Annotated in this window: 59 protein-coding genes and 1 pseudogene (2 of these 60 only partly in view); 55 read left to right on the top strand and 5 right to left on the bottom strand. The window is 33.2% G+C overall.

The window, feature by feature from the left end; all coding sequences use genetic code 11:
• The 32 genes and pseudogenes from CCC31_RS06840 to CCC31_RS06685 form a co-directional block, all read left to right on the top strand.
• Nucleotides 1-220, top strand: the 3' portion of a protein-coding gene (locus tag CCC31_RS06840) for a class B sortase (protein WP_290850523.1). The gene continues 491 nt to the left of window position 1, outside the view; only the last 220 of its 711 coding nucleotides appear in the window; the start codon falls outside the window, past its left edge; its stop codon occupies nucleotides 218-220.
• A gap of 106 nt (nucleotides 221-326) precedes the next feature.
• Complete coding sequence (locus CCC31_RS06835; RefSeq protein WP_215715505.1) at nucleotides 327-797, top strand: helix-turn-helix transcriptional regulator; 471 nt, start codon at nucleotides 327-329, stop codon at nucleotides 795-797.
• Nucleotides 798-885: 88 nt separating this feature from the next.
• Nucleotides 886-1800 carry an HD domain-containing protein gene (locus tag CCC31_RS06830; protein ID WP_290850519.1) on the top strand — a complete coding sequence of 305 codons (915 nt, stop codon included), beginning with the start codon at nucleotides 886-888 and terminating at the stop codon, nucleotides 1798-1800.
• A 157-nt stretch (nucleotides 1801-1957) separates the two neighbouring features.
• The gene (locus tag CCC31_RS06825; RefSeq protein ID WP_290850517.1) at nucleotides 1958-2290 is read left to right on the top strand and encodes an inorganic diphosphatase; all 333 of its coding nucleotides are present in this window, start codon (nucleotides 1958-1960) and stop codon (nucleotides 2288-2290) included.
• A 20-nt stretch (nucleotides 2291-2310) separates the two neighbouring features.
• A pseudogene (locus tag CCC31_RS06820) lies at nucleotides 2311-2403 on the top strand (transcriptional regulator); the annotation flags it as partial.
• Nucleotides 2404-2442: 39 nt separating this feature from the next.
• A complete protein-coding gene (locus tag CCC31_RS06815; RefSeq protein WP_290850516.1) occupies nucleotides 2443-2925 on the top strand; it encodes an NUDIX hydrolase in 483 nt (160 codons plus the stop codon).
• Between the two features lie 207 nt (nucleotides 2926-3132).
• Nucleotides 3133-3594 carry a GNAT family N-acetyltransferase gene (locus CCC31_RS06810; protein ID WP_290850514.1) on the top strand — a complete coding sequence of 154 codons (462 nt, stop codon included), beginning with the start codon at nucleotides 3133-3135 and terminating at the stop codon, nucleotides 3592-3594.
• 29 nt (nucleotides 3595-3623) lie between these two features.
• Nucleotides 3624-4499, top strand: a complete 876-nt coding sequence (locus CCC31_RS06805) for an NAD-dependent epimerase/dehydratase family protein (RefSeq protein ID WP_117814307.1) — start codon at nucleotides 3624-3626, stop codon at nucleotides 4497-4499.
• 35 nt (nucleotides 4500-4534) lie between these two features.
• Complete coding sequence (locus CCC31_RS06800) at nucleotides 4535-5014, top strand: dihydrofolate reductase (RefSeq protein ID WP_117814305.1); 480 nt, start codon at nucleotides 4535-4537, stop codon at nucleotides 5012-5014.
• Between the two features lie 52 nt (nucleotides 5015-5066).
• Nucleotides 5067-5531 carry a hypothetical protein gene (locus tag CCC31_RS06795; RefSeq protein ID WP_290850508.1) on the top strand — a complete coding sequence of 155 codons (465 nt, stop codon included), beginning with the start codon at nucleotides 5067-5069 and terminating at the stop codon, nucleotides 5529-5531.
• Nucleotides 5525-6124 (top strand): AAA family ATPase, encoded by a 600-nt coding sequence (locus CCC31_RS06790; protein ID WP_118024853.1) that lies wholly within the window; start codon nucleotides 5525-5527, stop codon nucleotides 6122-6124. The genes CCC31_RS06795 and CCC31_RS06790 overlap by 7 nt, the downstream gene beginning before the upstream one ends.
• A gap of 497 nt (nucleotides 6125-6621) precedes the next feature.
• Entirely contained in the window at nucleotides 6622-7638 is a 1017-nt protein-coding gene (locus CCC31_RS06785; RefSeq protein ID WP_290850505.1) for a DUF5688 family protein, read from the top strand.
• A gap of 4 nt (nucleotides 7639-7642) precedes the next feature.
• Nucleotides 7643-7780, top strand: coding sequence for a hypothetical protein (locus CCC31_RS06780; protein ID WP_215724286.1), 138 nt, complete (start codon nucleotides 7643-7645; stop codon nucleotides 7778-7780).
• Complete coding sequence (locus CCC31_RS06775; protein WP_290850499.1) at nucleotides 7758-8306, top strand: JAB domain-containing protein; 549 nt, start codon at nucleotides 7758-7760, stop codon at nucleotides 8304-8306. Before CCC31_RS06780 ends, CCC31_RS06775 begins: the two co-directional genes overlap by 23 nt.
• 116 nt (nucleotides 8307-8422) lie before the next feature.
• Nucleotides 8423-8770 (top strand): plasmid mobilization relaxosome protein MobC, encoded by a 348-nt coding sequence (gene mobC / locus CCC31_RS06770; RefSeq protein WP_290850498.1) that lies wholly within the window; start codon nucleotides 8423-8425, stop codon nucleotides 8768-8770.
• The gene (locus tag CCC31_RS06765; protein ID WP_290850496.1) at nucleotides 8742-10169 is read left to right on the top strand and encodes a relaxase/mobilization nuclease domain-containing protein; all 1428 of its coding nucleotides are present in this window, start codon (nucleotides 8742-8744) and stop codon (nucleotides 10167-10169) included. The genes mobC and CCC31_RS06765 overlap by 29 nt, the downstream gene beginning before the upstream one ends.
• Before the next feature lie 50 nt (nucleotides 10170-10219).
• Nucleotides 10220-10561: a hypothetical protein gene (locus CCC31_RS06760; protein ID WP_243053209.1), complete on the top strand. Its 342-nt coding sequence runs from the start codon at nucleotides 10220-10222 to the stop codon at nucleotides 10559-10561.
• Entirely contained in the window at nucleotides 10561-11487 is a 927-nt protein-coding gene (locus CCC31_RS06755) for a PcfB family protein (protein ID WP_290850493.1), read from the top strand. Before CCC31_RS06760 ends, CCC31_RS06755 begins: the two co-directional genes overlap by 1 nt.
• A gap of 4 nt (nucleotides 11488-11491) precedes the next feature.
• Nucleotides 11492-13510, top strand: a complete 2019-nt coding sequence (locus CCC31_RS06750) for a VirD4-like conjugal transfer protein, CD1115 family (protein WP_290850491.1) — start codon at nucleotides 11492-11494, stop codon at nucleotides 13508-13510.
• Between the two features lie 68 nt (nucleotides 13511-13578).
• Entirely contained in the window at nucleotides 13579-13842 is a 264-nt protein-coding gene (locus CCC31_RS06745; protein ID WP_243053216.1) for a hypothetical protein, read from the top strand.
• Nucleotides 13843-13941: 99 nt separating this feature from the next.
• Complete coding sequence (locus CCC31_RS06740) at nucleotides 13942-14784, top strand: hypothetical protein (protein ID WP_290850490.1); 843 nt, start codon at nucleotides 13942-13944, stop codon at nucleotides 14782-14784.
• A 15-nt stretch (nucleotides 14785-14799) separates the two neighbouring features.
• Nucleotides 14800-15192 carry a PrgI family protein gene (locus tag CCC31_RS06735; protein WP_290850487.1) on the top strand — a complete coding sequence of 131 codons (393 nt, stop codon included), beginning with the start codon at nucleotides 14800-14802 and terminating at the stop codon, nucleotides 15190-15192.
• Nucleotides 15193-15240: 48 nt separating this feature from the next.
• On the top strand, nucleotides 15241-17601 hold the full coding sequence (locus CCC31_RS06730; RefSeq protein WP_290850485.1) for a VirB4-like conjugal transfer ATPase, CD1110 family: 2361 nt from the start codon (nucleotides 15241-15243) through the stop codon (nucleotides 17599-17601).
• A gap of 118 nt (nucleotides 17602-17719) precedes the next feature.
• Entirely contained in the window at nucleotides 17720-18247 is a 528-nt protein-coding gene (locus CCC31_RS06725) for a hypothetical protein (protein ID WP_118564878.1), read from the top strand.
• Nucleotides 18248-18285: 38 nt separating this feature from the next.
• A complete protein-coding gene (locus CCC31_RS06720) occupies nucleotides 18286-18816 on the top strand; it encodes a GNAT family N-acetyltransferase (protein WP_118564879.1) in 531 nt (176 codons plus the stop codon).
• Between the two features lie 46 nt (nucleotides 18817-18862).
• Nucleotides 18863-19288 carry a GNAT family N-acetyltransferase gene (locus CCC31_RS06715; protein ID WP_290850481.1) on the top strand — a complete coding sequence of 142 codons (426 nt, stop codon included), beginning with the start codon at nucleotides 18863-18865 and terminating at the stop codon, nucleotides 19286-19288.
• A gap of 146 nt (nucleotides 19289-19434) precedes the next feature.
• Complete coding sequence (locus CCC31_RS06710) at nucleotides 19435-19947, top strand: AAA family ATPase (RefSeq protein WP_118564881.1); 513 nt, start codon at nucleotides 19435-19437, stop codon at nucleotides 19945-19947.
• A 108-nt stretch (nucleotides 19948-20055) separates the two neighbouring features.
• A complete protein-coding gene (locus CCC31_RS06705; protein ID WP_290850478.1) occupies nucleotides 20056-21783 on the top strand; it encodes an NlpC/P60 family protein in 1728 nt (575 codons plus the stop codon).
• 123 nt (nucleotides 21784-21906) lie between these two features.
• Nucleotides 21907-22545, top strand: coding sequence for a septation protein SpoVG family protein (locus CCC31_RS06700; protein ID WP_118564883.1), 639 nt, complete (start codon nucleotides 21907-21909; stop codon nucleotides 22543-22545).
• Nucleotides 22546-22952: 407 nt separating this feature from the next.
• Complete coding sequence (locus tag CCC31_RS06695; protein ID WP_290850475.1) at nucleotides 22953-23465, top strand: sigma-70 family RNA polymerase sigma factor; 513 nt, start codon at nucleotides 22953-22955, stop codon at nucleotides 23463-23465.
• Between the two features lie 38 nt (nucleotides 23466-23503).
• The gene (locus tag CCC31_RS06690) at nucleotides 23504-24796 is read left to right on the top strand and encodes a hypothetical protein (RefSeq protein ID WP_118564885.1); all 1293 of its coding nucleotides are present in this window, start codon (nucleotides 23504-23506) and stop codon (nucleotides 24794-24796) included.
• Between the two features lie 323 nt (nucleotides 24797-25119).
• The gene (locus CCC31_RS06685) at nucleotides 25120-26439 is read left to right on the top strand and encodes a DNA cytosine methyltransferase (RefSeq protein WP_290850472.1); all 1320 of its coding nucleotides are present in this window, start codon (nucleotides 25120-25122) and stop codon (nucleotides 26437-26439) included.
• Nucleotides 26440-26499: 60 nt separating this feature from the next.
• Here the strand turns inward: CCC31_RS06685 and CCC31_RS06680 are convergent, their stop codons facing one another.
• Both CCC31_RS06680 and CCC31_RS06675 read right to left on the bottom strand, forming a co-directional pair.
• On the bottom strand, nucleotides 26500-27750 hold the full coding sequence (locus tag CCC31_RS06680) for an MvaI/BcnI family restriction endonuclease (RefSeq protein ID WP_290850470.1): 1251 nt from the start codon (nucleotides 27748-27750) through the stop codon (nucleotides 26500-26502).
• Nucleotides 27747-28259: a helix-turn-helix transcriptional regulator gene (locus tag CCC31_RS06675; RefSeq protein ID WP_118564888.1), complete on the bottom strand. Its 513-nt coding sequence runs from the start codon at nucleotides 28257-28259 to the stop codon at nucleotides 27747-27749. The genes CCC31_RS06680 and CCC31_RS06675 overlap by 4 nt, the downstream gene beginning before the upstream one ends.
• A 353-nt stretch (nucleotides 28260-28612) precedes the next feature.
• Here CCC31_RS06675 and CCC31_RS06670 point away from each other — a divergent pair, with 353 nt between their 5' ends.
• The 10 genes from CCC31_RS06670 (at nucleotide 28613) to CCC31_RS06625 (ending at nucleotide 34889) form a co-directional block, all read left to right on the top strand.
• A complete protein-coding gene (locus tag CCC31_RS06670) occupies nucleotides 28613-28921 on the top strand; it encodes a helix-turn-helix transcriptional regulator (RefSeq protein WP_290850467.1) in 309 nt (102 codons plus the stop codon).
• Nucleotides 28922-29143: 222 nt separating this feature from the next.
• Nucleotides 29144-29326 (top strand): hypothetical protein, encoded by a 183-nt coding sequence (locus CCC31_RS06665; protein ID WP_118564889.1) that lies wholly within the window; start codon nucleotides 29144-29146, stop codon nucleotides 29324-29326.
• A gap of 10 nt (nucleotides 29327-29336) precedes the next feature.
• The gene (locus tag CCC31_RS06660; RefSeq protein WP_178061142.1) at nucleotides 29337-29609 is read left to right on the top strand and encodes a hypothetical protein; all 273 of its coding nucleotides are present in this window, start codon (nucleotides 29337-29339) and stop codon (nucleotides 29607-29609) included.
• A gap of 223 nt (nucleotides 29610-29832) precedes the next feature.
• A complete protein-coding gene (locus CCC31_RS06655; RefSeq protein WP_290850463.1) occupies nucleotides 29833-30072 on the top strand; it encodes a helix-turn-helix transcriptional regulator in 240 nt (79 codons plus the stop codon).
• Between the two features lie 307 nt (nucleotides 30073-30379).
• Nucleotides 30380-30700, top strand: coding sequence for a helix-turn-helix transcriptional regulator (locus CCC31_RS06650; protein WP_290850461.1), 321 nt, complete (start codon nucleotides 30380-30382; stop codon nucleotides 30698-30700).
• A 326-nt stretch (nucleotides 30701-31026) separates the two neighbouring features.
• Nucleotides 31027-31431 carry a hypothetical protein gene (locus CCC31_RS06645; protein WP_178514674.1) on the top strand — a complete coding sequence of 135 codons (405 nt, stop codon included), beginning with the start codon at nucleotides 31027-31029 and terminating at the stop codon, nucleotides 31429-31431.
• Nucleotides 31421-32119 (top strand): sugar transferase, encoded by a 699-nt coding sequence (locus CCC31_RS06640; RefSeq protein WP_290850457.1) that lies wholly within the window; start codon nucleotides 31421-31423, stop codon nucleotides 32117-32119. The genes CCC31_RS06645 and CCC31_RS06640 overlap by 11 nt, the downstream gene beginning before the upstream one ends.
• A gap of 165 nt (nucleotides 32120-32284) precedes the next feature.
• On the top strand, nucleotides 32285-32455 hold the full coding sequence (locus tag CCC31_RS06635; protein ID WP_290850455.1) for a CopG family transcriptional regulator: 171 nt from the start codon (nucleotides 32285-32287) through the stop codon (nucleotides 32453-32455).
• Nucleotides 32456-33093: 638 nt separating this feature from the next.
• A complete protein-coding gene (locus tag CCC31_RS06630; protein WP_290850453.1) occupies nucleotides 33094-34611 on the top strand; it encodes an RNA-binding domain-containing protein in 1518 nt (505 codons plus the stop codon).
• Between the two features lie 71 nt (nucleotides 34612-34682).
• Complete coding sequence (locus tag CCC31_RS06625; protein WP_290850451.1) at nucleotides 34683-34889, top strand: hypothetical protein; 207 nt, start codon at nucleotides 34683-34685, stop codon at nucleotides 34887-34889.
• A 237-nt stretch (nucleotides 34890-35126) separates the two neighbouring features.
• Here CCC31_RS06625 and CCC31_RS06620 read toward each other — a convergent pair whose 3' ends face one another.
• Both CCC31_RS06620 and CCC31_RS06615 read right to left on the bottom strand, forming a co-directional pair.
• Nucleotides 35127-35393, bottom strand: a complete 267-nt coding sequence (locus CCC31_RS06620; protein ID WP_243002979.1) for a hypothetical protein — start codon at nucleotides 35391-35393, stop codon at nucleotides 35127-35129.
• Nucleotides 35394-35482: 89 nt separating this feature from the next.
• Complete coding sequence (locus CCC31_RS06615) at nucleotides 35483-36430, bottom strand: helix-turn-helix domain-containing protein (RefSeq protein WP_290850448.1); 948 nt, start codon at nucleotides 36428-36430, stop codon at nucleotides 35483-35485.
• Between the two features lie 270 nt (nucleotides 36431-36700).
• On the opposite strand from CCC31_RS06615, the gene CCC31_RS06610 reads away from it, so the two are divergent.
• The 12 genes from CCC31_RS06610 (at nucleotide 36701) to CCC31_RS06555 (ending at nucleotide 53921) form a co-directional block, all read left to right on the top strand.
• A complete protein-coding gene (locus CCC31_RS06610) occupies nucleotides 36701-40084 on the top strand; it encodes a lectin like domain-containing protein (protein ID WP_290850446.1) in 3384 nt (1127 codons plus the stop codon).
• A 53-nt stretch (nucleotides 40085-40137) separates the two neighbouring features.
• A complete protein-coding gene (locus CCC31_RS06605; RefSeq protein ID WP_158562608.1) occupies nucleotides 40138-40296 on the top strand; it encodes a hypothetical protein in 159 nt (52 codons plus the stop codon).
• 36 nt (nucleotides 40297-40332) lie between these two features.
• The gene (locus CCC31_RS06600) at nucleotides 40333-40950 is read left to right on the top strand and encodes a sugar O-acetyltransferase (RefSeq protein ID WP_260978984.1); all 618 of its coding nucleotides are present in this window, start codon (nucleotides 40333-40335) and stop codon (nucleotides 40948-40950) included.
• Nucleotides 40951-41418: 468 nt separating this feature from the next.
• Complete coding sequence (locus CCC31_RS06595) at nucleotides 41419-42399, top strand: hypothetical protein (RefSeq protein WP_290850442.1); 981 nt, start codon at nucleotides 41419-41421, stop codon at nucleotides 42397-42399.
• Nucleotides 42396-43019, top strand: a complete 624-nt coding sequence (locus CCC31_RS06590; RefSeq protein ID WP_290850440.1) for a dockerin type I domain-containing protein — start codon at nucleotides 42396-42398, stop codon at nucleotides 43017-43019. The genes CCC31_RS06595 and CCC31_RS06590 overlap by 4 nt, the downstream gene beginning before the upstream one ends.
• The gene (locus tag CCC31_RS06585) at nucleotides 42980-47809 is read left to right on the top strand and encodes an InlB B-repeat-containing protein (protein ID WP_290850438.1); all 4830 of its coding nucleotides are present in this window, start codon (nucleotides 42980-42982) and stop codon (nucleotides 47807-47809) included. Before CCC31_RS06590 ends, CCC31_RS06585 begins: the two co-directional genes overlap by 40 nt.
• 59 nt (nucleotides 47810-47868) lie before the next feature.
• The gene (locus CCC31_RS06580; RefSeq protein ID WP_290850436.1) at nucleotides 47869-49125 is read left to right on the top strand and encodes an SH3 domain-containing protein; all 1257 of its coding nucleotides are present in this window, start codon (nucleotides 47869-47871) and stop codon (nucleotides 49123-49125) included.
• Nucleotides 49126-49325: 200 nt separating this feature from the next.
• Nucleotides 49326-49547: a hypothetical protein gene (locus CCC31_RS06575; protein ID WP_290850435.1), complete on the top strand. Its 222-nt coding sequence runs from the start codon at nucleotides 49326-49328 to the stop codon at nucleotides 49545-49547.
• A 128-nt stretch (nucleotides 49548-49675) separates the two neighbouring features.
• Nucleotides 49676-51523 (top strand): indolepyruvate ferredoxin oxidoreductase subunit alpha, encoded by a 1848-nt coding sequence (gene iorA / locus CCC31_RS06570; RefSeq protein WP_290850433.1) that lies wholly within the window; start codon nucleotides 49676-49678, stop codon nucleotides 51521-51523.
• 69 nt (nucleotides 51524-51592) lie between these two features.
• Complete coding sequence (locus CCC31_RS06565) at nucleotides 51593-52156, top strand: indolepyruvate oxidoreductase subunit beta (RefSeq protein ID WP_363347891.1); 564 nt, start codon at nucleotides 51593-51595, stop codon at nucleotides 52154-52156.
• Nucleotides 52157-52346: 190 nt separating this feature from the next.
• Entirely contained in the window at nucleotides 52347-53579 is a 1233-nt protein-coding gene (locus CCC31_RS06560; protein ID WP_117908264.1) for a phenylacetate--CoA ligase, read from the top strand.
• Nucleotides 53580-53633: 54 nt separating this feature from the next.
• A complete protein-coding gene (locus tag CCC31_RS06555) occupies nucleotides 53634-53921 on the top strand; it encodes a hypothetical protein (protein WP_199522655.1) in 288 nt (95 codons plus the stop codon).
• Between the two features lie 412 nt (nucleotides 53922-54333).
• Here the strand turns inward: CCC31_RS06555 and CCC31_RS06550 are convergent, their stop codons facing one another.
• A complete protein-coding gene (locus CCC31_RS06550) occupies nucleotides 54334-55452 on the bottom strand; it encodes an SLC13 family permease (RefSeq protein ID WP_347994265.1) in 1119 nt (372 codons plus the stop codon).
• A 499-nt stretch (nucleotides 55453-55951) separates the two neighbouring features.
• On the opposite strand from CCC31_RS06550, the gene CCC31_RS06545 reads away from it, so the two are divergent.
• Nucleotides 55952-57671, top strand: the 5' portion of a protein-coding gene (locus CCC31_RS06545) for a fibronectin type III domain-containing protein (protein WP_290850430.1). Its footprint extends 1169 nt past the window's final position; only the first 1720 of its 2889 coding nucleotides appear in the window; it begins with the start codon at nucleotides 55952-55954; its stop codon lies beyond the right edge, outside the window.

The following is a 57671-nucleotide window of genomic DNA, read 5'->3' as shown; positions in this document are numbered from 1 at the left end:
TGTTAACATACATGAGTTTGAATACTGGAAATTTGTAATGGCAAGGAATAAGGAAGAGCATGATGAGTTCATTGACAAGGTAGAGGAGCATAGTTTGTGGAGACAGGGGAATAAACCTAAGTATGGGGAGCAGATGCTGATGTTGTCTACTTGTGATAATGGGAAAGGGGATGATTGGAGAATTGTGGTTATAGGAAAAAGAAATATGGCATTATGGTAATAGGGATGTTTAGCAATAATAGAATTTATATTATAATAAAAGTACGCTCGTCTGCGTACAATGATAATAAAAAAATATGCTATAATTATTTTGGAGGTACGAATTATTGAAAGAATTTGCAAACAACTTAAAGAAACTTAGAAAAGAAAGAAATATGAGCCAAGTCCAGTTAGCTAATATATCTGGCATTTCAGTTAAAACAATACAGAATTATGAACAAGATAGAAATGGTATGGCCCCTACACTTCCCAATCTTATGATGTTGGCAGATATTTTCAGTGTTACGCCTAGCTATTTATATTATGGAGGAGATAAAGAGATGTATATGGATGATTTATTATTTGAACTTGCACAGTTGTCTACTGAATCAATAAAAGAGATTCATGACAGTGAAGCAAGCGGGGGTAGTTTACCAAAACTATCTATTTCTAACGCTATTATCAATAAAATTACATATAAATGGAATAAAGATGTAGTTTTACCTAAAAGAGGATTTTATAAATCTTATGTAGAGCAAACTATTATAAGATATGCACAAAACCGGAAGTTTTGGAAAGAAAAATTTGAATTAATTTAAGCCATATATTTAGAGCAACATTGGAAAAGCAAATATCCATTCAAGATGATATTTTTATTATATCATTTAATTACAAGAGGTAAGACATATGGATAGGAAAACAATAATAGCAGAAAGTCTTAACTATATCGAGAACAACATAAAGAATAAAATAACCATTGAGGAAATAGCTGGTAATATAGGTTATACGAAATTTTATTTTTCAAGACTATTTAAACAAGAAATGAAAGTTTCTGTTATGGAATATGTCAGGGAAAGGAAAATGATATATGCAACCAGAGAAATATTAAATGGAACCAAAATTCTCGATGTGGCAATTGAATATGGTTGGGAATCGCACGGTGGATTTATTAAAGCTTTCAAAAGTTATTATGGTTTTTCACCTTCACTCTTGTATGCAATGAAATTAGAAATAATGCATTTTGGAGGTGGAGATATGAACAATTGTAACTTTTATAAAATAATGGATGGACATTTATCAAAAGAAGAACTGTTCAAAGTATTGCACGAAAAAATAATAGAACATGGATATGATAATCAAAAACTAAATAATATTTATAATTTTTGTCAGAGTATATATGGAGGCAGAAAAAGATATTCGGGTGATGATTATGTAACGCATTTATTAAATGTATCTTTGTTGCTAGTGCAAATGGAAGCGGAAGAAAGTGTCATTTATGCAGGAATGTTTTGCGATGTTTTTAGAAAAACTAATGTAGCAATTGATGAGTTAAAGGAAAATTTGCCTGATAGTGTGGTGCAGATTTTAATAAGATTAAAGGACTACGATATTGAAAAAGTAGGTCTTGAAGATGAACAATGTGCTGTTATAAAGATTGCAGAACGACTTCATAACATGAGAACTATAGAGTATATGGAAGAACGAGAAAGACAAAAAAGAGCAAAAGAAACAATAGCAATATTTATGCCTATTGTAAAGAAATTGCAAGATGACAAATTAATAAGTGAGTTAAATGAGATTTCGATAAATTGTTTAAAATAGGAATTATATGCAAGTCGGTTTTGTGAATTCAAAACCGGCTTTTTCTTTCAATAGCTAAATGTATATGATAATATTATAAAAGAATAAGAGTTGTGAATCTAAAAATAAGCAGAATTGCATAGTATTTGCAATATCGAATACTATTTGGAGAAATAATATGTTAGGAAAGATTGTAAAAGTTACGGTTGATAGACCAATGGGGACATATCACCCAAAGCATAAAGATATTTATTATCCGATAAATTATGGATATATCGAAGGCATAATGGCATCTGATGGAGAAGAACAAGATGCTTATATATTGGGTGTAAATAAACCGGTTGAAGAATTTACAGGGAAAGTAATTGCAATAATTCACAGGTTAAATGATGTTGAAGATAAATGGGTTGTGGTGCCAGAAGATAAATTATATTCTAAAGAACAGATAGAAGAACATGTCAAGTTTCAAGAAAAATATTTTGAGTATGAAATAGAATGTGCGGAAGAGTAATTCGTAAAGGAAATTTGGACAGATTACATCATGAAATATATTTATCTGATGCAAGAAAGGTTGTCCCAGAAAAATGGAAAATGGTTATTAGACATCCTATAAGAAAGATTTAGACAAATTACATATAGTCACTGAGTTAGAGGAGAAAGAATATGCAGGATTGTGGATTTACAAGAGAAAATAAATGGTTTAGATATCGCGCAGCAGCAATAATAATTGAAGAAGATTGTGTGTTATTTGCAGGAAATGAAATAGACGATTATTATTACTCAATCGGTGGTGGAGTTCATGTTGGAGAAACATCTGAGCAGGCAGTAAAAAGAGAAGTGCTTGAGGAAACAGGTGTAGAATATGAAATCGACCGTCTTGCAGTTATTCACGAAAATTTCTTCAATGAAAATCAGGGAAGTTTAAAAGGAATGGATTGCCATGAAATGTCAATGTACTATTTTATGAAGCCTAGAGGAACAAAACAGCTTAATAGTGATAGTTATAGCCAGGGAGTAAGAGAAACAATGCATTGGATACCAATAAAAGATTTGGATAAATACAAAGCATTTCCAACTTTTTTGAAGGGATATCTTAGTAAGGAACATGCTGGAATTGAGCATATAATTACGGATGAAAGAAAATAATATATTTTCAAAAATAGTCAGAAATCAATAGTCATTAGTACAGAAAAATATGTTGTTGAACATTTTTATTCAATATAATATATGATAGATAAATTATATGTAGGTGTAACAACGAGTGAAGTGAAATAGTTAATTTTATTCAATTATGTGAATCTTGAGGACATATAAAATTGATGTCAAAATTATAAGTTAGGAGAAATTGATAAAGTGATTAGGTTAGTAGAAGAAAAAGATTTCTTACAGTTAGCTAATATGAGATGGGAACATAAAAAAGAAGATGATGCTATATATGGGGAGGATAATATCAAAGGAATAGAGAGTGATGAATTTATAAAAGAATATATAAATTTCTTAAAAACAGAGAGCGTATATAAAATATTTGTAATGGAAAAGAACAAACAAATAATTGCAACAATGTTTGTAACAATGATTAGAAAAGTTCCAAAACCCAATAAAAAAGAATCGTATATAGCATATTTGACAAATGTATACACTTTAAAAGAGTACAGAAATCAGGGAGTAGGAACAGAAATGTTATCTTACATAAAAAATTACCTGAAACAAAACAGATGTGAAAATATAATTGTGTGGCCAAGCGATAAAGCTATTGAATGGTATGTAAGAAATGAGTTTAAATCGGAAAATGAAATTTTAGAATGTGAATTATAGTATGGTTGTATAAGTCAGGGAGAAAGAAAATGAACATATTAGTAATAGGTGGAACAAGGTATTTTGGAATACATATGGTTAATAAACTTTTAGAGCAAGGTTATAATATAACAATAGCAACAAGGGGGAAAACACCTGATTCATACGGGGACAGAGTAAAGCGCATCATCATTGAAAGAACAAATGAAGAGAGTATGCGAAAGGTATTACAGGGAAAATATTTTGATGTGGTTATTGATAAGATTGCATATTGCTCGGATGATATCAGGTATGTTATGGATTATGTTGATTGTGATAAATACATATATATGTCTAGTACATCAGTTTATAATCCAAAACATATGAATACTGTAGAATCAGATTTTAATGGATACTCTAATGATTTTGTGTGGTGTAACAGATTTGAATTTCCATATGAGGAGATAAAGAGACAGGCAGAGTATGCATTATGGCAAAAATATTCAGATAAAAAATGGATTGCTGTCAGATATCCGTTTGCAATAGGAAAAGATGATTATACGAAAAGACTTCTATTTTATGTAGAGCATATGATGAAATCAGAGCCTATGTACATAGATAATATAGATTATCAAATGAGTTATATCCGTTCGGATGAAGCAGGAGAGTTTATCGCATATTTGGTAGATAAAGATATTGATGGTGCAATTAATGGAAGTTCTATAGGAACTATTTCACTTCGGGAGATAATTGATTATGTGGAAGAAAATACAGGAAAGCATGCGATTTTAAGTGATGATGGAGAAGCTGCACCCTATAATGGGGAACCTGAATATAGCATAAATACGGAAAAAGCAGAGAAGATAGGATATCATTTTTCTAATTTAAAAGAGTGGATATATCAATTATTGGATTATTACATTGAAAAGGTAAACATGGGAAATTAGTCTCGTAAAAACTTTTATATAAGGAGAAAATTTATATGATAGGTTTAATAGTAGCCCGTTCAAAAAATAATGTTATTGGAAAAAATGGAAAAATTCCGTGGAAAATAAAGGGAGAACAAAAACAATTCAAGGAACTTACAACAGGAAATGTTGTAATAATGGGACGAAATTCATACGATGAAATTGGTCGCCCGCTTCCAAATAGAGAAACGATAGTTATTTCGAATACTAAAAAATATATAGGTGAAAATCTTCATACAGCATCTAGTGTAAAAGAGGCTATAGAATTTGCAAAAGGAAAAGATGTATATATAGCCGGTGGTTATGGAGTATACAAAGAAGCCATACCACTAGTGGACGTAATGTACATTACTGAGATTAATATAAATGTAGAGCAAGGGGATGTCTTTTTCCCAGAATTTGATGACAATAATTTTAATATATCTATTGTAGAAACATCTGAAAATAATGAACAGTTTATAAGAAAAATTTATAGAAGAAAGAATAAGCAATAGTAACTTCCAGTTTTATTAACGATAATAAGGAATTAGACGGGTAAATTTTAAAATGTTAGAAGAGATGGAAAATATTAAATATGGAAATTTAGAAACTGCAATGGAATATTGTAAGAGAAATCGAACAGAGGAATGGATACAACAATTCCTTCGTTGTGATGGACATAATGTTGCGTTAGCAGATGGATTGTTAATAGAAGAACGATTCTATACAGGAATAGTTCAGTTTGATATTACTTTATTACATAATATTAAAGAAGGCGCTCCAGAGTATTTAAGTAAAAAAGATGATATGGATTATTTTTTTAGTATAGTTGATGAGATGGTCGAGTCTACAGCTTATTGGAATCCACCACCACTTATTATTGAGTTTAGAAGTGACAATGGTTTTTATGTATGCGATGGAAGACATCGATTGGAAATGTTTAGACAAAAGAATGTAAAAGCTATTCCGGCAATTGTGTGGACAACAGGAAAAGATGATTATGAGAAATTAAAGGAGATTATAAAATGTTAGAAATTTGTTCTAAGTGTGGAAATCATGAATGGGATAAGGAGGTTGATGGAAATACAATAAAATGTCCAAAATGTGGTTATGAATGGAAGTTTGAAAAGTTACCCATATATTTTTTGACTGGTTGTAGTGGAGTTGGAAAAACAACTACAGCAATTGAATTGCAAAAATTAACAGATGAATATGTTATTTTGGACGTAGATTGGCTGCGCAATGTTGCCTGGCCACAAAATGATGAAGAAGAAAATAATTTGATAGAGCAGATTTTTTATTTGACAAAGGATATTTCTCAAAGTAAAAAAGCAGTGGTATGGACAATGGCTGGTGGCTTAGATAGACTTTCTCGCGCTTATGGAAAAAGATTTTTTTCTGAAATAAAAGTTTTAGCACTTACGGCAGAACCAGAAACTATTAGAAAGAGAATGACTGAAGGAAGAGGTATAGATGATGCCGGTTGGATTCAGAGTTCAGTAGATTATAATAATTATTTCAGAACCCATGATATTCTGGATGATACAAAGTATGACACGTTAGATTGTACTAATGGAACTCCTGCAGAAATTGCACGGAAAGTCCTTGAATGGTTAAGAAAGTAGTCGCTGAAGATGTAAATTTTATCGCTGAAAAGAAATCAATAAAATCCAAATTTCAGGGACGTAAAAGTCGGAATTTGTAGAAGGGTGCATGTTACAAACAATAATGATATTTCCAGAGCTTGACAATATTGATTAACCCACATATTACGGTTGGCAAGTTAGACGATGCACAATCACTTAATAAAGTTTTTGAATATATTAGAGAGTCATATTAGAAACGTAGATGACAACTTCTAGATAATATTATTTGTAACAGTATAGTAAATCTTATGAAGCATTATTTTATCATCCTAACTGTAATTTCCCACAAAATTTAACACTCCTACTTTTAGGTAATTACCCATCTCCATGATATTATATATCTATCAGAAGCCTAGGACTGATACATAACAATTTAATAAGCAAATTAGGAAACGCCAAGAATGAACTTAGTGAGTTAAGTTCATTCATTGGCGTTTTTCTTTTTGCAAAATTCATATTAGCAGGAGGAAGACAAAATGATGAATTACGAAGAATTCAAACAGAAAGTTCAGAATGAATTTAAAAATTATCTTGGAGAGGAATACAAGGACGCAGAAGTATTTATTAGAGAAGTAACAAAGGTTAATATGCAGGTAGATCAGATGTCATTGTTAAATCTTCCGGGAAATGATTTTGCATCACCTTCAATATCATTACAGAGCATTTTTGAGAATTATGAAAAAACAGGTGACTTTGAAGGTGTTATGGAAGCATTAAGCGAAACTTTTAAGGAGGCTATTGAAGGCTTTGAAAAGTCACCATTAAACAATGGATTAGATTTTAGTAATGTAGATAAAAATATTATTTTTACATTAGTAAACGCAGAGCAGAACAAAGAACTTCTTGAAAATGTTCCACATAGGAAATTTGAAGATTTGGCAATTATATATCGTTGGAATGTAGGAGTTGACAGTAATGGTTTATATACCAACATAGTGACTAATGAATTTGCTGAGAAAATTGGAAAAAGTGAAGAAGAATTATATGGTCTTGCAAAGGAAAACACTAATAGGATTTTCCCGTCAGAAGTTAGAAATATGGCTGAGGTTATAAGTGAAATTATTTTTGGAGAAGATGGTGAGTTAATGCCGGAAGATGAAGAGTTCAGAAATATGATGACAGAAACACCGGATGACAAATCAATGTATGTTATTACAAACAAGTCAAAATTGTTTGGAGCGGCAGCAATGCTTTATGAAGAAAATTTATATGATTTATCACAGCAGCTTGATTCGGACCTTTATATATTGCCATCATCTACGCACGAGGTGATTGCTATTAGTGACAAGTTTGGAGATGCCAATGAGCTTGCGGATATGGTTTATGAAATCAATATGGATCAGGTTGACCTTAGTGACAGATTGTCAAATCAGGTTTACCACTATGATAAAGAAGCAAGAACATTAAGACTTGCAACAAACAAATTTGAAAGAACAATCTCTGATGACATTAAGGAAAAAGCACCGGAAATTGAAGAGGGAAAGGCTAGGTAGAAAAATGGATAAAAAAATTGAAGTTAAAGAAATTGAAGATGTGATTGAAATAATTAAGAACACATTACAAGGCTTAAGGGAAGATGAGGAAGTATATATAAGCGTTGAGGTGATAAAACATGGAAAAAACAAAGTTGAATAAAGTATCTATTAGGTTGATAAATGATGCACCACTTGTATCAGATGAACAACTTGATACGCCTAAAAAGGCAGCAAAAATTGTAGGTGATTTTATTAGAAATATGGATAGAGAAGTGCTTTGTGTTGTTAATTTTAATTCAAAATTGCAACCAATTAATTTTAATGTGGTAAGTGTTGGAACAGTCAATCAGTCATTGGCTGTTCCAAGGGATATATTAAAATCAGCAATACTTTCAAATGCAACAAACATAATGATTCTGCATAATCACCCAACAGGAATTTTAACTCCTTCAACAGAAGATATAAAAACAACTTCGAAACTAATTGATACTTGTGACATGATAGGAATTCCACTTTTGGACCACATTATTGTAGGTTCCAACAGAGATGAATTTTTCAGTATGAAAATGAAGGAAGTTGTTAAGTTTAACAAAAGTGTAAATTATGAGGTTAGCCTGGAATTCTTAAAATTTAAAGAGCCTAATTTAAATCAGCTGACAGAGAAAAATAACAAATTAGCTAGGTAGAGGTTTTAGGATACCTCCTAAAAAGAATGCATTTGTAGCTACAAATGCGTATCTTGCAATATACATACCCGCTACCTGTCTAGCTAATAATACAAAAAATGAAGAAGGTGATTGTATTGAAAAAGAACAACAAGGATATTACAAAGCGTGTACGTCTTACAGAAAATGAATGCAGAAAAATTATGAAGGAAGCTAAAAAGAAAAACATGAATTTTTCAACTTATGTAAGATATGTTGCAAAGCTTGATAAGAATATGGATCCTGAATTTATAAAAGCAATTTATAAGCTGGCAAATGAAATCAACTACATAGGTCATAATATTAATCAGGTTGTAAAAAACAATAACAGTAAATTGTATTCTGAAATTGATAAGGCAAGATTAATGGAATATATGAGAATTTTAAACGAAAAAGTAGAAAGTCTTTTAAAACAGAATGGCTATAAGCAAAATTCTTCATATTAATCCACATATGAATTCGGAAACTTATCATTTAAAAACCGGATTAAATTACATTACAAAAAGTGAAAAGACTATGAATGGACTTTATGTGGGAGCTGTTAATTGCATGGTGGAAAATGCATATGAATGTATGCGAACTACCAAGGAGATATACGGCAAAACTGATAAGAGACAGGCATATCATCTTATTATCTCATTTGAAGAGGGAGAAACAAATCCTGAGACAGCATTTGAAATAATAAAAGAGTTTGTTAACAGGTATTTGGCAGATAATTATGAGGCTGTTTATTCAGTACATAATGATACCAACCACATTCATGGTCACATCATCTGGAACAGCGTGAGATTTACAGATGGTTACAAATACAGATACGAAAAGGGAGACTGGGAAAGACACATTCAGCCGTTAGTAGATGAAATTTGTGAGAAATATGGACTTCATACACTAGAACAAAATAAAGCTAAAGATGATGAAAAGGAATGGGATGTTTCTAAAAATGGTCCGTTTGTTTGGAATGAGCAGATAAAAAAAGATGTTGATGAATGCATTATTGTGGCAAAAGATTTTGATATGTTTATACAGATGATGGAAGAAAAGGATTATACAATAAAGTATGGCAAGTACATTTCTGTGAAGCCTAAGAGAATGGAGAGGTTTAGAAGGCTTAAAACTCTGGGAGAAAACTATTCGGAGGAAATAATCAGAAAAAGAATATCACAGAAAAGTATAGCTGGATACAAATCTATTGATATGCCAAAAGGACTAAGAATTAAAAGTTACAGAGGACATATTAGAAAGAAAAGACTTACAGGATTGCAGAAACAGTATTTTGCCATACTTTATAAATTAAAAAAGATTAAGAAGCGTTCATATTCTAATAACTATAAATATAAGGATGACATTAAGAAGTTGAATATATTGCAGAAACAATATATATTTCTTTCAAATTATGACATAGAGACTATGGAGGATTTAGAAAAAGCGCAGGAGTTAATAAAGGCTAAGATTCAGACAACCAATAAGGCAAAAAAGATTTTGATAGAGGAAAATAGTAAGCATAAAGAAATCTTCAAAGCAGTAAGAACGATTAAGAAAGAAAAGCAGGCAGCAGCATTTTATAAGCTGGGAGATAAAACGTTTGAAAAACAAAATAATCTTGTAGAAGAGGCAAGAAAAATTTTAAAATGCAAAGAACTTACTTACAAGGAAGCGGAAAAGTTAGAGGCATACTATCAATCGTTAATTGATGAATGCAATAGAACAATTAAGAAATTAAAAAAAGATATGAGAATATCTTACGGAATCTTAAAAGACATTAGATACAGAGAACAGAAAGAAACTTTACGACATGATGTCGCAAAGCAGGAAAAAATAACTTCACGACACGATGTCGCAAAGTAAAAGAAAATAACTTCCCGACATAATGTCGTAAAGTGTGAATGGAGGAAAAGATGGGACAGGAGTTTGAATGTGCATATAAGAATGCACAGAACGAGAGAAAGAAATCTGAAAGATTAAGGATTGAAAAAACGGAGGTACCCAAGAAAAAATTTGGATTATTAAAAAAGGTATTTTTATCAAAGAAATACAATGACAGTCTTGTAAGAAAATTGTCAGCAGGAGAACTTACTGTTGCACAATTAAAGCAAATTAATAGAGCAATCAAAAGTGGTCTTTCAGACAAGCAACTTAATTCTATTATAAATAGTAAAAAAGATGCTAGTAGAATGTCTGTGATAATAGACATTGCTATAAATGTTAATAAGATGAATCAGAAAGAGGTGAAATGTTAATGGCAGATGAAATTATGGAAGCAATACAAATGTTAAGGTTTGGATATGATGGTATAAAGTTAGGATTAGATGTAACAGGTTCCTCAATAAGAGAGGCAAAAAATCTAACAATATTCATTGTTGGACTTTTAAATCATGAGAAAACACAAGGAAAAACAAGTCTTAAAAAGATGCTTAAAAATAGTGGTAATCTTCAGGTACTTCAAATAAAAGAAAAAGACGTAAAGGAATTTGAAAAACTGGCAGGGAAATATGGAATTTTGTATTCAAAAATGCCGGATATAAACAAAGGTGATGGTATGAAAGAATTTATCTTTCCGGTGGAGGCAACTCCAAGGGTAAATGCATTGATAGAAAAACTAGGTAATGGCAAGCTTGAAGATATTGCAGAATATGTAAGAAATGGAGATGGAAACTGCAAGAATACAATGGACTATCTTAAGAAGAAAAAATTATTACCGGAAGCACCAGTATCTGTTACAGCAGAAAGAAAAAAAGAAATTGTAAATGCAGAAAAGAATATTAAGTATAACGAGAATATTAATGACCTTGAAAAAACAGATATTACAATTTCAAAGAATCTTGTTGAAAGTGAAAAAAGAGATTTATTCATAACAAGAGTACCGGGAACGTTTGGAGAAAATGTTAAATATCTTACTATAAAAAAGGAAGACATAATAACAATAAATGGAGGAAAGACATTTCTTACATTTTTAAACAAAAATCAGGAATATGAACTTCTTGATAAAAATAAGAAACCGGCAGGAAAAATGCGTGGTGAGGAATTAAGGGACAACTATTATGACAAAGTTGGAGAAGAGATAAGAAAGAGAGCGAATAAGCAAAGGGACAAAGAAAGACAGAAAAAGGAAAAAGTGAAGAAACATCAGGAAAGGGAAAGTAAGCCTATTGCAAAAAAGAAATAACAAGATGTTAGTTCCTTTTCTTATTGTAGGAGAACTTTTTGTCTTATTTATTTCATACATTATAAGTGGTGTATGGAAAGAAGGAATGGATGTAATAACTTTACTTAACAAGGTAAATGATGCATTAGATCATCCATTTAAAAATTATTGGACTGAACATAGTTTAAAGGCTATGATAGTCGGAACACTTATTTATTCAATGGCAGTACTTTTGTATATTACAAGCAGAAGAAATTTTATGCATGGAAAAGAGTATGGTACTGCAAGTTTCGCAAACATAGATCAGGTAAATAAATCTATAAGTGATAAATCTGATGAGAAGAACAGAATACTTAGCAAGCACGTAAGGATGAGTACAGATACTAAAGTTACAAAGCTAAACAACAATATGCTTGTAATCGGTGGTTCAGGTGCAGGTAAAACATTTTATATTGTAAAGCCAAACATAATGCAAATGTTACCAAAGGGTTCGTTTATCGCAACAGATCCAAAGGGCGAGCTGCTCAGAGCAACTGGTGGTATGTTGAAGAAAAACGGATATAACGTAAAAGTACTTAACTTGATAGATATGGCTAAGTCGGATTGCTACAATCCATTCAATTATATAAGAACAGAAAATGATGTGATAAAGCTGGTCACAAATTTAATTAGTAATACAACGCCAAAGGAATCAGCCCCTACAGACCCATTTTGGGAACATGCGGAGGGGATGTTACTTCAGGCGTTGTTTTATTATGTATGGCTTGAGATGCCATCAAACCAAAAGAACTTTCAATCGGTTTTAAAGTTGCTGTCAGAGGCAGAGGTTAATGACAAGAAGGATTCAAAACTAACTATACGAATGAAAAAACTTGTAGATACAAGTTCACTTGGTGAACATCATCCGGCATATAGGCAGTATATGAAAGTGGTAAGAGGTGCAGGAGATACTGTAAGGTCAATTATTATTTCAGCAAATTCACGGTTAGCATTATTAGAAAATCCGCAGATATTGAGAATTTTGTCAAAGGATGACCTTCATATTGAAGAACTGGGAATAGGGACAAAACGAAACAGGAAAAAAAGAACAGCATTGTTTTGTGTAATACCCGATTCAGACAAGTCATACAACTTTTTGGTTGGGATGCTTTATACACAGCTATTTCAGGAACTTTATTATCAGGCTGACTTTAAGTTTGGAGGAAAACTTCCACTTGATGTCACACTTATGTTGGACGAGTTTGCCAATGTGGCGTTACCTGATGACTTTTGTTCGTTATTGTCAACTATGAGAAGTAGAAGAATCAGCGCAATTATCATTATTCAGAATTTGGCACAAATAAAGGCACTGTTTAAAGAAACCTGGGAAACAATTACAGGTAACTGTGACACCCTTGTATATCTTGGTGGAAATGAAAAGTCTACCCATGAATATATATCTGAGTTACTTGGTAAAGGCACTATAGACAAAAGGTCAACAGGTGAAACAAGAGGTGTACATGGTTCGGCATCAAGAAATTATGATGTGCTTGGCAGATCCCTTATGAATCCTGATGAAGTAAGAAATATGGATAACAAAAATTGCCTTATTTTCATAAAGGGATTTAATCCTATATTTGATGAAAAATATTGGCCTTTTGACCATAAGAATTTTAAACAAACAGAAGATGGAGGGGCAAAGCCTTATACACACAATATTAGGAAAAGTAACAAAATTAAGGATGGATTAAAAATTTACAGTGAAAGAGAAATCAAAGAAGTTGAGAAGTCAGGAGAAAAAGTTAACATTATTGATTTGACTCCACAAGAGATTGCAGCATTACAGGAGAGTGAGTTTCAGATGGAGACAAAACCAACAGATGAAGACTTAAGAGAGGAGCTTACAACAAGACTATGTACAATGGATTTTTCAGCAGAGCAAATGGACGAAGCAAAAAAGGCATTAGCAATAAAAATGGATTTGGAGTATTTGCTTGAATATTTAAAACCAGAAACATCCATTGAGGAAATGAAAGAGAAACTAGAAAAATATCAAAGCAGATAAGGAGAAAATCAGATATGAAGAGATTTAAGAAAAATATTGGAAACATAAAAAACTGTTTAATTGGGGCAATGTATATGACAGTATTTCAGGTAAATAACGTACTTGCTGCGGGAGATGCAAGTTCAGTTACAAAACCACTTGATAACTTAAAGACACTGGTGCTTGCAATCATTGGGGCAATCGGCGTAATCATTCTTGCAAAAAATGTAATGGAGTTTGCACAGGCATATCAGGCAGCTGATTCATCAACAATGAACTCGGCACTTAAGGGAATTGTTGCAGGAGTAATGATGGCAGGCATTTCATCAGTACTTGGAATATTAGGATTCTAGAGGGAGGTGCAACATGAACGAAGTGAATATTTTGGAACGCACCGACCGACTTGCCGACGAGCAAAGCGAGGGGGCGTTACCGAAGGGAGGTAAGAGATTATGGACATATTTAGCTTAGGCGGTGTAATCCTTGATCTTTTGCAGACGGTTGTTGATTTCTGGAATGACAAGGTGTCTCTTGTTTTTGAACTGCTGGGGCAATCCCCGGTAAGTTTCAAGAACGGAGGCCCATGGGCAGTGGTGGCAAACCTTGAACCCATATTTGTGGCGGTTGGTTCGTCACTGGTGGTTCTGTTCTTTGTAATAGGTTTCTGTTCGGAGAGCATTGACGTAAAGGAAGAGGTAAGATTTGAAACCATACTAAGGATGTTAATGAGAATAGGAATAGCAGAATGGCTTGTTGCAAACAACGTGACAATAATGAAGGCATTCTTTTCATCAGCAGGAAATCTGGTGGGGCTCATGACACAGGGAACAACAACCAAGCTAAAGATACCAGATGAACAGCAGACAATCATAAAGGACCTTGGATTCGGAGAAAGCCTTTTAATGATGATACTTGCAGTAATCATTGCACTTGTAATCATCTTCTGCGGTTTCATGCTTATATACACCGTGTATTTCAGATTCTTAAAAATACTTGTGATTGTACCCTTTGGTGCACTTGCGTTTTCAACAGTAAGCGGAAACCGAGTGGTAAGTCACTCGGCAGTGAGTTATGCAAAGTACTTTCTGTCAATAGTGCTGGAAGCTGTGACAATGGCACTTGCAATAATAGTCTGCAATGCATTTTTAAATGCAGGACTTCCTACATTTACAAGTGATTACGCGGACTGGACCAAGGCACTGATGTACATGTGTGAACTTACATTCAGCGTGGCAATGACAGTCGGAGCAGTGAAGGGAGCACAGAATCTTACAAGTAAGGCACTTGGATTATAGAAACAGGAGGAACAGATGAACATATCAATTAACAGGGACATAGAAAAATATCAGGAGTCAGTGGTGATGGGACTTACTGCAAGACAGCTGATATTTTCCATCGCATCAGTTGCATGCGGCGGCGCAATAGTTCTTCTTACATACAGATACATGGGGCTTACGGGAAGTGCATACATTGCTATTCCCGTGGTGGCACCACTTGCATTAAACGGATTTTATTCATATCAGGGAATGAGTTTTACACAGATGTTTAAAAGAAAACTGTGGTTCGCTTTTAAGAACAGACCACTTACGTACATTTCAGAGGAAAGTGAGAAAATCATAAAAAGAATGAGAATGGAAGAGGAACGGCAGAGAAAAAAGGAAGACAAAAGGAAAAACAGGAGAAGTAACAAAAACAGAAAATGAGAAACATAAAGGAAAATTTAACACAGGAAAATAAACGGAGGAACAGGAATGAACATATTTAAGGACAGGTTTTCTGAAATAAAGAAGGCATCAGAGCCACTTTACAAATCACCAAAGTCGGTGCAGGAAACAATAGAAATACTAAAGATTTCGGAAAGCGGAATATTTGAGGTGGCGGATGGAAAATATTCAAAGACATACAGATTCAGTGATGTCAATTATGCCACACGTTCAGAGGAGGAACAGGAAAGCTTCTTTCAGAGATACTGCAGGTGCCTTAATTCATTTGACTGTACATTCAAGATAACAGTCAACAATAAAAACAAGGACATGGATGTGCTGAAAAATGAGGTAATGCTTAAGTACAGAAATGACGGATTCGATAAGATGAGGGAAAGCTACAACAGAATCATTGAGGAAAAGATACTTGAGGGAAGACAGGGAATTGAGCAGGAAAGATATCTTACCATAACAATTGAGAGAAAGAACTTTGAGGAGGCAAAGGCTCAGTTTGCAACAATTGAGGCATCAATATTTAGAAGTTTTGCCGAACTTGGTTCAAAGCTGACACCACTTACAGGAAATGAAAGGTTAAAGATTCTTCACGACTATTACAGACTTGGAAGGGAGGATGAATTTAACTTTGACATAAGACAGGGAAGAATTACAGGAACAGACTTTAGAAATGAAATCTGCAACACAAGGATAAAATATCATTCAGACTGTTTTGAGGATGAGGGAAAGGTTGGAAGGGTTCTTTTCATAAAGAAATATCCCACATACCTGTCTGACAGATTTTTTACGGAGCTGACATTTCTGCCGGTGCATTCGGTTACAAGTGTGGATGTGGTTCCGGTGCCAAAGGATCTGACAATGAAGATGCTGCAGAAAAAATATTTAGGTATTGAGTCAGACATAATAAAACAGCAGAGAACAAGAAACAGAAACAATGACTTCTCATCAGACATTTCATATGCAACAAGACAGAAGAAAAAGGACATTGAGGAGATAATGAACAACGTAAGGGAAAATGATGAAAGCCTTTACTATGTTTCAGTGACAATGATTGTCATGGCAGATGACAGGAATGAACTTGAAAGCATCTGTGAGACAGTGGACTCCATTGCAAAGGGAGCAGGATGTGCTGTTGACACATGCATGTACAAACAGAGGGAAGCAGTTAACACAACACTTCCCATAGGAGTAAGACAGATTGAGACAATGAGAACAATGCTTACACAGAGCCTTGCAGTGCTGATGCCGTTTAACGTGCAGGAACTTTGTGACAGAAACGGCATTTACTATGGCGTAAACCAGATATCCAAAAACATAATTGTGGGCAACAGAAAGAAACTCTTAAACGGCAACGGATTCATATTTGGTGTGTCAGGTGCAGGAAAGTCATTTCAGGCAAAGATGGAAATGGGTTCGGTTTTACTTTCAACAGATGACAATGTAATTGCAGTGGATCCAATGAATGAATATGAGGATGTCACTGAAAAATACAATGGAACTTACATAAACATTTCAACAAACACAAGGAACTATATTAATCCCATGGACATGGATGTGTGGAATCTTGATGTATTGGACAGTAAGGGCTGGGTAAGGGACAAGTGCCAGTTCATGCTAAGTATCTGCGAGCAGATAATGAAGGAAATAACACCACAACAGCGTTCAATCATTTCAAGATGCGTAAAGGATTTGTACATGGACATTGCAAGAAGCAGGGAAAAATACGTTCCCACAATGGAAGACTTGTACAACAGACTTCTTGAACAGGAAGACAAGGAAGCAAGAGACGTGGCACTTGGACTTGAAATATTTGTTACCGGAGCACTAAACATCTTTAACCATCAGACAAACATAAATGTAAACAACAGATTTATTGTGTATGGAATAAGAGACCTTGGAGAATCCCTTGCCCCACTTGCAATGCTTGTAATGATGGAAACAATACAGCAGAAGATAATCGACAACGGGGAAAGGGGAATAGCAACATGGTTTTACATTGATGAGGTGCATGTTCTTTTAAATTCACCGTTCAGTGCAGAATATCTCCGCCAGATGTGGAAAAAGGTAAGAAAGCAGGGAGGACTTTGTACAGGAATCACACAGAACATAGTTGACCTTCTTATGAGTGAGACAAGCACAACAATGCTTTCAAACTCTGCATTCATATTGTTATTAAATCAGTCAAGTAAGGACATTGAAAAGATAGTGGAGTCTCTGGAAATATCAGAAGAGCAGCTTAACTATGTGATAGATTCACCGTCAGGATGCGGGCTTATAAAATGCGGAAGCAGAATGGTACCGTTTGACAATGTGATTGACAAGGACAGCGAGTTGTACAGACTGTATAACACTAATCTGTATGAGAAGATGGAAAATCGCAAAAAGGATGAGTAAATCTATTAGAGAGTAGATAAAATATAATTGCTGGGAGATGGGCGGTGTGGTAGAATTGTGTAGGTTAGAATGTAAATGAGTGCAACATAAATTTGCACTCATATCTTAGGAGGGTAAAATGAAAGTAATAGCAATTGCTGCTGTGACAGCAGGTGGAAAAACAACTATAGTTAATGAACTGAAGAATCAAATCGCAAATACGAAAGCTTTGTATTTTGACGATTATTCTTTTGAAGGTGAAGTTGATAATTTTTATGAATGGACGAAACAAGGAGCAGATTATAATGTATGGAATTTGAGTCCATTGGTAGAAGATGTTATTGATATAAAAAATTCAGATTGTGAATATCTATTGCTAGATTATCCTTTTGCATACTGTCACAAAGCCTTAAGAAACTATATTGATTGTGCGATTTTCATAGATACCCCATTAGACATTGCAATGGCAAGAAAGGTTTTGCGAGACATGAAAAACGCTACAGGTGAGGAGATTAGACAAGAGATGGAGACATACCTAAAGTATGCCAGAATTGCTTATGTTCAAATGTTAAAAGATATTTTGCCGTCATCTGATTATGTAATAGATGGGACAAAAGAATTATCTGAAAAGGTTGACGAAATAAAAAAGATTATTTTATCGCTATAGCATTAATTTGCCAGAGCGGTTTATCGTTAGAGGGAGTGATGAAATTGAAAATTGAAACTGATAGATTAGTAATTCGTTCTATTCAGTACGGAGATGAGAAGAGTTTTGCAGAGATGGCACAAGATGGTAGCTTGGAAGCAATAGGATTTGATTGTAATTGTTCTGAATGGATTGAAGATTGGATAGAAGAAGCCGTTGAATATGATAAAAGGGATAACCCGGAAAATGATTATTTGGCATATACAGTTTGTCTCAAGAAAGACAATAGAATTATTGGTTCGGTTGGGTGTTCATGGTACAATGATTTTGAGCAAACAGGTGTTACATATTTTTTAGGAAAGGAATATAGAGGAAAGGGTTATGCTTTGGAAAGTTTGAAAGCATATATAGAATATTTCTTTAAGCAATATCAAATAAATAAAATTATTGCTACTATTCGAGATGATAATATAAATTCATGGAAACTATTGGAAAAGACAGATTTTTATTTGTGTGAAAAGAAAATGTGGAAGGATTACGATGATTCAAAAGAATGCATGTATAGGTTTTATGAATTTGTGAAGCAATAAGAAATGGAAATGATAACAAATAAATTGAGTGAGGACAATAAAAATAATGGAATATATATTTGAAACAAGAAACTTGAAAATTAGAAGATTTGAAATACAAGATGCACAAAAATTATATGAAAATCATCTTGAAGAAGAAGTTAAAAAATGGATACCTAACGAAAGTTATGCAGACATTCAAGAGGCACGGGAAGCAATAAGGTTTTATGCAGAGTGTGTTAATGAAAAGCATTTACCATTTGTATTGGCTGTAGAATTAAAGGAAAATGGAGAATTAATTGGAGATACAGGCATAAATGAAGTTGATGGAAAACCAAATGAGGTAGAAATCGGTTATACAATTTGTAAAGAATATAGTGGAAATGGTTATGCAACAGAACTTGTGCAAGGAATGACAAGGTTTGCATGTGAAACCTTTAAAGTAAAGATTTTATATGGTCGTGTTATGCATGGAAATAATGCTTCGGTATGAGTATTAGATAAGAATGCATATTCATTTGTTTCAGAAGAATTTGATGCAGATGACGATCCATACGGCAAGGGAATGTTAATTTATAAGAAAGAATGTTAGTTTTATATTGATAATATAAGAAATATTGGAAAGAAAGGAAAAAAGTCATGGAGAAAGGAAAAATTATTTTCTTAAATGGAGTAACCAGTTCAGGGAAAACATCAATTGTAGAGGCATTGCAGGATACTGACGATATATTCTTTTATGTTGTGGCAAATGATTTGTTTGAAGAAATGATTGGAGAAAAATATTTAAGGGAGAATTACTGGAAATATTTAAGTGAAGTGATAATAATGATGTATCATACAGCAAAATTATATTCCGATATGGGTAAAAATGTTCTAATTGATGGAATTTTAGTCGAAAGAGATGAGATAAAACCACATTATAAGCAAATGTTAGAAATTTTTAATGATAATCCACTGGATATAATTGAAGTTTATTGTCCTTTAGATATATGCAAACAAAGAAATATTGAACGAGAGAATAGATATGCGGAGCAATCAGCAGAACAACATGAAATAATGTCAAAGGGCATAAAATATAGAATGCGAGTTGATACTAGCATACATAGTCCCAAAGAATGTGCAGATATTATTTTGAAGGAACTGTTTAAATAATTTAACAATTTACAAATTATATAGAAAACTAAAAGTATTATATCTAAACGCCAAGTTAGCATAAAGCTAGCCTGGCGTTATTTTTTACCCAAAATCAAGGAGGACAACATGAAAATAAACAAGGAGCAAGAAGTTAAGACAGAAATACACAAGAAAAAGACCGGAAAGATTCATAAAAAGAATGAAGCTAAAATTGACAACAAATCAATGACAACCAGAGCCAAAAGAAGTGTAAATTTAGCAGGAATAATGGCTGAATTAACTAATACTGAAAATGTTGAGGGTGGTGAAAACATTGATGGAGCATTTGAGGCAACAGGCATTGCAATAAGAGCTGTAAAGGGAGCGATAAGCGAAGGTAACCGAATTAGAAAAAAGGTGAGCACGTCAAAACTACAAAAGGAAGTGGCAGGCAAGAGAATCAGAAAGAAAGCATCGACCAAAGGTAAAGAACTTGCCAAAAAGTCAGTCAAGAATACATCAAGAAATGTGGCAAAGAAAACATCCAAAAAGGTAGTCAAGGATACAACAAAGGAAAGTACAAAACTTGCAGTAAAAACCGGCACTACAGTTGCTGGTTCAGCGGCAGGTCCTGAAGGAACCTTAATAGGAATGGCTGCAGGTGAAGCAGTGGGAATGAAGATTGAAAACACATTTTACAGGGCAGAGCAAAAGAGCAGAATGATGAAATATTTTATGGACAAGCTAAAGTCCGGTGAGGAGCAAAATGACAGTCTGTTTAAGCTCGTAGGAAGCATTGTAAAAAACAAGGTGGCATACATAATTATGCAGGTGATGTCACTACTGGCACCATTAGTAGTTCCGATTCTCATAGTGGTGATGGTCGCAACAGGAATTGTGTTCGCTATCATTGCAGTTCTTTACAATTCACCATTTGCAATATTTCTTCCACCACTTGAAAGCGGAGATACAATACAGACAGTGACAACGCAGTATGTATCTGAATTTAATCAGGAAATACAGACACTGGTGGATGAACACAAGGATGCGGATGAGGGCAGAAAGGTGTATGTGGACTACGAGGGAATGAACAGCGAGCCATCAAACTACTATGACATCATGTGCGTGTACATGGTGAAATACGGTTACGAAAACACGGCAACAAAAATGAATGAAACAAACAAGCAGAATTTAAAGGCGGTGTTTGATGACATGTGTAGGTACACAACAGAAAAGGTAACAGAGAAAAAGGGAAAAAAGAAGAAAAAGTACCTTGAAGTGAGAATTACATTAAAAAGCTACACGGAAATGTCAGTGGAGTATCAGTTTGACGAGGAAAGACAGGAAACACTTAATAAGCTGATGAGTGCCTGCATTACAAGTAATCCGTCAGGCGGTCAGACAGGTGGAAGTCAGTTAAGTGGCTTGCAGGGAAGTCTTACAGCACAGGAGATAACAAGCATAACAGACAAAATAACAGATCCAACACAAAAGACAGTGGCATCCTTTGTATTGTCAAAGGTTGGATATCCATACAGTCAGAGCTTAAGAAACAGTGGAAAAGCATTTGACTGTAGCTCACTGGCATTCTATGGGTGGAAATCAGCAGGTGTAGACATATCATTTAATGGTTCAACAACTGCAGCTGCGGAAGCAGAAGGACTTAAGGACAAAACAGTCAAGGAAAAGGACATACAGCCAGGAGACCTGATATTTTATAGCTATACAACCAATGGAAGATACAAAAACATAAGCCACGTGGGTATTTATGTAGGTAACGGAAAAATGGTTGAGGCTGTGGATGAGGCACACGGAGTATGTTTGGGTAATTATCATAATGGAGGATTGGTGATGATATGTAGATCAGGAAAATAAGAACCCTAAGGTATAGCAACACTAACTCTTAAATCAGATGGCTTTAATATATCATAACCATACATGGTTAAAAAATTATATTTATAAAAATAAGAAAAAGGAATTAAGGAAAGGAGACTAGCTATGAATTATAGTATAAAAGTAAACAAGTTAGAAAAAGAAAATTGGAGTACAAAGGCTTTTGTTTCAGTGGTATTTGAAGAAAGCTTTAAGTTAACAGACATTACAATCAGGGAAACAAAAAATGGAGAAACATTTGTGGCAATGCCAGGATATAAAACAAGTAAAAAGGATGAACAGGGAAATCCAGTTTACAAAAATTACTTTTATCCAACAACAGCAGAGTTTAGAAAGGAATTGTACGATAACATCATAAAGGCATATGAAAGCAATGCGAAGGAACTTAATATAACATCTGGAAAAGATAAGGTTAGTGTTTCAGTGGCAATGTACCCATGCAATTTTAATGAAAAGATAGAAAGCATCGGAAAAATTTACATAGACAAGTGTTTTGTAATAGATGGTGTCAGAGTAATTGAAGGTGAAAAAGGTAGTTTCGTTGCAATGCCGACAAAAACCACCGAAGGTAAAGATGGAAAAACAGAGTATTCAGAAGTATGCTATCCAGTAACAAAGGAGTTCAGGGAGCAGCTTTATGGAGAAATTATAAAAAAGAGCAATGCGGTAAAGGAGCAGAAAAAAGAGATTGGAGGATTTGAACCTATAAGAGACTTTGGAGATGAAAAGTTGCCGTTTAGATAAAAATTTAAAACAGTAAATCACAAAAAGCTTAAAATGAATATTTTACAAAGTTACATAATCAGAAAATAACTATAGTTATGATTGAGAAAAATAAATCTTGACAGTGAAATATAAAGATTATACAATGTGGCTGAAAAAAGATACATTGTGAAATATTAGAAATACATAGTTTGTTGAATTATCTACTATCACAATAAAGTTTTATAATCAGCAAACATTGGGAGATGATAAGGAAGCATGGTGGCTTCCTTATTTTTACATTATGAAAAAATATTTGAAATTTAGTGTGTTAAATTAAAAACAAAACCAAAAAACAAAAATTTGAAATTTTGCACCCAACGTTTGAAAACAATCGTGTTCTATATAGAAAGAGAAAACTTTCAAATAAATCAGAAGGGAGGAATTATATGTATAAAGAATATGCCGGCATGAGCTATGAAGAAGTTATAGAAAAATATTCTGATTACATAACAAGAATGTGTGTGGTATGGACACAAAATGAAGAAGCAGCTAAAGATTGTTTTCAAAATACATTTATCAAGCTTTATAAGAGTTCAAAAACATTTAATGACAGTGAACATTTAAAAGCGTGGTTGCTTAAGGTGGCTAGAAATGAGTGTAACGATTATCATAAGTCCTTTTGGAACAGAAATGTATCCGTTGGTTTAGAAAAGGACAGGCTGGAAGGAATGCAGAATAATTCAACTAATGGACTACAATTAGATAATGACACAGAAATTCTGGTAAAGGTGTTGAGAAAAATATCTTTAAAATATCGTGAAGTTTTAGTTCTTTATTATTATCAGGAATATAGTACAAAAGAAATTTCAGATATTCTTCAATTAAGTGTTAATACTGTGAAATCAAGATTACAACGAGGTAGGGAAAAACTTGCAAAAATTTTAGAAAAGCAGGTTTAAGAGATTATAACCAAAAAAATTGGAGATTGGAGGCAAATATGAATTTAAAAAAATTGGATACAATTAAAACTCCGGAAAATTGGAAAAAAGAATTGCTTAACCAGCAAATCAATGTGTCAAGTGAAGAGAGCAATGGTAGGTTTATAAAAATAAGAAAAATGAAATGGGTAGCAGTAAGTTTGGCAATAGTTGTGGTTTGCGCAACAGGAATAACTGTTGGAGCAAGCACATCTGATTCCTTTAGAGAATTTTTACAGGGAGTATTTGGAATTAAAAAGGTGCAGGAAGTCAAACTGGAGACTACAACAAACAGTGAAAAAACAGAAGAATGTAAAACACCAGAAGGAGAAATTAAATTAAGCGATAACATGGAAGTTGTGGGAAGGAATGAAACCTTCATATTGGAATACAGCAAAGATGATTCTGAAAATGTTAAAAATGTATATTCCATAAAAAACAATAAGCTTCTTAGCGAACAGGTTAACAAATTTCAGGGAAAGTATAATAATGAGGCGTTTTCTTTTGACTATGTTATAAGAAATAAAGAAATTTGTGGATTTAATTATAAAGGTGCTGTAAGTGAAATTTTTCCGATTATGAAAGGAAGAACAATTTATGCAGCCTTGTATCAGGAAGAAAAGGGTAAGGTAGTCAATGAAGCAATTGCAGAAATTGATTTGGATACAAATGAGATTGTGAAAATATCAAATGATAAAATGATTTGTAATTTTGTTATGTCTCCAAATGGAAAAACACTTCTTTGTAATTTCAGATCAAAAGGATATTGGGCAATATTTGATTTGGACAGCAAAACTGAAAAGAAATTCAACAAAAATCTTATAAACGGATACGCAACAGTTGATGAAATAAGTTTTGTGGATGATTACCATATATTAACTTTGGGTAAACCGTTTACAAAAGACAAAACAGAATATTATAGTAAATATTTAATAAATCTGAAAAACGGAAAAGTTGAGAAGGAATTTTTCAGCACACAAACAGATATAAACTTCAACCATACTTATTCTTTTGACAAAAAAGTAATGACAATTGAAAATATAATTGAAGGCTCTAAATTTAAGATTAAAACTAATGAAAAAACAATTGAACCTATTGGTGCATCAGAAAAATATGCAATGTTTAATACCGGCTCAAATGGAATAATGTATTTGATAAATCTTGAAAAAAAGGAATGGCTAAAAATAAATATTCCGGTCAAAAGTTGGGAGAACATGAATTTGTATTTGATGGGAAAAGAAAATAAGATGTTAATTACATTTGATAAAAAAGCATATATAGTGGATATATCAGATTTAGGAAATATGAAATAATCAAAGAGGCTGTTCTAAAGGGCAGCCTCTTGGTATTTATGAAATTAAATATATTTAAGAACATCATAGAATAAAAGAAATAAACAGTTAATATGCAAAAATAAATTCAGTATGAAAGAGTAAATTTTAATTTATGAGAAAAATATATGTATAATTGTTTTGTAGAATTTAGAAAGAATATATGATAGAATTAAGCAGGAATTTTTCGAATAGTAAAAAACAAATTGACAAAACAGAACATATGTTCTAAAATCTACTTAAGATAAAACCCTGGACATTTTTGAAGGTAAATGTTAAAATTTAGGAAAAGGAGGAAAATAATAATGCCATATGCAATAGATTTATTTTGTGGTGCTGGTGGAATGAGTGAGGGACTTATTCAAGCAGGTTTTCACATCCTTTTCTCAAGTGACATAAATCCAGATGTTCAAAGAACCTATATGAACAGACATGAGCAGTTGGGATTACATCAAGGTGTAAATACTTATTTTCATCGTGGTGATATAAGAGAATTGACAGGAAATTTAATTAATGAAAAAATAGGTAATCTGGAAATATTCAGAAATCGAGATGTCCCTGAGATAGATGCAGTTTTTGGAGGACCACCATGTCAGGGATTTAGTAGAGCGGGACGTAGAGATCCTAATGATCCAAGAAATATGCTTTTTAGAGAATATTTAAGAGTAATTAATGAAGTTCGTCCAAGATATGTAGTTTTAGAAAATGTTACAGGATTTATGGATACGAGGTTCTATGGTTTTGAAGGGGTAACAGGTCATAGATATCCAGATGGTGAAATAGTTCCTAATATATTAATAAATGAATTTCAATTAATAGGATATCATACTCTGCAACCCAGAATTCTAAATGCGGCACATTATGGAGTGCCACAGAGAAGAAATAGAGTAATTGTTATGGCATATAGAAACGATATGGTGCCACCTGTATATCCAGAACCAACGCATGACGATGATACAGCGTTAACAATTACAGATGCAATAAGCGATTTAATAAGAAATGAAAATATTCGCAATCAGGTGCACGATACAGACACAGATTTTCAAATTGCTTCAAGAGAAGGTCGCACACCGGATGTTAATGGGAACACAATTGATAGTAATGGAATAGTATATAATAATGAGATATCTGCACATCAACAAATTATTGCTGAAAGATTTGCTTTATTTAGAGAAGGTGAAGATGGTGCAGGACTGAAAAATCGTGTAATGAGTGAAGGGATAGATATTTCTAATTATCCGGCGCTTATTAACCATTGTGTTAATGCGATGGGATTGGAGCAAGAACAGGTTATAGAATTATTTAGAGCAGGAAATGTTAGCAGAGAGAATGTAGATATTCTTTTAACAAAGAAAAATATTAGAACTAGGTTGGATAGAAATAAGCCATCAGCAACAGTTATGACTATAGCAGATGATTATATTTCACCGTTTGAACCAAGAACGTTTTCTGTAAGGGAACTCGCAAGATTACAATCGTTTGATGATAGTTTTGAGTTCCTTGGAAAGAGGACAACAGGTGGATTGCGTAGACGTGTGGAAGTACCACAATATTCTCAGGTAGGTAATGCTGTACCACCATTATTAGCTAGAGCTGTAGCTAATGAAATAATGAGAGTTTTGTAGATAAGTTAGATGGGCAATCTGGTTTTCAGATTGCCCATTCTTTATGGATTATAAATCATCTTATAATTCTACTAATTCAATTTCACCGAACAAATTTTGCTTCGCATATGGTTTAATACGCCAGGCATTGCCGTGGTTTTTCCCAACATATTTACCTTCTTTTGTAGTATATCCCCGCCAATCATAAGTAATTAAGCCAGCTTTAATGAGGGAGAGGAAAGTTGTAAATTGAGGAGCTCTGGAAAATTCAATTTCGTTATATTTGAATTGAACCATTCCAGAAATTTCTCTACTTTCTGCTTTTACCCATAATGTAGATGGATGTTTCATATATAACTGCTGTTTTAAGTCGTCAAATGACCAATAAGCAGCTATTTCAGGTTTACCTGTAATTGGATCGCACCATATAATGTTAACTTGTCTGTTTTCATCATTTACATGTAGATAGAATCCTTGGTTATTTTGAGGTGCATCCATTGAACCAATTGTTATGTAGAGACTACTATATCCAGGGTGAGAATCGGAATCATATCCGTATATTCTGGCAAAAGCGGAAACTCTGTTTCTATCTATTGGTTCGTATGCTGCAACCCTTGTACCTTCAAAGTGTGGTCGTAAAGTAAAAAGTGTATCTAAAGTTCTGCCACCACCTTTTGATTTGACTTCTATTAGACCGTTATAATCTGCATCTGAACGGTTATTCGTGTTTATTCCAAGAAGATATTCTAAAGTGTCACCAACATCCTTTGGAGCAATTGGACCATATCCTTTAGAGTTATCAAAAAAGCCACCATGAATAATCTCATGCAAACGAGGTTTGATGTCATGGAACAATTTAGTAATTGCATCCATACCGATGGCATTAATTAAATCACTTTCACTTGGAATATTGTGCGTTAAGTTAATTATGTAAATTAAAGGTGTATCATTTGCTCGTTGGAAAACAGAAATATAAAGAAGATCCCCTTCATTGATTTCACCATTTTCCATCCTTCGTTTTATGGTTTCGATGGAAAAACGTCTATCACCTCGAGTGTTAGCAACTCTGTAAAATTTTAGTTTAATAAAGTCTGTTTTACCGTGCTGAATAAATAAAGCATTATAAGATATGCCAAATTTGCCACCATGTTCTAGTTGGTCATAATCTACAAGACCCCAGTCAAATAGGAGATCTCTAAGAATAGCATTTGCATCTAGGTTATTTTTATCGATCATAGTATATGTCATACGTATTAATGCATAATCCTCGTTTCGTATGCGTTGTATCATATTAATCACATTAGATTCATCTGAGTAAGGTGTAAAAATCATATATCCTCCTTAATTGAACTTCTTAAAAATAAATTGTACATTTCTACGTCTATGGTATAAGCCATAGCGTAAAGAGTTTTAATTGTAGGATTAAGTGCCTTTCGGTTTACTAATCTACTTATCAGTGCTGGCTGAATATCGGTTGCTCCATATATTTCAATCTGTCTAAGTTGTTTACTTTTCATAATTTTTTGAAAATTCTCAATAAAGACAAGGAGATAGTCATCCTCAATAAAGTTACCGGAGAAATTTAAACTATTGTATCCTAAGTCCGAGAGATAGTTTCTTGAAAACAAAGCAGGAAAAGATACATTAAGTTTTCGAGCAAGATTTAGAGCGGTCAAATATTCAATGTTTTGTTCACCGTATTCTAAGGCTGAAAGGCAATTACGATCATAATTTATTGAAGTGGCCAAATCAGAGATAGTGTATCCTTTCATCTCACGAGATTTCCTAATATTGCTACCAAATACTAATAAAATTTCCGACGGATCAAATTCCCAGTTCACTTTATCACCTCCTTCTTAATAGCTATTATATTTTATTTAACCCTTAATGTTTTGACTTATAACCATCAATTTAAAGGGAAACAACATATAGTAACTATTTATAAGAAAAATACAAAATGGTGGACATGTCTGAATGTACATTTATATGCAAAATAAAGAACTCTTTTTTGTAAAAAGAGATTTAAGGAGAATGAGAATTTTTTGCGTTAAATTTTTCAATTAAAGGAGAATTTTTTATCTCATAAGTCCCGTTTATCGTACAACCTATAATGTATAATTTGAATAGTGGGGCAATTTTACCCCTTAGATTTACTAATAAATATAGTAATTTGTACATAATAGGAGCGATAATTATGCTTAAAATGAAAGACAACAATTATATAAATAATATAGCAGCTATTCGTAAGAAACATGGAATAAGCCAGACTCAATTTGCTAATGCAATTGGTGTTGAAACCAGTACTATTAGCAGGATAGAAACCGGTAAGTCTGATCCGTCTGCAGTTACATTATTTGCTATTGCTAAATATTTACAGGTTTCGGTTGATGAATTATATACAAGGAAAACTGCAGAACAAATCAAAAATGAAAGAGAGCAGGAATTTTTCAAGAGAAATATTAGATATTATGTATCAACAGTTGAAAGTAAGGAAAATTCTTAAGACGAACATATTTTCGAAATATGGCGTATACGCTATAGAAAACCAAAATTATTTTCGCTATAGTTTAGATACATTCTTAAAAGGGGTGTGAGATCAGCTTAGCTAGGGCATTGGATTTGATGCTACGGAATACTAGCGTATTATCTGCAGGATTTATTTCCCTTATCAAGCAGGTATTTATTGTAAAAACAAAAATACTGATTAAAGGAAGTGAACAAAGGAATGAGCAATTCTATGAAGGTATCATTCTGTTGCAAAGACTGTAAGAGAAGAATGTTTGACTATTATGCAGGAAATTTAAACTTGTCTATCAAATGCAATAGATGCAAAAGAGTTTTAACACTTAAAAAGATAGATGAGAAATATGTAGCAGAGAGAATGATTAACGGAAAACTATTTGTGTGAGGTGTAAAAATTGATTTACAAGTATGGCATTGGAGAACATGTGTATATCATAGAAAATGGAATGCACATAAAAGAAGTGATAATAGTTAATATAGCTAATGGCTTCTATCAGGTTTGCTTTACGGATAGAAGAGGCTCAATTAAATTAAGAGAGTCAAGGCTATATAAGACTATCGGAGAAGCAGCAACAAAGAACAGTGCTGCGAAAAATGAATTAAGCAAATTACATAAGAAAAAAACATACCATTCACCATATGATTACGAATGTGGATATTATGGATGACTGAAAACAATTTATTATAAAAAATTAAATAGGCCCACCTGATAAGGGCATACAGTTATTGAGGTAACTGTAGGAGCACCAGAGACGCAGGGGAAAATCAGTAAGAAGTAGATTTACTTTACAGGATTTCCCTTGCGTCTTTTTTGCGCATAGAAAAACATATATGTAATTAAAGTGTCAGGTGCAGACAACGAACCTTTCTGGTTTTCCAGAAAGGAAAAAGATGTTTTATTACGATATTAAGGAAAGTGGAAAAAGAATCAAAGAGTTAAGAAAAGCAAAGGGATTAACACAGGAAAAGTTGTCAGAAAAGATTGGAATTTCAGGTCAGGGTTTAAAGATGATTGAGTGTGGAATAAATGGAGCCAGAATTGACACATTTGTTTATTTGGCAGAAGTATTAGATACAACGATTGATTATTTGGTTTTAGGCAGAAGTTGTATGGTTATTGATGATGAGTAAAAGGTATAGTGCCACTAACTCTTATTTTATATTAAAAAACAGTATATTAAAAGAGGCTCAAATGAGCCGGGCAAACCTCCTTTAAGGCAATGCATGAAATAGTTTCTACTTATTATAATTATAAGTTTGAAGTTGTTGACTATGCCGTGATCCATAGTGAAATATGGTAGCAAGCTACAGCACATATACTGGCGACGGACAGAGGAAAGAAACAAAGCAGTAAGTAATGATTGGCGTGTTATATTACTGAAGATGCATCAGACGTGATGCAATGCATTGCAATAGGGGAGAAAATCAGGAGGAATAAATGGAATACAAAGGTTTAGAAGTTGGAAACATAATTAAATCATTAAGAATAAAAAAGAATGTATCTGTATTTGAATTGGCTTACAGAGCAAAAATAAGTCAATCACATGTATATCAGTTGGAAGAAGGAAGTAATAAAATGAGCATTGACCTTTTGTATAGGTTAATGGATGCACTGGATACAGATGCAAATACGATATTAGGAATAAAGGAAAAGGATGAAGAATCAGTGGATGAAAGATTGAAAGAGTTAAGTCCTAAGATGAAAGAAACACTGAAGGAGTTGTTTTTAAAGACAATAGATGGGGTGGAGAAAATTTAAAAAGTATATAGAAAATATTGGCCCAGGGTTACAATCCTTGGGCTTTTTTTATGAAAACTATTAATATTATGATTAACGTCTTACTTTATGCTGGTTCTAGGAAATGCATTAATAATAGTATGTATGTAACGATAAAAATAGTTATTATTGTGAATAGAATTGAAGATGTGTATAATTATATTTATAAAATTAAAATTTGGTTGGTTAAAACATCATAATAGCAAGTGAATGGAAAATTAACTGATTTTATTATTTACAAAATATTAATATTAGATAAACGTATACGATGTCTTGGACGTTAAAAAAGAAACTTGAGGATATATTAAATGGAAGAAAATAAAAAGAAATGTGTTGAGTGGGTAATATTGAATTTGATTGTACCATTAGCACCTGTAGTGATTAAACTCGCAATATTATTTTTGGGTAAAGATGGAATATTAAAAACAAACATAATTGAGTCAGCAGAACTTATTTATTATAACTTGTTTATATGTATAATTTTTTTAAATATTATCAACAAGAAAAAAGAGACTAAAATTATTGAAGTGGTGTTGGAAAACGCATTTAAAATAATTTGTGTTATAGATTTGATTATGATTATTTTAATATATTTGGGAAATCAGAGCAAAAAGGTTACTTATATAGCAGTAATTTTGACCGTTATAATTCCTGTTTTTGTGGCAGTATATTATTGTAATGAAGTAATAGGAGAAGAGAAAAATGATAAATAAATTTATAGATGTTATACTTATAGCGTTAATGGTATTAATAATAATAGTAATTGTAGCAGCAACAATTATGTATAGCTGCAAAAAATATAATGAGGTGTATTTTAGAGATTTAAAAAGTGATGACTGGGATAAATATGATAAGAAAAAAAAAGGAACTGTTTATGCCTTTGTAAAAAGGATAAATGACATTTTTTTTGGAATTTTAGGGAGTGTATTAGCTATTACTATTTTTGTTTTCGTTGCACCGATTATTTTAATTGAAGATGGAGGACCAATTTTTATTAAAAGAAATATTATAGGGTATGGAAAAAAGAAATACACATATTATACATTTCGAATTATGAAAAAAGAATGTAACGGACAGAGGCAATATTTAAAAGTAGGAAAATTTTTGTATAGAACATCGCTCGATTTTATGCCGATATATTTTTCATTATTAATTGGAAAAATAACAGTAGTTGGATTGTGTAGGCGAAGACTAGAAGATAGTCTTACAGAAGAAGAAAAAGAAATTTATTTGTACGAAAAACCAGGTTTGGTTAATATGTATACAATTTTTTCGGAAAAATTGAAGGACAGTGGTGCAGATATAAAACTTTACAGCGATAGGTACTATCTCTATAATCGCTGTATAAGATTGGATGTACAGATTATATTATGGTGCATTAGGACAACCGTGAGAAAGTAAGCATGATAGAAAGTTAGAATTGACAGATAGATACATAGTGTTGTATTAAAATATGAAATATAGTTATTATATTGTAAGGCACAGAATAATGATAATTGATAATTAAAAAATGCCTTGAAAATATGACGGTCATAAATTATAATGTAACCAATAGGAGGTAGTGGTATGGCAAAGGTTGGCAGACCAAAGATAGAAAATCCGAAGGTTAATAAGATTTCGGTTAGACTATCAGATGAGGAACACGAAAAACTCATTGAGTTTGCTAAGGAGCATTCAATGACAAAAGCAGAGGCTTTTAAAAAAGGTTTAGAGCTTTTGTATGAGCAATGCAAATAAATTGCAAGCCACCCAGTACTATTCTTCAGCATGACCACATCGTGGTAACAAAAATTTAATAAGTCAAAATAATTTAAAATAGTATTAAACTAAAAGGCTAAATACGGACAGAAAGAGCAAATAAAAGAACCTGTTAACCGTCAGCCTTTTTAGAGTTTGAATAAGCTACAAGCCGATTAGCATAAAACAAAAGCCAACAGTGGGAACATTTATGTTCACTATCTGTTGGCTTTTATTTTATACGTAAGTGGCGCCAGCCACTCATGAGCAAGAAGCGAAGCGAATTGCGAATGAATCGGCGTTGCGGAAGATGGAAATGCATTTATGGATTTCTCACACTTCTTGTATTTTCGGTCTTATACGGCGATAGCCGTCAGTTAGGTGTAGCAAAGCGAAATCTAACTGAGTATGGCGCAAAAAAGAAGATTTTATTTTTTATATATTTTGATATAATTAATTTAACAAAACTTTTAGAAAATATAAATGGATAAAAATTAATAATTGGAATGTTATAGATAATACTATTTGTGTCACCGGTGGTGACACAAATAAGATAAACAAGTAAAAAATTATCTGAAAATAAAATTCATAATAGATGAAGGATAATGAAAAAATATGTTAGGAATGGAGAGGACATTATGGAGCTTGAACTAGACGTAGAAGATTTATTAAACAAAAGAAAAATAGAATCAGACCGAATAGAGTTTAAGACTGGGTGGAATCCTGATGATATCTACCATAGTGTCTGTGCATTCGCAAATGATTATAATAATGATGGTGGTGGTTATATTGTTGTAGGCGTTGAGGAAGAAAATGGTGTTGCCAAGCGTCCGGTAAAAGGTTTACCTGAATATATGTTGGATTCAATACAGAAAGATATGTTGGGGTACAATAATTTGATTTCTCCACCCTACTTTCCACAGGGGATACCAGCAGAAGTGGATGGAAAATGGATTTTTGTAATTGTTGTCAGAACAGGACAGCAGCGACCTTATAAATCACCAGAGCATGTAACAAGTAAGAAAGAAAAAAAGTACAATTATTATATTCGTTATCAGACAAGTTCTGTTAAGGCAAATAGTGAACAGGAGCGAGAACTGATTAATATGTCAGATCAAACCCCGTTTGATTGCAGAGCAAACCATAAGGCAACATTTGAGGATATTTCACCGGTGCTGTTAGAAGATCATTTGAGAAAAACCGGTAGTAAACTTGCTAAACAGGTAAGGGAACGTGGTGTTGAGGAAATACTTAATGATATGCAGCTATTGGTTGGTCCTCCAGAACTCAGATATATTCAGAATGTGGCAATTATGATGTTCTGTGAGCATCCAGAAAAATTCTTTGGATATACTTATGTACAGATGACCTCTTTTCCTAAAGGAAGCATTAAGAATCCAAGTATTAGTGAAGATTTTCCTAATATTACAGGTTCGGTGCCTCAGATGATTCAAGCAACAATGGAAAGATTTCGTAATTTGATTATTAGAGAAAAGGTAATTAAAGTACCAAATCAGATGGAGGCATTAAGGATATTCAATTACCCATATCAGGCAATAGAAGAGGCTGTGGTAAATGCCTTTTATCACAGAGATTATATGTCCTTTGAACCAGTAACTATAGAGATAGAGCCGGATTGCATAAATATCATGAATTTTCCGGGGATAGACAGATCTATTTCAGAAAAGACAATAGCTGAAGGAAAGAGATTTGTTTCTAGGTTTTATAGAAATAGACGACTCGGAGAGTTTTTAAAAGAACTGGATTTATCAGAGGGGCATTCTTCTGGCATCCCAACAATACAGGAAGAACTTGAGAAGAATGGCTCACCAAGAGCGGAGTTCTTTACGGATGAAGATAGACGAGCTATGAGAATAAGAATTCCAATCCACCCGGCATTTTTGGAAGCGGATGATGAAGTTTTGCTGCCAGATGGATATGAGAAAGCGACGAAAAAAATATCAAAGAAAAAGATAGAACAATATGATAAAATCCTAAAATTATTGGATGATGGCGAGTGGCATAAAACAGCTGAAATAGCTGGTAATCTTGGATTAAAGGATACTAGAACAAAGGAATTATTAAAAGAATTAATAGTACTTGATAAACTCATCGATAATGGGAAAACAAAAGGCAAGTTGTATAGATTAAAATAATTCGTCGCTTTTTTCGTTGAAAAAGCGACGAAAAAAGCGACGAAAAAAGTGCACTTTGTGAGGTGAGATTGATGAACAAGATTATCGAACAAATAGAAAAAATCAAGCAAATAAATTCAAATGAGAATCTTGTGATTTTTGTGGGGGCTGGAGTTTCTAAAAATTCTGGAGTGTGTTCATGGTGGGAGTTAGTTAAAGAGATTGCTGATAAAATCGGTGAAAATAAATGTACATCATGCGAGATAAAAGATTTGTTATGTGGAGAAGCTGACTTGTAAAAGTAAATTCCGTGTGAAAGACTAAATTCCACCCACTGTTAAAAATCAACCTAAATTTAAAAGTTTTTGGTTGAATAAAGGGTAATAAGTGTTAAAATTTAAGTACATTTTTCTTTAAATCTGAAAATCAAGGCATAGGAAACAGACCTCTGGAATTCTTGTGTGAAAGATTAAATTCCACAGGTCGGTGTGAGAAATGTGAAATTTGTGGCTCTGATGACGGGATTTATAAAAATGTTATTTTAGCAGCTTTGGTGTGAGGATTACATCATCAGGTGGGATGTATTTAAGCTGCAGGGCCCGGAGAATCTCCGGGCCAAATTTTTCAAGTGATGCCTGATATGGTGTTTTACCATTCAATCCTTCCCTCACATAAGAATTGATGTGATTAACACATTTCTTTATGTCCCATTGTGTAAGATGCGTGAAAACGGTTCCTTTTGGGATAATCATTCTCAACAGGGTATGTGCTTCCTCAATGCCCCCCTTCTGATTACTTCTCATGGGATCACAGTAATAAATACTCATGCGTTCAATGCCGTTAATACCCGTTTCAAGCGATATCGGGTCGCTGAATTCACTGCCACGGTCAGTCAGGTATTGAAAACGGATAGAAAGTCATATGTGCCAAGAGCCCTCTCCAGTTCGTTAATGGCAACCTTAACAGCTCCTTCAGTACAACGATTTAGGAGTCTGGCAATAAACAGTTGTGTTTCAGGGCTGTAAAAAGTCAGAATACATTTATTGGAACCTTTAGCCGAAATAACAGTATCCATTTCACAGAAATAATCAGGATTCAGTTGCTTAAAATCAGCATAAGTTCTTCCGACGAAAACTTCCCTGTTTTTGATTGAAGGTTTGGAATCATCTTTTCGTAACTTAAACTTGACCTTACGTTTTAAATCAATGTTTCTGGTGAGAAGAACACCCTGTTCAATGTAGTTGTAAAGTGTTTTCACACTGATGCCCAGTTCCGGATGGTTGGTGACAATTACATATGGAGACTGTCCCTGTTCTATCAGAGGTGCAACCACGGCATTCATTTGAAGAGCTTGATGTTTTGTGAGATTTACACCGGTTCTTGAAGAAGTACGGAGTTCCTCATATTTTCGTTGTGCAAAAACAGCATCATAGCGATATTTATGCGAAACGCTACAGCGATGGAGTGGTTTATCACAACCATTGCAAACGTAAGGAGCCCGGTCCACTCGCAAACAGGATTCCTTTACGAAAGATTTGCATACCTGATTACATTTATTGCATGATGAACACTTAATGTCACAGAGGATAATCTTTTCACATACATTTGTCCGTTTGCACCTAAATCTCCTGGTGCAAAAGTTGTGTGGATTATTAAATATCCGTTTGGGTTGGATGTCATCAACCCGATGAAGACGGATTTCTTTTGAAATGGTAGTCGGATCCTTACAAAGATATTTGGCAATCTCCTTGAAGGAAAGACCTTCATTTAGAGAGTCTTCAATAATTTTACGGTCATCTAAAGTTAAGTGTTTCTGGTTTACCGGTATAAGGTTAGACATATGTACCTCCTTCTACCGTCATCAGAGAGCATGGAACAAGCATACAAGGGTAAAGATAAATATGCAAATGAATAGAATAAAATGGTGCGAAAGATTAAATTCCACTTATGTAAAAGTAAAATCCACTGTGAAATGGAAGAGTGGAATTTAAAATTTTAATTTTGGATGAGCCTATAATTCTAAAAAATTAGAATACAAAGTTAATCTGGTAAATGCTATAATGAATATATAATTAAGGTGTAAAAGAATAAATGATTAAAAGGAGATTTTATGAAAAAAGGGTTTAGTATAATCATGGCGTTTGTTACGGTTATGACAATGCTTTTTAGTGGCGCAACTTTTGCTGATGATACGAATGAAAATACAGAAAATAAAACAAAAGAAAGTAATTTTACAAATCTTATAGTATTTGCAAGATTTTTAGATGAAGATGAATTTATAGATAATTCTTATAATGGGGAATCTGTTAGAAAAATTACAGATAATTCTTACAACAATGCAGATTTTAATGTTTCAGATTATTATGAAACTGCTTCAAATGGAAAATTACATATGAATAGTGTGTATTTATTCGACAAGGGTGGTTCTATACAATTGTCACATCCAAGAGGTTACTATGCTGAATACAGCGATGAAAATCCTGAAGGCTATACGGACAATGGCGAAAAATCACAGCGTATGTACGAACTAAAAACAGACTGGTCTGAAGCTATAAACAGAGCTATATTAGCGGGCAATGTGATTACAAATTATGATGGTACAAAAAAGTACAACTTTTCTGAACTTGATAAAAACAATGATGGGGTAATCGATGCAATCACCATTATTTATAAAAATACAACTCAGAGTATCTCTGTGGGTTGGTCCTCACCTTTGTGGAATTATAAGGATTATGCAGATTACGTAAAAATAAATGCAGATGGAAAAACAATTACAAGTAAAAACTATGTACAGGTGACAAATTCCTATAATTATTTATACAAGGATAATCGGGAAAACGTGATTTTGCCTATGGCAGTGGCAACTCATGAAATGGGGCACATTTTAGGATTTAAGGACTTGTACAATAGTTCAAATAGTTCGCCGGTATATTATATGTCTGCAATGGCAAAGCATATGTCACCTGTGCCACAGTTTATATCTGTAAAAGAAAGAGAAGCAAAGGGGTGGCTTACATCTGACAATGTTAAAACAATTTATCAAAATGGACAGTATACCTTAAAGGAAGCATCGACTAGAGGAGATTCACAGATAGTCGGATACAAATTAAATTTAAAAGGAACCAATAAAACACTGTACTTAGAATATAGAAATTTTGGCACAGGTGGTAATAAATATGATTGTCAGTCAAAAGAATTGTATAAAACAGATGGAACGAAGCTAAAAGGATTGATAATTGGTTCAGGACTTGTTTGTTATTTGGTGGACAAAGACACAAAATTCCCAAACAATATGGGATGCGTTGCAGGAAAGTGGAATTATGAAACATTAGGTGGCACATATGCAACAAAATCTGACGCACCATTAAAACTGAATCAGAGCTTGGAAATAACTGATGATATGCATGTTGAAGTCACAAATATAACTGATAATCAATTAACATTTAAAATAGAGGGTGATTTTGAAGAACAACAGACTGAAACTAAAGAGATATCAGACAGGGAAAAATATGATGGAAGGGACGATGGCATAGTAACACCTGTAAAAGATCAGGGAGATACCAATTTGTGTTGGGCATATTCAAGCATTGCAGCAGCAGAATCATCCATTTTGAAAAGTGGAATTGATCCTACAGTAACAAAAGATACATTATCATTAAATCCGATGGCGGCAGCTTATAGAGTTTTTAAGAGAGAAAGCGATCCATTGGGAAATACAGATGGAGACTGGCAATCAGTAAATTATTTGACGCAGTCAGGAGACCCACTAAAAATTGCCAAGTTATATTCAATGTGGTGGGCACCGGTATCGGGTAATGTGGTTACGACAAACCCATATGAAAATCCATCATATAGATTTGAAAATGCAATTTATATACCTGAAAACAAATCAAATCCGGAAGAATACATTAGGTCAATAAAAAAAGCCATAGCAAAATATGGGGCAGTAACATTTCAGTACAATAATGCAAGAGAAACGTTATACTACAATCCAAAGAATGAACATAGCAGTACAATTTCTCCCCATGCATGCACAATCATTGGCTGGGATGACAATATTCCATCAGACAAATTTGTACCAAATGGTGCTACCAAAAATGGTGGTTGGCTTGTAAAAAACAGTTACAAATCATTGGAGTATTTTTGGCTGTCATATGACAATACAAGCAGTTGTTCTTATGCATTTTCATTTGCACCAAAGGACAAGTATGACTTTAATTATTACTATGATGGAAGTATGGACGATTTCCCATTAAGAAAAGATAAGTCAGTGGCAAATGTGTTTAAAGCAAAAAAATCTGATAATCTAAAAGACGAATATATAAAAGCAGTAAATGTAGCTATTGGTGGTGAAAATGTAACCGCTAAAGTGGAGATATATAAAAATGTAGATTATCCTTATGGTGGACAGGACAATGTACCAGTTTCAGGTGGTTATCTGGCAAATACTACAACAGCATATTTTGAAAATAGCGGATATGTAACAATAGAACTGAATCAGCCGGTAAAAATCGAAAAAGACCAATGGTTCTCTGCAATAGTAAGTGTTTCAAATGAAAAGGGCGACGCCAAAATAATGACTTCATATAAAAATGGCAGGGAAATGTCATATATAAACAACGGTAGTGGATGGACACAACTTAAAAATTATGTAGGAAGAATAAAGGTATACACAAAATTGGAGAACAAAGTGGAAAATCCAACTGTAGAAGCGCCTACAACGGAAGCACTAACAACGGAAGTGACAACTACATCAGAGCCAACAACAGAAGCACCAACCACAACTGAAGTGACAACAACATCAGAGCCTACAACGGAAGCACCAACCACAGCGGAAGTGACAACAACATCAGAGCCTACAACGGAAGCACCAACCACAGCGGAAGTGACAACAACATCAGAGCCAACAACAGAAGCACCGACCACAGCGGAAGTGACAACAACACTAAAGCCAACAACGGAAGTGACAACTACATTAGAACCAACAACTGAGAAACAAACTGAGACAACTGTCACAGTAGAACCCACAACTGAAATATTGACTACAGAAAATACAACATCAGAAACTACTGTAGAAAATCAAACAACTGACGAAACAACATCAGAAAAAGATTCAACTACAACTTTTGGACAAGTTGTAACAAAGGAAAATGAACCAACAACTAACGGAAAAACTACAACTCGTGTTGACGGTGTAAATAAAAAGAGTTTAAAGCAAACAAAAATTCTAAAAGTAAAAAAATTTAAAAATAGAAAAGTGAGAATTACTTTTAAAAAGGTAAGTAAGGCTAAAATATATCGGATACAGTATTCAACTGACAGAAAATTTAAGAAAAACGTAAGAACAAAACGTACAGGAAAAAATACATATCTGTTAAGAAAATTACGTGTTAGAAAAAGATATTATGTAAGAGTGAGAGCAATAGTTGGAAAAGACAAAGGCAAATGGAGTAGTGTAAAATCTTTTAAAGTGAGTAAGCGGTTTTATAAGTAATTGACAGTTATTCCATATTTGTTATAATACCGTCACTTGGTAGCGCAATGGTAATGTCAATTTACACACTTACAGATGCAATTGTAATTGGACAGGGAGTTGGGGCTAACGCCCTTGCGACACTTGCATCAGGGCTTATGGGCTGTAATGCCGGTGGTGGAAGTTTTGGTGTTAGGGTGGAGTGTAGTGTTTTTGAAAAATATAAAGTATAATACAAAATAATAAATTTCTAGCTAAGGAGACCAACTATGTCAGAAATTCAGAATACACAAAATAATATGGATAAAGCTCTTGCGAGGATTACTTCTATGGAACCATATCATTGCAATCCATTTGATAATCCGCCGGAATTAAGACGAAGAGCGGAAAGATTATTAAAAGAAATTGAAAGTCTAAATGAAGATGAAGTTGCAAAGAAAGAAAAAATTATGGAAGAACTTTTCGGAACGTATAATAAGCTTGCGTTTCCGGGACTAGGATTTAAATGTGATTTTGGATTGAATATTCATTTTCACGGACTTGCAGTTATAAATTATAATGTGGTGATGCTTGATACATCACCTATAAATATCGGGCATGGAGCGTTTATAGGACCGGGGGTATGTCTTGCATGTGCGGGGCATGCCATTCATCCGTCCCAGAGAAGCAACGTTCTTACCAGTGCGCCGATTACGCTTGAAGAAGATGTATGGTTAGGAGCAAATGTAACTGTATTAGGTGGAGTGACAATAGGAAAAGGAAGTGTAATTGGAGCAGGAAGTGTTGTGACAAAGGATATACCGGCAGGAGTTATTGCTGTGGGAAATCCATGCAAAGTTAAAAGAAAAATTACAGATAAAGATATGTTTGATGATATACAAATATAATGATATTAGATAAATGCTACAGTAGTAAGAAAAGTGTCTGCAAAATTTGTGGATAGACATTATTTTTACTACTGTAGTTTTTTTGTTATCTGTGTGCCATTTGATTTTAAAATTAAAATCGATTCAATTTAGAAAAGCCCCATTTTATGGAATTATTTAATAGGTATGGTTACTAAAATATGGTAAAATTATTTTATATATATTGAGCGGGAATTTAATTAATAACATGAAATTTTAGAGATAAATTTATGCAGAATATATAAATTTATGTAACAAAGAAAAAATTACATTTCTACAAATTTATGTAATAAGGAAAAGTTTATACTTTTGTATTAATTTGTGTTACAGAGACGAATTTATATCTCTGGGATATATTTATGTCTAATGTTTTTTGTTATACGATGGGTGGCAAAATGCCTCACAAAATGTTACGGGGAAAATTAAATAAAGAATTAGGCAGGTGATAGTTTGAGAAAGATTTTTTTTAGTTTACTTATAGCACTCATGCTTTTATGTATAACACCGAAAAATAATGTTACACAGGCCAAAGAAAATGCGACTCTTACAGTGTCATCAACTATAACAAAAAATGACAAGGCAGTTATAGATATTGATTTAAGTGGAAACAGTGGAATTTGGGCACTTAAGTTTAAAGTTAGATATAATCATTCAGCATTAACTTTGGAATCGGTACAAAATGGCGAAGTGTTTTTGGATGGTGATTTGACGATGCCGGACAAGCTGGATAAAGAAGAGTTTGTTTTTGTTGCAAGTTCAAATAGTCTTAAAGATATTAAGGGTAATGGAACGGTTGTGACCTTTAATTTTAAAATAGTAGATTATTCACCGGAAGGGAAATATCCTATAGAGCTTACGTTAATCCAGGCAATAGACGTAGATGGAAACATTATTAAAATGGATACACAAGATGGCACGGTTACTGTATCTTACGATGTAAAAAATGATGATATTGTATTTGATAAGGCAAAGAACGAAGAAATCAAGATGCCGTTGGAAGTTAAGGAAGCAGTTAAAAAAGTAAAAATAAATGAAACGGAAATTAGTGAAGATAGTTATACTGTTGATTCAGATGGAAATGTGGTAATTGGTTCGGATTATTTAAATACTTTAAAAAACGGAAAATATAAAGTAAATGTGGAAACAGAAAAGAAAAATTATGCAGCAGATATTTTTGTAAAAGAAGATGTGGAAAAAGAAATAGAGGAAAAGAGTAAAGAGGCAAAGGAGGAAAATAAAAAAGGAGAGGAAAGTAAATCAACAAAGAAAATAAACGGGAAGGATAGTAAATCGGAAAAAGGGGTAAATAAAACAAAAAATGGTAGAACAGGACAGAAATCAAATATTGCAATTGGCATATCAATTATAGTAGTGATGATTATTGCAGGGATTGTCTGTGTACTAGTGAAGAAAAGGAGAGTGAATGGATGAAGAAAAGAGTGTTAACCCTATTTTTAGCAATTGCAATTATTGTTTCACAAATGCCAACTCAAGAAATATTTGCAAAAACCAGTGGAAACATGTATGGCGATGTAAATGGGGACAGAGTAATTGATTTAAGAGATTTGCTAACACTAAAAAAATATATTTCTGAAGAAAAAATAAAAGATTTTGTATTTGCAAATTCAGACATAAACGCAGATGGGCAGGTTGACTTAAAGGACTTTCTTATTCTTAAAAAATATTTTGCAGAATGGGATGTTCATTTAGGAGCAAAACTTTTAACAGTATCTTTTTATGACGGAGACAGACTAATAGAAACTTTGCCGGCTGAAAAGGATTATCCTTTAGGCGAATTACCATCAAAGGAAAAGGCAACAAAGGACAATGCTGTTTTAGTTGGATATTATACTGATAAAGAATTTACAACACCTTTCTATTCAGATGATGTTGTTACAGATAATATAAATGTTTATGCTAAATATCAGGAAATGGGAGGAAAAGAAGAATTAAATATTACTTCATTTGCTCAAATGGACCAGACTCCTGATATGACTTTTAGTATAAAAAAGTGTCAGGCGATATTGAACCACAAGAAGCAGCAACATTAGTTGTTAAAGATGGTTCTGACAATGTGGAAATTAGTATTGAAGACAATGATGGAGATGGCATATATACAGTCAGCGCACCGAATGGATTTAATGAGGGATGTTCATATGAGTTAAATCTTGCAGATGGCTGGGTGTTTGACGGAAAAGAAGAAACAATACGAACAGCATCATTTTCAATAGCCATGAAGGAAGTTGAAAATCTGGAAATGAATGATGACATAGTTTATATAAAGGATACGGATGAAATAACTTATTCTGTTGATGGAAAAAATTATGACGTATTGACTTCAGAACAGATAAATGAAAACGGTGGAAGTTTTGAATATGATGAGGCTTCAAAACTTAATGAAGATGATATTATTTGTCTTTACGTTGGTACAAAACCAACTGAAAGAAATACTGATGAAACTTCTGAATTATTAGATCCGGCAGTTTACGTTAAGGTAGCAGCAATAGATGGAAATGAGGTAACATTTGCAGCACTTGATGAAAATGATCAGGCAAAAATATATAACATGCCTGATAATTTCCCATTAATAGTACAGGAATTGCCAACTGAAGAGACCGGAACAATAAGTATTGAAGAGTTAGATGTAGATATGTACGCAAATATGATGGGAGATGAAGGTACATATGAAAATGCAGTAGATTCAATAGGAACAGGTGATTTTGTTACATTATATGTTTCAACTGATGAAATTGAATCAGGAAATGATGTATATTATGGTGAAATCACAGATTATGATAAAGATACAGAGTTAATTACATACAAAAAAGTAGAAAAGAATGATATAGAGGAAAGCATGGACCTCTATTCTGAGATTCCTATTTCCGGAAGTGACATCATTAGTGATGAAGAATGCGAACAGTTAGAAAATGTCGTACAGACACAGATGGAAGACAGTGGATTTGGCGAAGAGGCAGCAGACATTCTTTGTGATATGGTAACAAAGACAGATGGCTTCAAAGAAAATACGAGTCTTCAAAGCCTTGTTTTAACAGATGAAAACGGTCAGCAATTATCAGCAAAGCAACTCAGAAAAATGAATGTTGGAAAGAGCTTTGAACTAACAGATGATGTAAAGCTTTCTGTTGAAATAATAAATAAAGGTGAACAACTTCATTTTAACAATGGAATCCAGCTTGCAGTTGGTGTTGAAGCTGAATTTGAAGTAGAGGTAGAAGATGGTACGGTAAAGATTGACCTTTCAGCAACATTTGTTGAAGAATGTGAATTAGTGCCACGAGTAAAAGGAAGCATTGTTACAAAAGAGATTCTTTTTATCCCTATTCCGGTTGGTATTTGTGTAAACACATCAATGGATGTAAAGAATTTTACAGCATTTTCATTTAACGCAAATATATATACAGTAGCAGAAGAGGAACAGTCTCTTTGGGAAAAATTCAAATCTATTGCTGATGATCCGACAGAAGCATTAGGACTTTCTAATTTGCCAAGTGGACTTAGTGCAGGTCTAAAGTCTGTAAAAGATGTTATGGATAAGATTGAAGAAATTCAGACAAAGATAGACCAGGCAAATGATACAGCAGAACAGATAAAAGGATATAAAGAAGATTTAAATGCTCTTTGGGAAGTAATGGAAATGAACGGAACAGACAAAGAGCAATGGAATGAAATGTGCAAAACATTTGAAAAGTCAAATGTTGCAAGTGATATTTTAGATGTTATGGATTTAAGCACTGAAACAGAACTTGGCACAGAATTTCTCGATGGAATGCAGGCACTCATGGATAAATATTCAGAGACACTGCAAAAGGAAACAGACTGGGTAACACTTGTAAACAAAGAAATCTGTTCAACAGAAGTATGTTATTTCGGCGTTGTAATTGGTACACAGGTAAACTTCCTTGTTAGAGCAGATATGAACATAGCAATCGGTTCAAATTTGGAATACGAAGTAGGCAAGCGATACAATTTCTGGTTTAAAGTTGGATTGTTTAAACCGTCAGCAGGTTCTTCTACAATGGATTTGTTAGATGAAAGATTCGATTTCCAGTTTTATGTAATGGGTAAAATTGGTTTAAAAGCAGGAATAAGAGCTAAGCTTTATGCGGGTATTGGTAGTGGCAAATTTGCATCTGTAGGTATTGCGGCAGAACTTGGACCATATGTCAAATTATATGGATTCTTTATATATGAATATTCAAAGTATCGCCCGGCAAATACGCAAAATACTGTAAGTAAAGAGCGAATGGCAGGAGCTTTGTATCTGGAATTTGGCTTATATTTTATGATGAGTTTTGAGGCAAATGCCATAGGAAATCTTTTTGAATACAGCAATGATTTCGTAAATGAAGAAATACCATTGCTGACGGCAGGAAGAAATGTATTTTATTACAATACAGCTTACGAGCCACAGGAGGATGAGGTAATACTTGTAAAGGATGAGGATGGTGACAGCACTAACGGAATTACTATGGATGTTCCGGCTAATGTATTAGCATTGTCATATGTAGAATTAAATACAGGTATTCAGGGAGTAGAGTCACTACATCCTTCAAATTATAATATTAGATTTACAAACAGAAACTTTAGTGTTGATTATAAAACAGGAAAAATTAACGTCAATGTTCCTAAAAACACACGTTATATGACTGCAGAAATGACTATTACTTACCTATATAGTAAGGTTGCATTCAGTCAGTATGACATGACGGTAACAGTTCCTGTAGTATGGACAAACCTTACAACTGAAGAATTAAGTGAATACTATACTGCATCAGTTCGTGTTGGTAATGATACTGACGGTTATAAGACTGTATGGAACAAAAAACTTTTAAAGAACGAAGAATTTGATTTGCCAACAGAAGACGAATTAAAGAACTTACTTAACTGGAATGACTACAAGTATACTTTGACAAAAGGATATGATGGTCAGAATACGGAAAAATTAACACTTGTTGATAACTCAACTTATGACTTCTATGTAGATTACAAAACATATGCAATTACTGTAACTGATATACAGAATGCAAATGGTACAACAAGAAGTAAGACATTTTATGCAAAATATGGTGAAAGATTTGATTTCTCAGAATTAGAATCAACAGGTTCTAACCGACAGGGTGCATATAATAAATTCGCAGGAATTACAACAACGGCAACTATAAATGTAAATGGTTATCCACAGACTATTGATTTGACACAGCCGATTAACAGCAAGGTTGCAGAAGCCTTAATGCAGGGTGTTACAGCAAAAGCAAATTATGTGGATGACAGCGTAACAGCAACATTTGTATTTAACGGAATTGATGTAGAAAATACTGTAGTTAAACTAAAAAGAGGTACAGTTCCAAATTATGATTATTTTGAAGTAACTCAGGAAAATAACACGGATATTATTGGAATCAGCCCTGAAGTAGATAAGATATCAACACCAACAACATATTACGTTGAATGTAAAAATGTAATTAAGAAACTGGTAACAATGACATTTGATACAAATGGAGGAAATACAGTTGATCCGATAACAAGAAAGGAAACAACAATTCTTCCTACAATTCCAACCCCTGTTAAAAGAGGATACGAATTTGATGGATGGTGTACAGATGCCGCATGCGAAAATATGTTTACATCAAAGACTGTTCCAACAGAAGACATAACACTTTACGCAAAATGGAAACCGGCTGTATATACACTTACATTTAATGTTAATGGTGGAAATGAATTAGATAAAAATACAAAGAGAGTAACATACGATGAAAAATATGGTGAAATTCCACAACTTGTAAGAGATGGTTACGCATTCCTTGGATGGTACAATAAGGTAGAAGGAGGCGAACAGATTACAGCTGATGACCAGGTATTGATTACATCAAATACAACACTGTATGCACATTGGAGAAAATTAAAACCTATTCCGGCTGAAACATTTGTATTTAATCCACAGACATACTACTATGATTCAGCTATAGAACGTGCTACAGAGTATACATTTAATCCACCGGAAGATGAAAATTTAAGCGAAGAAGAAACATATACCGAAGACAGTTTTACATTTAAATTTAAGTCACAGAGTAAGGACGAATACGAAAATGGATTCCCTTCAGATATAGGTGTTTATGATGTTGTAATAACACGTCCGGCAGATCAGTATTATCTGAAATTTGAAACATTATACGAAGGAGTTTTGGTAATTAAGCCGTATGACTTAAATTGCTCATATTATAAGGTTTATGTTGATTGCAGAGATTCAGTTGGTGGATCGCAGAAACTTAATAGTACTGTATCCTGGTCAAATGGAGCAAAAACTTCATTCTCAATTGAAATGGATACAAGCACTAATTATGGATATACAACAAATTATGCTTGTTATCCGACACAGATATATATGGAATCAAGTGGAAGAATGGTTGGTCAGCATGTATGGATGACAACAAGGGTACATGATATCACAGATAACATAAAATCGATAAAGAACAGACATAAGGAATATTGGGCAAACAAACTTAATTATACATGGGGACTTGGAAGTTATCCAACCGTTAACTATTCAGCTGGAAATTATGAAGTCAGCAAGGATGGAAAGATAAAGGTTAGATTTACTACATATGGAAATAACGGAGCAGTATCGAATCTAACATATTCAACGTCATGGGATGGTAACAATAATGATTCCTGTGTAACAGTAGACGGAAATTACTTTATCATTGATGGAAGTAAATTAACAGAAGAAAAACATACTATTAATGTATATGCTAAATATGGTGGTTCCGGCTACTATCAGGTAGGAAGATTTACAGTTAGTCCTATTGATGAAGATGAATAGAAACAGTACGGTATAACAGCAATATTATGAGAAAATGAACGTGAAGGAGGTTTTTCCATATGTATAAATTAAAAAAATCCGGCATTCGCAAGTTGTTTGCCATGTTATGTGTAGTATTTATATTTGCAAGTGGTATTTATGTAAGTGTACCGACATTTGCACAGACAGAAACTAAAGAAAGTACAATTTCAGTATCTTCAGATACAGTTGAAAAAGGTGATAAGTTTTCTATTACAGTTGATATAAAAAACAACCCGGGTATATGGGGGCTTAAGTTTAAAGTAGGATATGACCATTCTGCATTAACATTGACATCAGCAAAGAATGGAAATGTATTTGATAATGAGGATGCAACTTTACCAAGTGCTTTAGATAAGGAAGAATTTATATATCTTGCATATTTAAACAGCCTTAAAAATAACACTACAGACGGAACTATTTTAACTTTAGAGTTTACAGCAAAAAATGAAGCAGAGTTTAAACCATACATTATTGCAATTAATGTTGAACAGGCAATTAATGTTAATGGTGACGATATAGCTTTAAAATCAAATAATGGTGCTGTTTCTGTAGTTAAATGCGTACATGTAAGTGACACAAAATGGGAGAGTGATGCTGATACTCATTGGCATAACTGCAAATATAGTGACTGTAAAGAAAAGATATTAAAGACTGTAGAAAAACACACAGTAGAAGTAATACCGGCAGTAAGTGCAACATGTACAGAGGATGGATTAACAAGCGGAAAGAAATGTTCTGTATGCGGATATATTATTGAAAAACAGCAGGTAGTTAAAGCTACAGGGCATACATCGGTTAAACTTAAAGCAGTAAAGGCTACGACAAAAAGAGAAGGATTAACAAGTGGAAGAAAATGTTCTGTATGTGGAGAAACTTTGGTAGTGCAACAGGTAATTCCTAAAATTACATATAAGATGAAAAAGGCTGCAAAGACAAATGGCAAAATAAAAATGTATAAAAAGAAAAAGCAGTCATCAAAGGTAGTTCAAAATGTAAAAAAAGGAGAAAAAGTTACCATAGTTGATATGGACAAAACATGGTATTTAATTAAATACAAAGGTAAAGTAGGATATGTAAAATCCACATCAATAACATGGAATGCAAAGGTAAATGTAACAAAAGGAAATCTTAGAATAAGAACAGGGGCAGGACTAAAATATCCAATTATTTCTTCCCGTCCAAATGCAACAAAAGTATCAGTTGTTGGAAGAACTGCAAATGGTTGGTACAAAGTTCAGATAAAAGAAAAGAAAAAAAACATTGAAGGATATATGTATTCAAAATATGTTAAATAGAAGTTAATAAGTGTTGATGGAAATTAATAAATATTAAATAAAAGTTAATAGATGTCAATAAAATAAAAAAACAGGGCTTATATGGATTTGAGAAATTAAAATAATTCGTATAGGCTCTTTTTTTATATTTTGGGTAGAAAAACAATACTAACATCACAATCAAATATAGGATTTTTTTACGAAATAGGAGAAAGCTATAAATGAAAATAGTACGAGTAGTTGCAGCAGTTATAAAATCTATAAATGAAAAAGGACAAACAATTATATTTGCAACACAGCGTGGATATGGAGATATTAAACAAGGAAAGCCAATTCTCAAAGAACATGAAGCTGCAAAATGGCTTACAAAAGGACAATTATATGATGTAGATTGGCTACCGGCAGATGTAACGTTGATAGATAAAATAAAGAAAAACATTTGAGATATAGAAGCGTAAAAAATGTTTCAAAATGATATTTTGATTTAAAATGAAACGTTGCTATATATCATAATTAATATTATAATAAATAGATAAAAACGTTACAGAGATATGTTTGAGAGGTTACATAAATGAAGCAATTATTAATGGGGAATGAAGCAATAGCTATGGGTGCGATAAGAGCCGGAGTTAATTTAGTTTGTGGATATCCGGGAACACCCTCTACAGAGGTTTTAGAAACAGCAGCAAAGAAAAATGACGGTTCATATTATATTGAATGGTCAGTAAATGAAAAGGCAGCTCTTGAGGTTGCAGCAGGCGCATCGTATGCAGGTGCAAGAACACTGGTTACAATGAAGCAGGTAGGACTAAATGTTGCATCTGATCCTATCATGAGTTTATCTTATGTAGGAATTAAAGGTGGAATGGTAGTTTTAGTAGCAGATGATCCGGGACCGATATCCTCTCAGACAGAACAGGATACAAGAGAATTTGGCATTTTTTCAAAAATACCGGTATTCGATCCATCAACACCGCAGGAAGCTTATTTGATGATGGCAGATGCTTTTGAAATGTCAGAAAAATATAACACACCTGTAATTTTCAGACCTACAACAAGAGTATGCCATGGATGTGCGGATATTGAAATTTTAGAAAATATAAAAAGAGAGCCACCGGAGGGATTTATAAAAGATACTCAGAAATGGGTTATTTTCCCAAGAACATCTTACCTCAACCATATTAGGATAGAGGAAAGAAATGCAAAACTTACACATGTACTTTCTGCAGATAGTACAGATGAATTGGATTTATCAAAATGGAACAAAATTCATCTTTGTGAAGATAGTAGGAAGGCAGTTGTATCAGGCGGAGTTTCAAGAAAATACGTTCAGGAATACTTAGATTATGACAAGGCAGGATTTTTGGAAATAGGAATTTCATATCCTTTTCCGGAACAACTTGTTGCAAGATTTTTAGAGGGAGTGGATGAAGTTCTTGTAATAGAAGAATTAAGTCCGTTTATAGAAAGAGAAATCACATACGTATGTGGAAAATATAATATTAAATGTAAGGTGTTAGGAAAACTTACAAAAGATGTACAGTGTGCAGGAGAAAATACTGCAAAATCAGTAAGAGAACAGCTTACTAAATTTGGAGTTGCAAAAGATATAGATGACGAAACACTTAAGGAAGTAGGCGAAAAACCGGAATTACCTGTAAGACCACCGGTACTCTGTGCAGGATGCCCACATAGAGCTTCATTTTATGCCGTAAAACAGGCAATGAAAGAAAAAGAAGCAGTATTTTGTAGTGACATAGGTTGTTACACACTTGGAAATGCAAAGCCATTGGATATGACTGATACATGTCTTTGCATGGGAGCGGATGTAACAATAGCGCAGGGGCTTCATAGGATTGAACCTGAGAAAGTGCATTTTTCATTTATTGGCGATTCAACATTTTTCGCATCAGGAATTACAGGAGTGGTAAATGCTGTATATAATGAGACAGACATAGTCCTTATTGTGTTAGATAATTCTACTACAGCAATGACGGGACACCAGCCACATCCGGGAACCGGTGTTACAATGATGGACATGGTTAAGAAAAAAGATACTAATCCAAAGGGTGAAATAACTCATAAGATTTCTATTGAAGCTGTTTTAAAAGCAATAGGAGTTGTAAGTGTTGAAAAAGTAAATCCATTTGAACTTGATAAGGCAATAGACGCGGTTAAGAGAGCAGCACAGATGAAAGGCGTTAAGGCAATTATATTTAAGAGTCCATGTATTGCTGTGAATAAGCCTAAAAAGGCTTATACCGTAAGCGAAAAATGTATTAAATGTAAGAAATGCATTAATGAAATAGGTTGTCCTGCAGTGACAAATATAGATGGAAAAATTGAAATAGATTCATCATTATGCTTTGGTTGCGGATTATGCAGTCATATTTGTCCGGTTCATGCTATTGAGCAGTAGAACTGTTGACAAAATAATTGCCGGAAATCGAAGATTACAAATAATATGCATGAAAGGTTTGGTATAAATATGAATTGTTTACTTTGCGGAGTTGGTGGACAGGGCACAGTTTTAGCGTCAAAATTACTTGCACAGGCTGCAATTGATAAAGGGATAAGTGCAAAAACAGCAGAAACAATTGGAATGGCTCAGCGTGGAGGTAGCGTTGTAAGCCATGTAAGAATAGGAAATGAAATAAAAGCTCCAATGATTCCTGAGGGAGAAGCGGATATAATTATCGGATTTGAACCGGGTGAAGTTGTAAGAAATTTAAATTATTTAAAAGAGGGAGGTACAGTTGTTGCAAATACAAAGCCGGTAATGCCAACAACTGCAAGTCTTGGACTTCACTATGATGGTAAAGAGATGATAGAATATTTACAAAAGCAAAATATTAATCTTATTGCTGTGGACGGAGAAAAGATTTGTAAAGAGTTAGGAAGCTCGAAGGCTTTAAATGTTGTACTACTTGGAGCAGCAGCCAATAGTAATGAATTAGGAATAACAAAAGAGGAAATTAAAAAAGCTATAGAAACAAAACTTAATCCGAAATTCCTTGAAATGAACATTAAAGCACTTATGGCAACAAACTAGTATATAAGTCTAAAAGACTTTTTATAAATTATGGACAAATGAAGAGGCATTTGTCATAAATACATAGAGGAGAAGAAAAGGTTAGAAGAAATAAAAAAGAAAGGAAAAACAATGCAAATCATTCTTTTAATCTTGGATTTGCGCCTTTCAAAGACATGAAAATGCATAGTTGAAAGGCTAGGTATAAATTATGAAAATGAAAGAAGAGCAGTTTGAACTAATTAAAGCACAGTTGAAAAAACTTACAAGTCAGGATTGCTTTTACCAGAAAAAATTGGAGGGTATTAATGTAGATGATATTAAGTCTCAGGAGGATTTTGAGAAACTCCCATTTACATGGAAGGGAGATTTAAGAGAAGCTTATCCGTTGGGACTTCGTGCAGTGCCTGAAGAAGAAATTGTAAGAATACATTCATCTTCAGGTACAACAGGTATACCTGTTATTATTCCATATACAAAAAAAGATATTGATGATTGGGCAACAATGTTTTCACGTTGCTATAAAATGGCAGGAGTAACTAATAAAGATAGAATTCATATTACACCAGGTTACGGATTATGGACCGCCGGAATAGGATTTCAAAATGGTGCTGAAAAGCTTGGAGCAATGACTATTCCTATGGGTCCGGGAAATACAGATAAACAGCTTAGAATGATGGTTGACTTGGAATCTACAGTTCTATGCGCAACATCATCATATGCGTTGTTACTTGCGGAAGAAATTGCCAAGAGAGGTATTGGAGATAAGATTAAACTTAAAAAAGGAATAATTGGTTCTGAACGCTGGGGAGACAAGATGAGAAAAAGAATTGCAAATGAACTTGGCGTTAAGCTTTATGATATTTATGGACTTACAGAAGTCTATGGTCCTGGAATTGCAATCAGTTGTGAACATGAATGTGGAATGCATTATTGGGATGATTATGTCTATATAGAAATTGTTGACCCTAAGACAGGAAAAAATCTTCCTGATGGAGAAATTGGAGAAATAGTTATTACAACATTACATAAAGAAGGGGCGCCACTTATCAGATATCGTACACATGATCTTTCAAGAATTATTCCGGGAGAATGCCCATGTGGTTCTAAATATCCAAGAATCGATGTCATTTTAGGGAGAACAGATGATATGGTTAAAGTAAAAGGTGTAAATATCTTCCCATCACAGATAGAAGAAATGTTAAAAGGCATTAATGGGGCGTCAAGTGAATATCAGGTTATGATAGATCATTTGAATGGAAAAGATATTCTTACATTATTTGTTGAAATAAAGGACGATGCAAATGCTTATGAAATGGAACATGAAATTGGAGCAGCATTCAAGGCTAAAATAGGTATCGCAGCAATAATTAAGCCTGTTGCAATTGGCGATCTTCCAAGAAGTGAGAAAAAATCAACAAGAATTTATGACAACAGATACTAAATTGTGATTTAGAAAGTGATAAATCAATGGAATTAAGAGTTTTGCGGTATTTTTTTGCAGACAAATATTCAGGCGAAAGATATATTAAATATGATAGAAGAAGAGTATGGAGCATCAAAATATGGTTCAGTAAAATACAATTTGAATGAACTATATTGGATAGGATATCTGTATCGGTACTTTTCATACACTTATAATATGTCATCAATACAAGTGTACAAGATTGTAAAGCCAAAAGAGTTACGAGGATTGTATTTACCATATCACACATTAGATCCAAGTCAGGCAATAGAAAGAATATTAGGATCAAAGAATCTATTATTAGATGAAAAAAAGAATTAGAGAGACAGTACGAAATATTCAAAAGAATCCGAAATGAAAATTAAAGTAAAAATTACAACTTGTTAAATCTAAACAATACGTAATTTTTATTTTATCTACCTTAAAGCATAAATTACAAAAGAAATAGAATTTTCTAACTACAGCCGGCAGAAATTTTCATAAGCAAACGATAGGCAGATTTTTACAATTTTGCGAGCATAGCGTAAGTTCAAAAGATATGTCTGAGCCGATAGGCGAGTTTATCTTTTGAACTTACAATAAGCGGCGCAGCAAAATAAAAAAATCAACGTGTTTGCTATGAAAATTTCTGCCGGCTGGGGTTGTGAAAGTTGTGTTGCTTATGGATACTTCTGCTGGTCGTGGGAAGGTGAAACAACGTGTTTGTTTATGAAAGTTTCAGTCGACTGGAATATCAGTTAATTATAGTGTTTAAAATCAGTAAAACTACAAGAAATACAATATTTACAACTGTAAAATAAAGCAAATATTTTCCTTTTGTGCTGTTGTTATTATGTGCATACAATTTGTAAGAAATTAAACTTGCCATTGAAGCAATAAGTGTTCCAAGACCACCAACATTTACACCTATAAGTAATCCTTTATAGTTTGTTGTAAAACCAGATAAAAGCAAGGCAGAAGGAACATTGCTTATCACCTGACTCGCAAGTACCCCAATTCCAATTTCATTTCCTATAACAATTGAAGCCAAATACTTATTTGCCATTGGAAGTGAACCAATATTTCCCGTAAAAATAAAAAATCCAATGAATGTAAAAAGTAATGCGTAATCTATTTTATATAGCACATTTCGCTGTATAAAAAACACAACAATAAACACAAGAAATATAAGAATATAATAAGGAATTAATTTAAATACAGTTCCTAATGCGATTACAAATAAAATTACATAGAAAAATAAGTTCCCCTTATATTGAATAATATCATTTTCTTTACCATCAACAACAATTTTACTTTTCTTATCCTTAATAAAAAACAAAAATAGTAAAAGAAGAAAAAATGAAACAATTGAATAAGGTAAAATATTTTTTATGAATGTAAATATGTTAACTCCCCATAAACCATATAAATATAAATTTTGAGGGTTGCCAATTGGAGTAAGCATACTTCCAAGATTAGCTGCAATTGTTTGCAAAACAATTATTGGAATCAATAAATTTTGTTTTTCACATTTTCCTAAAATCATCATCGTAAAAGGAACAAATGTAATAAGTGCAACGTCATTTGTAATTAACATACTTGAGAAAAAACAAATGAATACCAATGTTATACTTAGCTGCCATACATTTTTCGTCTTTTTTAATAATTTATAACCTATCTTTTCAAATAATCCATTACAACTTAACCCTTCCATGATAACCATAAGGCTCCATAATATTCCAAGCGTTCTAAAATCTATGTAATCTATGTATTTAATATTTGGTTTTACAAAAAATGCGGATATAATTGCCAAGACCCATGCAATTACTAATACTGTTTCTTTACGTACTAATTCTATAAATTTTTTCATCATTAAATATATCCTTTTTTAACATGATTATAGCATATTGCTTAAACAGGATTTTTGTCAATTAATATATGGCATATTTAGCAAATATTTTTCAAGGAAAATAATATATTTAACATTGTTTCAGCCAACAGAAAATCCATAGACAACACAATTCCCACCCCTAGTCGACAGAAACTTTCATAAGCAACACACTTTCCTCGCCCCAGCCGGCAGATATTTTCATAGCAAACACGTTGATTTTTTTATTTTGCTGCGCCGCTTATTGTAAGTTCAAAAGATAAACTCGCCTATCGGCTCAGACATATCTTTTGAACTTACGCTATGCTCGCAAAATTTCAAAAATCTGCCTATCGTTTGCTTATGAAAATATCTGCCAGCTGGGGAAAGGAAAATCAACGTGTTTGCTATGGAAACTTCTGCTGAATAATAATTTAAATAAAGACTTCAAGATTATATTATGTTAAAATTATAATATAAAAAATGTAGTAGAAAGGAGCTGCCTATGAGAAAGTATTTTAGCCTTATTCTAAGTGTAATGTTGGCAACATCATTACTACCACAAAATATTATGGCACAACAAACAAATAATGTTATAACTAAAGAAAATACGAAAATTTCCGTATACGAAAATAACAGTGACGCTTCAATTGCCCAAAGCGATAATTCTGAAACTAATGAAAATTTAGTATACGTAACAGGAGACATAGTTTCAGATGATGGAAGTAATGTTGTAACATGGACAAAAGATAAAACATATGTTGTATGTTCAAAAAATATAGTTGAATTACCATATGTTAAATGTAAACTTGTAATCGAACCGGGAACAACAGTTTTATTTGGAACAGGAACGGGAAATGTTAACGGAGTAGAAAATTCAGATGTAGTTTATAGACTATATTCTATTTTTAGAGTAGAAGAAGGTGGAAGCATAGAAGCAAAAGGTACACAGGATGAGCCTATTGTTTTTAAAAATATTGATACTCACGCAGGGTGGAATGGAATAGAGATAACACTTCCTGATAATGGAGAAGTGACAGACACATTTGAATATTGTTATTTTATAAACGGTGGAGCACAGTTTAGAGATTTCACAGAGGGATTAATTGATGTATCTCATGGGACAAAGAATACGAAGTTTAATCTTACAGTAGACCATTGTATATTTGATAGTACAGAGTTAGTAAGCAAAAATATTTTGCAACCGAGTGAAATAGGTGCAGGATTTTTTTATGGAGATTATGATGCAAATACTGTTGAATCAAATATTAAAATATCAAATTCAATGTTCAAATCACTTTCAATGGGAATTGAAGGTTATACAAAGGATTTAGCATATGAGTATTTTTATAATGATAAATCAAAATGTAAAATAGAAAATAATACATTTAAAAACAATATTCCCGGTTCTTACAATCCGTCTGTTAACTGGGGAGGAAATGCGGAAATAATAAATAATGAATTTTATACAACAGAAGGTGGAGCATTAACAAAAAATGCGTTGAATCTTGATGGACAATGTGATTTTGTAATAGAGGGAAATGTATTCCACGGAAGTCAATCTAATGAATCATCAGAAATGAATAAGTGTGCACCTATACGAGTTCAATTTGGAGCAAATGTCAATGCTGATAAAACAAGAACTTATGCGAACAATACATGCGATTACTCAGCTGTATTTGGAAAGTACGTTGAACTTAGTGGCTCAATGATAACTCCGGAATGTACATTAGGAGAAATAGACGGTCTGGAATATTACTTTAAAAATTGTACTATAGGATATAACAATGGAAATGATGCAAAAGTAATATTGACTTCAGAACATCCTTATGTAATTGCATCGTTAGATATTATGTATAATGGAGAGCTGATTGCAAAAGGAACAAAGGAAAATCCTATTAAATTTGTAGGGGCTTCTGACAGAGGATTAACAAATGCAAGCAATCAAATTTCCATAACGCAGAATTCGTCTTCGGATTATTTAAATGGAAAAGCCGTATTTGAAAATTGTGAATTTGATAATGTTAAAATGCAGGCAAACATAATAAGCAAAAAGACCGGATATGAGGGAGAAATTCCGCAAATACTTACAGTAAAGGATTGTAAATTTACCAATGAATCAAGTGGAATGTATGTTACACTTAACAGCTATAATGATTACATTTATGGAAAAATTTCTGTAGAAAATACAATTTTTGAAGGAAAAAACAATGATTCTTTCACGG

The organism is Eubacterium sp. LMAG:50 (assembly GCF_008680265.1).
In the GTDB taxonomy this organism is placed as follows: Bacteria; Bacillota; Clostridia; order Lachnospirales; family Lachnospiraceae; genus Eubacterium_U; species Eubacterium_U album.
This window is presented reverse-complemented; position numbering and strand designations above follow the sequence as displayed.

Excerpts from the sequence above, each read along its gene's own strand:
- CCC31_RS06750 (WP_290850491.1), top strand. The coding sequence starts at position 11,492 with ATGTTAGTTCCTTTTCTTATTGTAGGAGAACTTTTTGTCTTATTTATT.
- CCC31_RS06550 (WP_347994265.1), bottom strand. The coding sequence starts at position 55,452 with ATGATGAAAAAATTTATAGAATTAGTACGTAAAGAAACAGTATTAGTA.
- CCC31_RS06745 (WP_243053216.1), top strand. The coding sequence starts at position 13,579 with ATGTATATGACAGTATTTCAGGTAAATAACGTACTTGCTGCGGGAGAT.
- CCC31_RS06600 (WP_260978984.1), top strand. The coding sequence starts at position 40,333 with ATGTCAGAAATTCAGAATACACAAAATAATATGGATAAAGCTCTTGCG.
- CCC31_RS06735 (WP_290850487.1), top strand. The coding sequence starts at position 14,800 with ATGAACATATCAATTAACAGGGACATAGAAAAATATCAGGAGTCAGTG.
- CCC31_RS06690 (WP_118564885.1), top strand. The coding sequence starts at position 23,504 with ATGAATTTAAAAAAATTGGATACAATTAAAACTCCGGAAAATTGGAAA.
- CCC31_RS06605 (WP_158562608.1), top strand. The coding sequence starts at position 40,138 with ATGTCAATTTACACACTTACAGATGCAATTGTAATTGGACAGGGAGTT.
- CCC31_RS06630 (WP_290850453.1), top strand. The coding sequence starts at position 33,094 with ATGGAGCTTGAACTAGACGTAGAAGATTTATTAAACAAAAGAAAAATA.
- CCC31_RS06705 (WP_290850478.1), top strand. The coding sequence starts at position 20,056 with ATGAAAATAAACAAGGAGCAAGAAGTTAAGACAGAAATACACAAGAAA.
- CCC31_RS06650 (WP_290850461.1), top strand. The coding sequence starts at position 30,380 with ATGGAATACAAAGGTTTAGAAGTTGGAAACATAATTAAATCATTAAGA.
- CCC31_RS06655 (WP_290850463.1), top strand. The coding sequence starts at position 29,833 with ATGTTTTATTACGATATTAAGGAAAGTGGAAAAAGAATCAAAGAGTTA.
- CCC31_RS06645 (WP_178514674.1), top strand. The coding sequence starts at position 31,027 with ATGGAAGAAAATAAAAAGAAATGTGTTGAGTGGGTAATATTGAATTTG.
- CCC31_RS06720 (WP_118564879.1), top strand. The coding sequence starts at position 18,286 with ATGAAATTGAAAATTGAAACTGATAGATTAGTAATTCGTTCTATTCAG.
- CCC31_RS06825 (WP_290850517.1), top strand. The coding sequence starts at position 1,958 with ATGTTAGGAAAGATTGTAAAAGTTACGGTTGATAGACCAATGGGGACA.
- CCC31_RS06580 (WP_290850436.1), top strand. The coding sequence starts at position 47,869 with ATGTATAAATTAAAAAAATCCGGCATTCGCAAGTTGTTTGCCATGTTA.
- CCC31_RS06625 (WP_290850451.1), top strand. The coding sequence starts at position 34,683 with ATGAACAAGATTATCGAACAAATAGAAAAAATCAAGCAAATAAATTCA.
- CCC31_RS06710 (WP_118564881.1), top strand. The coding sequence starts at position 19,435 with ATGGAGAAAGGAAAAATTATTTTCTTAAATGGAGTAACCAGTTCAGGG.
- CCC31_RS06760 (WP_243053209.1), top strand. The coding sequence starts at position 10,220 with ATGGGACAGGAGTTTGAATGTGCATATAAGAATGCACAGAACGAGAGA.
- CCC31_RS06635 (WP_290850455.1), top strand. The coding sequence starts at position 32,285 with ATGGCAAAGGTTGGCAGACCAAAGATAGAAAATCCGAAGGTTAATAAG.
- CCC31_RS06680 (WP_290850470.1), bottom strand. The coding sequence starts at position 27,750 with ATGATTTTTACACCTTACTCAGATGAATCTAATGTGATTAATATGATA.
- CCC31_RS06640 (WP_290850457.1), top strand. The coding sequence starts at position 31,421 with ATGATAAATAAATTTATAGATGTTATACTTATAGCGTTAATGGTATTA.
- CCC31_RS06610 (WP_290850446.1), top strand. The coding sequence starts at position 36,701 with ATGAAAAAAGGGTTTAGTATAATCATGGCGTTTGTTACGGTTATGACA.
- CCC31_RS06620 (WP_243002979.1), bottom strand. The coding sequence starts at position 35,393 with ATGAGAAGTAATCAGAAGGGGGGCATTGAGGAAGCACATACCCTGTTG.
- CCC31_RS06780 (WP_215724286.1), top strand. The coding sequence starts at position 7,643 with ATGGATAAAAAAATTGAAGTTAAAGAAATTGAAGATGTGATTGAAATA.
- CCC31_RS06590 (WP_290850440.1), top strand. The coding sequence starts at position 42,396 with ATGAAGAAAAGAGTGTTAACCCTATTTTTAGCAATTGCAATTATTGTT.
- CCC31_RS06725 (WP_118564878.1), top strand. The coding sequence starts at position 17,720 with ATGAAAGTAATAGCAATTGCTGCTGTGACAGCAGGTGGAAAAACAACT.
- CCC31_RS06785 (WP_290850505.1), top strand. The coding sequence starts at position 6,622 with ATGATGAATTACGAAGAATTCAAACAGAAAGTTCAGAATGAATTTAAA.
- CCC31_RS06830 (WP_290850519.1), top strand. The coding sequence starts at position 886 with ATGGATAGGAAAACAATAATAGCAGAAAGTCTTAACTATATCGAGAAC.
- CCC31_RS06700 (WP_118564883.1), top strand. The coding sequence starts at position 21,907 with ATGAATTATAGTATAAAAGTAAACAAGTTAGAAAAAGAAAATTGGAGT.
- CCC31_RS06800 (WP_117814305.1), top strand. The coding sequence starts at position 4,535 with ATGATAGGTTTAATAGTAGCCCGTTCAAAAAATAATGTTATTGGAAAA.
- CCC31_RS06615 (WP_290850448.1), bottom strand. The coding sequence starts at position 36,430 with ATGTCTAACCTTATACCGGTAAACCAGAAACACTTAACTTTAGATGAC.
- CCC31_RS06740 (WP_290850490.1), top strand. The coding sequence starts at position 13,942 with ATGGACATATTTAGCTTAGGCGGTGTAATCCTTGATCTTTTGCAGACG.
- CCC31_RS06685 (WP_290850472.1), top strand. The coding sequence starts at position 25,120 with ATGCCATATGCAATAGATTTATTTTGTGGTGCTGGTGGAATGAGTGAG.
- CCC31_RS06565 (WP_363347891.1), top strand. The coding sequence starts at position 51,593 with ATGAATTGTTTACTTTGCGGAGTTGGTGGACAGGGCACAGTTTTAGCG.
- CCC31_RS06560 (WP_117908264.1), top strand. The coding sequence starts at position 52,347 with ATGAAAATGAAAGAAGAGCAGTTTGAACTAATTAAAGCACAGTTGAAA.
- CCC31_RS06795 (WP_290850508.1), top strand. The coding sequence starts at position 5,067 with ATGTTAGAAGAGATGGAAAATATTAAATATGGAAATTTAGAAACTGCA.
- CCC31_RS06670 (WP_290850467.1), top strand. The coding sequence starts at position 28,613 with ATGCTTAAAATGAAAGACAACAATTATATAAATAATATAGCAGCTATT.
- CCC31_RS06715 (WP_290850481.1), top strand. The coding sequence starts at position 18,863 with ATGGAATATATATTTGAAACAAGAAACTTGAAAATTAGAAGATTTGAA.
- CCC31_RS06775 (WP_290850499.1), top strand. The coding sequence starts at position 7,758 with ATGGAAAAAACAAAGTTGAATAAAGTATCTATTAGGTTGATAAATGAT.
- CCC31_RS06765 (WP_290850496.1), top strand. The coding sequence starts at position 8,742 with ATGGCTATAAGCAAAATTCTTCATATTAATCCACATATGAATTCGGAA.
- CCC31_RS06755 (WP_290850493.1), top strand. The coding sequence starts at position 10,561 with ATGGCAGATGAAATTATGGAAGCAATACAAATGTTAAGGTTTGGATAT.
- CCC31_RS06695 (WP_290850475.1), top strand. The coding sequence starts at position 22,953 with ATGTATAAAGAATATGCCGGCATGAGCTATGAAGAAGTTATAGAAAAA.
- CCC31_RS06805 (WP_117814307.1), top strand. The coding sequence starts at position 3,624 with ATGAACATATTAGTAATAGGTGGAACAAGGTATTTTGGAATACATATG.
- CCC31_RS06575 (WP_290850435.1), top strand. The coding sequence starts at position 49,326 with ATGAAAATAGTACGAGTAGTTGCAGCAGTTATAAAATCTATAAATGAA.
- CCC31_RS06665 (WP_118564889.1), top strand. The coding sequence starts at position 29,144 with ATGAGCAATTCTATGAAGGTATCATTCTGTTGCAAAGACTGTAAGAGA.
- CCC31_RS06815 (WP_290850516.1), top strand. The coding sequence starts at position 2,443 with ATGCAGGATTGTGGATTTACAAGAGAAAATAAATGGTTTAGATATCGC.
- CCC31_RS06730 (WP_290850485.1), top strand. The coding sequence starts at position 15,241 with ATGAACATATTTAAGGACAGGTTTTCTGAAATAAAGAAGGCATCAGAG.
- CCC31_RS06790 (WP_118024853.1), top strand. The coding sequence starts at position 5,525 with ATGTTAGAAATTTGTTCTAAGTGTGGAAATCATGAATGGGATAAGGAG.
- iorA (WP_290850433.1), top strand. The coding sequence starts at position 49,676 with ATGAAGCAATTATTAATGGGGAATGAAGCAATAGCTATGGGTGCGATA.